Below are 57,121 nucleotides of genomic sequence, written 5' to 3'. Positions count from 1 at the left end.
CCCTCGTCCACGACCTGCCCGGCGACAGCCCGCGTCTCGACTCGAAGGCCATCGGCGTCAACGCCGTGTGGGTCAACGGCGTCGAGGTCATCCGCGAGGACGTCGTGACGGGGGCCGTGCCCGGCACCGTGCTGCGGTCCGGACGTGACACCAGGACGGTGAGCACCACATGACCGACACGCAGAGGCTGTTCATCGGTGGCGAGTGGACCGAGCCGGACGGCGGGCACTACGAGGTCGTCGACCCCGCGTCGGAGGAGGTCGTCGGGCTCGCCCCCGAGGCGTCCCGCGCGCAGGTCCACGACGCGGCGTCGGCGGCCCGCCAGGCCTTCGCGTCGTGGTCCGCCACGAAGCCGGAGGAGCGTGCCGCGATCCTGGACCGGGCCGCCGACGTGATGCAGCGCGACTTCGCGGCGAACGCGGAGCTCGCGCAGGCGGAGAGCGGTGCGACGAGCGGGACCGCGCGCGGGATGCAGGTCGCGGTCGGGGTGGCGCGGTTCCGCCGCTATGCGAAGGGCGCGCTCGAACCGGTCGAGCAGGGGCTGCCGCCGCAGATCAACGAGGCGGGACCCATGGGGAAGGCGGGCGTGCTCGGGGCGCTCGCCGTACGGCAACCCGTCGGCGTCGTCACCTGCATCACGTCGTACAACAACCCGTGGGCGAACCCGGCCGGCAAGGTCGCCCCGGCGCTCGCCATGGGGAACACGGTCGTCGTGAAGCCTGCCCCGCAGGACCCGCTGTCGGTGTACCGGATGGCGGCGGCTCTGGAGGAGGCGGGAGCGCCGCCCGGTGTGGTGAACGTGGTCAGCGGGACGGCTGTGGACGTGGGTGAGGCGGCCGTCGACTCGCCGGACGTCGACATGGTCAGCTTCACCGGCTCCACCGCGGTCGGCCGGCGCATCGGCGAGGTGTGCGGGCGCGGCATGAAACGGCAGCTGATGGAGCTGGGCGGGAAGGGCGCGGCGCTCGTCTTCGACGACCTGGACGAGGCGGGCCTCGCCTCGGCGGTCTCGGGGATCGGCACGACGTACGCCTTCTACAGCGGGCAGATCTGCACGGCACCGACGCGGGTGATCGCGCAGCGCGGGGTGTACGACGCGCTCGTCTCGAAGCTGAGCGACTACATCGGCTACATGAAGGTCGGCGATCCGAGAGCGCGGGGGACGGTCGTCGGGCCGGTGATCTCGGCGGCGCACCGCGACCGCGTCGAGTCGTACGTCGAGCTGGGCCGCAAGGAGGGGGCGCGGGTCGTCGCGGGCGGTGCGCGGCCGGCCCTCGACAAGGGTTTCTACGTGGCCCCGACGCTCCTCGCGGACTGCACGAACGACATGCGGGTCGTGCGGGAGGAGATCTTCGGCCCGGTCGTGGTGGTCGTGCCCTTCGACGACGAGGAGGAGGGGGTGGCCCTCGCCAACGACAGCGAGTACGGGCTCATCGACTACGTGTGGTCGGGGGACGTGGCGCGGGCGTTCCGGGTGGCGCGGCGGCTGCGGGCCGGCGGGGTCGGCGTGAACACGGTCGGCCGGAACATGGAGGCGCCGTTCGGCGGCTTCAAGCAGAGCGGGGTGGGCCGGGACGTGGGTTCGTACGCGCTGCACGCCTACAGCGAGCTCCAGTCGATCGTGTGGCAGGGGTGACGGCAGGAGGGGACCGCGGGCGTAACCGCCGGAAACATCACACGGAAAATTTTGAACCCGGCAAATCGGGCGCTGCTGCGATTACCGAATATCGGACGTCGTCGGTAATTCCTTCCGATGAATGGGGCTAACCTGAAGGCACCTTGAGGGTGTGGGATGGTTACGTGAATCGGCCATCGATTCAAAGGTGGCCAGTTTCATCTCATGTCCCCCTTATGCGGAAACCGCAGCATTTAACGTCCTGTTCATGACTGAGCTGGACGCGCGGCCGACACGGGCTGCCCACGACACGGCAGGCGGCGCCCCCGACGGGGGCGTCCGCAGCAAGGGCCTCGGCGGGAACTCCGTCGGGCTGGTCGGCAGCGCGGTCATCGGTATCTCGACCGTGGCGCCCGTCTACTGCCTGACCTCGACGCTCGGCTCCACGGCCGGCGAGGTCGGCCTCCAGATGCCCGCCGTGTTCCTGGCCGGGTTCCTGCCGATGCTGCTCGTCGCCTTCGCGTACCGGGAGCTGAACAAGGCCATGCCGGACTGCGGCACGTCCTTCACCTGGACCGTGAAGGCCTTCGGCCCGCGCGTGGGCTGGATGTGCGGCTGGGGCCTCGTCATCGCGACGATCATTGTGCTGTCCAACCTGGCGGGCGTCGCGACGTCGTACTTCTGGCTCCTCGCGGGCGAGATCACCGGCAACACGTCCATCGGCGCCCTGGACGACAACAAGGCCGTCCACATCGTCACCTGCCTCGCCCTGATCGCCGCCGCGACCGCGATCAGCTACCGCGGCATGACCGCGACGAAGGGCGTCCAGTTCACCCTGGTCGGCCTCCAGCTCGTCGTGCTTGCCGTGTTCGTCGTGATGGCCGTCGTCAAGGCGGGATCGGCGGACTTCCCCACCTCCGTGCCGTTCTCCTGGACGTGGCTCGACCCGTTCTCGGTGAAGTCGTTCGGCGCGTTCACCGCGGGCCTGTCCCTGTCGATCTTCATGTACTGGGGCTGGGACACCTGCCTCACCGCGAACGAGGAGACCATCGGCAGCGACAAGACGCCCGGCCGCGCCGCCCTCATCGCGATGGTCGTCCTCGTCGGCTCCTACCTCGCCACCGGCGTCGCCGCCCAGATGGTCGTCGGCTCCGGCGGCAAGGGCCTCGGCCTCGCCAACCCCGCGACGTCCGACAACGTCTTCGCCGCCCTCGCGGGCCCCGTCATGGGCCCCACCCTCGGCATCCTGCTCTTCGTCGCCGTCCTCGCCTCGGCCGCGGCCAGCCTGCAGACCACGTTCATCCCGGTCGCCCGCACGGTCCTCGCCATGGCGACGTACGAGGCGCTGCCCGCCTCCTACGCCCGCGTCCACCCGCGCTTCAAGACCCCGGGCCGCGCCACGGTCACCGCGGGCGTCGCCACCGGCGTGTTCTACACCGTCATGACGCTGGTCTCCGAGCACGTCCTCGTCGACACGATCTACGCGCTCGGCCTCATGATCTGCTTCTACTACGCGCTCACGGCGTTCGCCTGCGCCTGGTACTTCCGCTCCGAACTGCTGCGCTCCCCCCGGGACTTCTTCTTCAAGGCCCTCTTCCCGGTCCTGGGCGGTGTCCTGCTGTCCGCCGTGTTCGTGAAGACCCTCGTCGACATGTGGAACCCGGCGTACGGCAGCGGCTCCTCCGTCCTCGGCGTCGGCTCCGTCTTCGTGATCGGCGTCGGCCTGCTGCTCGTCGGCTTCGTGATCATGCTCGTGATGGGGCGGCGCAGCCCGGCGTTCTTCCGCGGCGAGGTGCTGACGCGGGAGACGCCGGTGCTGGTCGTCGAGGACTAGGGCCTCCCGTTCGGATCGAAAGACCCCAGGGCCCCCTCGTTCGGATCCGAGACAGCCCCTACTTGCCGAGGAACACCGGGTTCGTGAACGCCGTGAGCGCCCCCGGCAGGCCCGGGACCGTCGGCGCGTGCCGGACCTCGGCCCGCACATAGGCCGCGTACGAGGCCGTCGTGCGCCACTCGGCCGTGCCCGACCCGGACTCGGGGAGCGCCGGCGACGTGAACAGGGTGCCCTGGTCCGTGACCACGTGGAGCGTGCAGCCCGGGGCGCCCTTGACCTCCAGGCGGACGGTGACCGGGGCGTCCGGGTCCACGTGGAGGCGCTCGCCGATGCCCGCGTGCTCGCCGCGCGAGCCGGACGCCGTGAACGTCAGCTCCACGGACTTCGACTCGGCGACGTAACTGCGGCCCGCCTTGATGCCCGCCTGGACGGCCTCCCGGGTCAGGTCGTCGGCGAGGACCACCGTCTGCGGGCCGCCGATGCGGTCCGGGTCGCGGTGGGCGTCGCTGTTGCCCATCGCCGGGATCCACTCACGCGAACCCCGTACGGACGCCACCAGCGTGTTGTCCCAGTCGGCCAGGGAGATCTCGTCGTCCGCGGTGTACGGGCCGTTCCACACCTCGACGGCGTCCGCCTCGCCGAAGCCGAACTTCCAGTTGCAGCCGATGCAGGTGGCGTGCGGATGCGCCGGCACGACCAGGCCGCCGGCCCGGCGGACCTCGCGCGCGTACTTGCCGAAGCGGTTGTCGCGGGCACGATAGCGCCAGTCGACGAACGTGCCCGGATCCGTGCCGAGCGCCACCACGTGCCCGTTACGGGTCGTGATCTCCTCGCCGAGCATGATGAGCAGGTCGTCGCCCGCCTCGTCCGCCCAGTGGGCGTGCGACGAGTGCGTGTTGTGGTCGGACGAGTTGATGAAGTCCAGACCCGCCGCGCGCGCGAGCGCCGCGATCTCGGCGGGCGTGCGCCTGCCGTCCGAGAACCATGAGTGGATGTGGCAGTCCCCGCGGTACCAGGCACGGCCCCGGCCCTTGGCGCGTGAGGGCGGGTACACCGGGCGCGGCGTCCGACCCTGCTCGCCGTACGTGAGCGTGACGGTCAGCTCGTACGGGAGGCCCTCGGGCGCCACCGTGTACGGGCCGAGCGCGATGTGCCAGGTGCCGGCGCCCACCGGACCCGGGATGTAGCCCGGCGTCGCGTCGTCCGCCCGTACGAAGAACTCGGTGCGCGCGCCGCCCGACCAGCCGCGGAAGCCCTTCCCGCCGAGCTCGGTGCCCCGCTCGTCGAACACCCCGATGTCCAGGGCGTTGTTCTGCGTGCCGGCCGGGACGGTCGCCTTCGTGTAGGTGTACGCGACGTGGATCTCGCGGACCCCGCGCGGCACCTCGACCGGCACGTACACGAAGTCGGGCGCGCCGGGCGGCAGCGTCCCCTTCACGGTCTTCGACGTCTTCGTTCCGTCCGCCGGTGTGCGGCCGTCGGCCGCGCTCGCGAAGCTCACACTGCTCAACGTAAGCGCGGTGGCCGCTCCCGTCACGAACAGCGCGCGTCTGCCCATGCCGGTCGTGGTGTGGTCGTCCTCGCACATGCTGCGGCTCCCAGGGTCTCGTGACGTTCCGTCTGTGACGTGGGTGGTGCATGCAACTCTGGTATTGAGCCGTGAACTCCCCTCTAAGGGAAGGGGATCGGAGTCTTACGTCTGTCCGCCCGGGGAGTCCATGGACTCCTGAGGGGCGGGCCGGTAGTAATGCCCCATGCGGATCTCGACCACGATTTTCCTGACCGACGAGACCATCACGCCTGTGCGGCTCGCGCGTGAGCTGGAGCAACGCGGGTTCGCCGGGCTGTATCTGCCCGAGCACACACACATCCCGGTGGAGCGGGCGACGCAGTACCCGGCCGGGGGTGACCTGCCCGCCGAGTACGGCCGCACCCTCGACCCGTTCGTCGCGCTCGGGCAGGCCGCCGCCGTCACCGAGCGGCTCGGGCTCGGCACCGGCATCACGCTGATCGCGCAGCACGACCCCATCGACCTGGCCAAGCAGATCGCCACCCTCGACCACCTCTCCGGCGGCCGTTTCACGCTGGGCCTCGGCTTCGGCTGGAACGTCGAGGAGGCCGCCGACCACGGCGTCGAATGGCGCACGCGGCGCGAGCTCGGCCGGGAGCGCATGGGCCTCATGCGGGCCCTGTGGGCGCAGGAACCGACCGCGTACGACGGCGAGTTCGGGGTGTCGGTGCGGGCCAGCCACGCCTACCCGAAGCCGGCGGGCGGCGCGCCCCGCACGCTGATCGGGGGAGCGGCGGGCCCGAAGCTGTTCGCGCACATCACCGAGTACGCCGACGGCTGGCTGCCCATCGGCGGGCGCGGCCTGACCGAGTCGATGCCCGTGCTGCGGGCCGGCTGGGAGGAGGCGGGCCGTGACCCGGCGGACCTGCACGTCGTCCCGTACGCGGTCCTGCCGAGCCCGGGCAAGCTCGCGCACTACGCGGAGCTCGGCATCGACGAGGTCGTCCTCCAACTGCCCCCGGCGGACGAGACGTCGGTCCTCAAGATCCTCGACGAGTACGAGCAGTACCTGTAGGGGCGGCGCGGGGCGCAGGTGAAACGTGTATGTCGCGTGATCCCGCGCACGTCAGCGCGGCGCAGACGCCGTCGGTGGGCGCTCGTATCCTCGGGAGCATGACTGATCCGGAGCCTGTACGACCCACCGCCAACGCGATGCGCCGCGCGTTGAAGCGGTCCCGCGACGGCGTTGCCCTCGACACGGCCGAGGCGGCGGTCCTGCTCCAGGCCCGCGGCGACGACCTGCGGGACCTGACGGCGTCCGCCGCGCGCGTGCGCGACGCGGGCCTGAAGGCCGCGGGCCGCCCGGGCGTCATCACGTACTCGAAGAAGGTCTTCATCCCGCTGACCCGGCTGTGCCGGGACAAGTGCCACTACTGCACGTTCGTGACCGTCCCCGGCAAACTGCGCCGGGACGGCCACGGGATGTACCTGTCGCCGGACGAGGTCCTCGACATCGCCCGCCGCGGCGCCGAGATGGGCTGCAAGGAGGCGCTGTTCACGCTCGGCGACCGGCCCGAGGACCGCTGGCCCGAGGCCCGCGAGTGGCTGGACGCGCACGGGTACGACGACACGCTCGCCTATGTGCGCGCCATGGCGATCCGGGTCCTGGAGGAGACGGGACTGCTCCCGCACCTCAACCCCGGCGTCATGACCTGGACCGACCTCCAGCGCCTCAAGCCCGTCGCGCCGTCCATGGGCATGATGCTGGAGACGACGGCGACGCGCCTGTGGTCCGAGCCGGGCGGACCGCACCACGGCTCGCCCGACAAGGAACCCGCCGTCCGGCTGCGGGTCCTGGAGGACGCGGGCCGGTCGAACGTCCCGTTCACCACCGGCGTCCTCATCGGCATCGGCGAGTCCTACGAGGAGCGCGCCGACTCCCTCTTCCAGCTGCGCCGCATCCAGCGCAGCTACCACGGCATCCAGGAAGTCATCGTCCAGAACTTCCGGGCCAAGCCGGACACGGCGATGCGCGGCATGCCGGACGCCGAGCTGGAGGAGCTCGCCGCGTGCATCGCGGTCGCCCGCCACATCCTCGGCCCGTCCGCCCGCATCCAGGCCCCGCCGAACCTGGTCGACGAGGAGTACGCGCTCCTGATCGGCGCCGGCATCGACGACTGGGGCGGGGTGTCGCCGCTGACCCCGGACCACGTGAACCCCGAGCGCCCCTGGCCGCACATCGACGAGCTCGCCGCGAAGACGGGCGAGGCGGGCTTCGAGCTGCGCGAACGCCTGACGATCTACCCGGAGTTCATCGAGCGCGGCGAGCCGTGGCTCGACCCGCGCCTCCTGCCGCACGTACGGGCCCTCGCCTCCGCCGACACCGGCCTCGCCGACGAGGACGCGCGCCCCGCCGGTCTGCCCTGGCAGGAGCCCGACGAGGGGTTCACCGTCACCGGCCGCACGGATCTGCACCGCACCATCGACACGACGGGCCGCACGTCCGACCGGCGCGACGACTTCGACGACGTGTACGGCGACTGGGAGGCGCTGCGCGAGCAGGCCGCGCCCGGCATGGTCCCGCAGCGCCTCGACGGCGACGTGCGCGCCGCGCTCGCGACGGCGGCCGACGACCCGACGAAGCTCACCGACGACGAGGCGCTGGCCCTCCTGCACGCGGACGGGCCCGCGCTCGACGCCCTCTGCCGCGTCGCGGACGACATCCGCAAGACGGTGAACGGCGACGACGTCACGTACATCGTCACGAGGAACATCAACTTCACGAACGTCTGCTACACCGGCTGCCGTTTCTGCGCCTTCGCGCAGCGCCGCACGGACGCGGACGCGTACACGCTCTCGCTCTCCCAGGTCGCGGACCGGGCCGAGCAGGCGTGGGACGTGGGCGCGGTCGAGGTGTGCATGCAGGGCGGCATCCACCCCGACCTGCCGGGCACGGCCTACTTCGACATCGCGAAGGCGGTGAAGGAGCGCGTCCCCGGCATGCACGTGCACGCGTTCTCCCCGATGGAGGTGGTGAACGGCGCGACGCGCACGGGTATGTCGATCCGGGACTGGCTCACCGCGGCGAAGGAGGCCGGCCTCGACTCGATCCCCGGCACGGCGGCCGAGATCCTCGACGACGAGGTCCGCTGGGTCCTCACCAAGGGCAAGCTGCCCACGGCGACGTGGATCGAGGTCATCAAGACGGCCCACGAGCTGGGCATCCGCTCGTCGTCGACGATGATGTACGGGCATGTGGACCAGCCCCGCCACTGGCTCGGCCACTTCCGCACGCTGGCCGGCATCCAGCAGGAGACGGGCGGCTTCACGGAGTTCGTGACGCTCCCGTTCATCCACACCAACGCGCCGGTCTATCTGGCGGGCATCGCGCGTCCGGGCCCGACGACCCGCGACAACAGGGCCGTCACCGCCATGGCGCGCGTCCTCCTGCACCCCCACATCCCGAACATCCAGACGAGCTGGGTGAAGCTGGGCACGGAGGGCGCCGCGGAGATGCTGCGCTCGGGGGCGAACGACCTGGGCGGCACGCTGATGGAGGAGACCATCTCCCGTATGGCGGGCTCCAGTTACGGCTCGTACCGCTCCATCAAGGACCTCGTCACGATCGCGGAGGAAGCGGGCCGCCCGGCGAAGCCGCGCACGACGCTGTACGGGGAGGTCCCGCCGGAGCGCCAGCACGCGGCGACGGCCTCGGACGGCCACCTGCCGGAACTGCTGCCGGTACTGGGGGACTGAGCGGCATCACACGCGACGGGGGTGGGCGAACCCATCGGGCTCACCCACCCCCGTCTCTCGGTTCTCAGTGACCGATGAGGTCCTGCCCCAACTGGGCGTTCTTCTCGGGGACATGCACGGCGGCGGCACCGAACGACGTGATGCCGCTCGTGGTGAGCCCGCCGGTGGCCCCGCGCAGCACCCAGGCGGCGCCGGAGTCGGTGTACGTGCCGTCCTCCAGGGGAGCGGTGGCGGTCAGCTCGGCCTTGCCGTCGCCGTTCAGGTCGGCCAGGTGGACCTTCTGGCCGAAGCCGTCGCCCGTCTCCGAGGCGCCGGGCACCGCGGTCGTGGACTGGTTGAAGGCCTGCGAGCCCGTGCCGGACAGACCGCCGCGGCCGCCCTTGAGCAGGACGACGCTGCCGGCGTCCTTGATGTTGCCGATGGCCTCGCCGGGCACGCCGACGGCGATGTCCGCGTAGCCGTCGCCGTTCACGTCACCGGCGGAGATGTCGGTGCCGAACATGTCGCCGCTCTCGCCGACCCCGGGCACGCCCGTCGAGTCCTGCGTGATGGTCTTCGTGCGGGTCGTGGACGGCCCGTCGGCGGTCCCGTACATGACGAGGACGGTGCCCTTCTCGTACGGGATGTCCTCGTAGTTGTCGCCGATGTCGTGGACGACGAGGTCGCCGTACCCGTCACCGTCGACGTCACCGACGGCCCCGCGGAACGACGAGGTCAGCGACTTGGCGGTGTGCGAGACCCCGTTCTTCCCGCCCTTCCAGAACTTGCTGGCGTACGCCGACTCCTCGAAGCCGTGGCTCGTCACGATGTCGTCGGCGCCGTCCCCGGTCATGTCGCCGACGACGATGTCGCCGGGCCCGAAGGTCTGGCTGGTGACGATGGAGTCCTGGCTCGCCGGCTTGCCGCTGCGGTCGAAGGGGCCGTAGGAGATGGTCATCCCGGCGTTGTCGTCGTCCGGGTCGTCGCTGCGCGGGTAGTCGTCGGTGACGAGGTCGCGGTGTCCGTCGCCGTTGAAGTCGCCGACGGCGAACATCCCGGTCGACGTGGGCAGCGCGACACTGCCCTGGCCGCTCAGCCCGGCGGCCGAACCCCACAGCACGACGCTCGGCGCGCCGCCGAGCCCGGCGACGACGAGGTCGGTGTACGAGTCCCCGTCGAGGTCCCCGCTGGTGACGCGCTCGCCGAAGTAGCCGCCCTCCTCGGCCGCCCCGGGTATCCCGGTGGTGGAGCGGGTGAAGACCTTGGCGTTCGCGATGTCCGGCCCGTTCTTCCCGCCGTAGACCACGGAGACGGCCCCGGCGGTCTCCTTGCCGGAGACGGTCGCGCCCGGCGCTCCGAGCACGAGGTCCTGGTACCCGTCGTGGTTGAAGTCGATGGCGGGGACGCGGGGCGGAACGGGTGTGGCAGCGGCTGCGGTACCGGCGGCTCCTACGAGGCCGAGCGGCATGGCGAGCGCGGTGACGGCGAGGGCTGTGACGAGAGTGCGGCGCACTGTTCCTCTCCTTCTGGGTGTCCTGTGGGGGTGTTCGTGGTTACGAGAAGAAAGACGGGCCACCGAAGGAAAACGTTGTACTGGCCCCGGAGTTGGAACGTCCCAAGCCTGTAACAGGGCATGCGGAGGCCCTCGTTCGGGATGTGCGTCCCGAACGAGGGCCTCGACGCCGAAGGGGGTCCGTCAGCCGACCAGCAGGTCCTCGCGCAGGTCGCGCACGTCGCGGTGGCTGAGGCCGAGGGCCTTGTCCAGGTAGCGGTCGAACGTGCCGTAGCGGCTCGTCACCTCCTGGAAGCCCGAGTTCAGGTACTCGGGGCGCACGTCCAGCATCGGCTTGTACACGGCGGCCTGCGCGGGCGGCATCGCGGCGAGCGTCGCCGCGTTCTCCTTCGCGCGGTACGTGTTGCTGGCCAGGTAGTCGTCCATCACCGTGTCGCGCGGGACGCCGAGCGCGGTCAGGAGCGTGGCGTTCGCCCAGCCCGTGCGGTCCTTGCCGGCCGTGCAGTGGAACAGGGCGTTCGCGCCGTCGGCGTCCGCGATGCCGTGGAGGACCGCGGTGTAGGCCTGCCGCGCGGCCGGGGCGGAGACCATGGTCTTCTCCGCGTCCACCATCAGCTGCGCGGATGCCTCCGGCGACGCGGGCAGGCCGGACAGGCCTCCGAGGTCGCCGAGCACGTCCGCGACGACGTAGCGGGCGCCGGCGGGGACGCGGTCGGGCGCGGAGGTGCGCTCCTGCCGCGTACGCAGGTCGTAGTCCACGGAGATGCCGAGGCGCTTCAGCTTCGCCAGGTCCCTGTCCGTGAGCTTGTCCAGGGACGCGGTGCGGTAGATCTCGCCCATCCGCACCCAGCGCCCGTCGGTGGTGCGGTAGCCGCCCGCGTCACGGAAGTTGACCGCGCCGTCGAGGCGTATCTCGCGGTCGGCGAGGTGCAGGCCCCGGCCGCGGTCGGGGACCAGGTCGAACCACTGGCGGTCGGCGGCGGGCAGGTCGCGCACGGTGACCTTCCCGGACGAGCCGCCGGAGGCGACGGTGCGGCCGCCCGCGCGGACCGCCACGTGCCGCGCCCCGGGCGCCGTCCACGCGACCGTGTAGGAGGAGCCGTCCTCGGCCGCCGTCACGGTCGCCGCCGTGAACGGGACGCGGTGGTGCGACGTGTGCCCGTGGGAGGCGGGGTGCGCGGCGGCGACGGGTGCGGAGAGGCCCACGAGGAGCGCGGCGGCCAGGGCGTACGAGGAGGCCCTGACACGAGTCATCTGCGTCATGGTGCGGATGTTCCGGGTGTCCGGCGATGCGTGAGCCAACGCACGGTGAACGGCGCGCGTCGGACGGCCGTCGAGCGGCGGCGCACCGCAGGTGCCCGGGCCGCGCCCCGGGACATCGTCCGGTTTGCGGAAGAAAAGCGGGTGAATTGGCCTCAAGGGCGACTTCGCCTGTGCCGCTTCGGCTCTCAACCGCATACGCCCCGTCGATTACAGTGCTGCGCAGTCGTCGCACGCGTAACGAGACCCGGAGGGGAGAGCTCCCCGTGGCAGCCCCACTGACCCCCAAGCAGGGGGGACCCTCATCGGCCGTATGGGGCCGCGCCGAGCAGCAGGATTTCCGCAGCCGGGTGCGCGGCACGCTCATCGGGGCCGCGCTCGGCGATGCCCTCGGGGCGCCGCTCGCCGAGCTCTCCCTGGAGGAGATCAGGGCCGCGCACGGTCCGCAGGGACTGACCGACCTCGCTCCCGCGTACGGGCGCCGCGGCGCCGTCACCGCCGCGACCCAGCAGGCGCTCTTCACGGTGGACGGCCTGATAAGGGCGCAGGTGCGGCGCGACACGGGCGCCTGGCATCCCCCGACCGACGTCCACCGCGCCTACCTCCGCTGGGCGGCGACCCAGCGTGACTGGGGGCCGGACGAGCGGCGCAAGGAGGACGGCTGGCTGGCCCGCGAGGAGTGGCTGTACTCGCGCCGCGCCCCGTCCCGTGACTGCCTCCTCGGACTCGGCAACGACGTCATGGGGACCCTGGACAAGCCGAAGAACGTGGCTGCCGCCGGGCCCGCGGCGGCCGCCCGCTCGGCCCCGTTCGGGCTGCTCGTCGGCTGGGAGCCGCAGCTCGTCTTCCAGCTCGCCGCCGAGTGCGCGGTCCAGACGCACGGCGCCCCCGCCGCCTACCTCGCCGCGGGTGCGTACGCGGTCGTGGTGCACGGACTCGCGCGCGGCGAGAGCCTCGACGGCGCCGTGCAGCGCGCCCTCGTCCTGCTGGCCGCGCGCCCGGGGCACCAGCCGGTCACGGACGCGCTCAAGCACGCGCTCGGCGCGGTCCGCCAGGGCATGCCGTCGCCCGCCCGTGTCGACGAACTCGTGGGTGACGGGCTCGCGGAGGGCGTGCTCGCCGTGGCGGTGTACTGCGCCCTGGTCGGCGAGGACATACGGCACGGACTGTGTCTCGCGGTGAACCACGGTGGCCCGTCCGAGGCGACCGGCGCGCTGTGCGGGGGCCTGCTCGGCGCGCTGCACGGGGAGACGGCGCTGCCGCCGGGCTGGGTGACCGAGCTGGAGGGCCGCCCCACGGTCCTGGAGCTCGCCGACGACTTCGCGATGGAGATGACGCAGGGGCCCGCCCTGCACAGCCCCGCGGCGTCCTCGCCGGGGTGGCTGGCCCGCTACCCGCGGGCGTGAACGCCGAAGCGCCGGACCGGCTGTGATCAGCCCGCCCGGCGCCCGGTGAGGAACGAGCCCTACGACAGTCGGCCCGGCGGCTGCGTGCCGACCGTCCCGTCCTGCGGCTCCGCCTGCGCGGGAACCGCGGCCGCCCCGGCGGACCCGTCGTCGTCCGTGTTGATGCGCTCGATGAGCGCGTCCCGCTCCGGGGTGTCCTCCGGCTTGACGTAGCCGATGAGGATGTAGAGCACGAGCGAGACGGCCAGCGGGATCGACACCTGGTACTCGAGCGGCACACCGCCCTCGACGCTCCAGTTGATCGGGTAGTTGACCAGCCAGAAGGCGAGCAGACCCGCGGCCCAGCTGGTGAGCGCCGCCGTGGGACCGGACTTGCGGAAGGCGCGCAGCAGACCCAGCATCATGGGGATCGCGATCGGGCCCATCAGGCCGGCGACCCACTTGATGACGACGGTGATGATGTCCTTGAAGGTGGGCGAGTTGACCTGGGTGGCGACCGCCATCGAAAGCCCCAGGAAGACCACCGTCGTCAGGCGCGCGGCGATCAGCCCCTTGTGCTCGTTCCACTGCCGCGCCTTCTCCGAGAGCGCGGGCGCCACGTCACGGGTGAAGACGGCGGCGATGGCGTTGGCGTCGGACGAGCACATGGCCATGGTGTGCGAGAAGAAGCCGACGATGACCAGGCCGAGGAGACCGTGCGGCAGGAGCTGTTCGGTCATCAGGCCGTACGAGTCCGAACCGTCCGGCTTCTGCGCGTGGACCAGGAGCGGCGACACCCACATGGGGAAGAAGAGGACGACCGGCCAGACCAGCCAGAGCACGGCGGACAGGCGGGCCGAGCGCGTGGCCTCGCGGGCGCTGCCCGTGGCCATGTAGCGCTGGGCCTGGTTGAGCATGCCGCCGTTGTACTCGAAGAGCTTGATGAAGAGGAACGCGAGCAGGAAGACCGTGCCGTACGGGCCGACGAGCGGCTTGCCGTGTCCCTGGAGCGCGGGCTCGTCCCAGACGCCGAAGAAGCCGCCGTGCGGGCCGAGTTTGCCGACGACCGCCACGAACATGGCGATTCCGGCGATCAGCTGGATGATGAACTGGCCGAGCTCGGTGAGGGCGTCGGCCCACAGCCCGCCGATGGTGCAGTAGACGGCGGTGATCGCGCCGGTGATGAGAATGCCCTGGTTGAGGGAGACGCCGGTGAAGACGGAGAGCAGGGTCGCGATCGCGGCCCACTTCGCGCCGACGTCGACGATCTTCAGGAGCATGCCCGACCAGGCCAGCGCCTGCTGCGTCTTGAGGTTGTAGCGGTTCTTGAGGTATTCGAGCGGGGACGCCACGTGCAGCCGTGACCGCAGCCGGTTGATGCGCGGCGCGAACAGCTTCGAGCCGATGGCGATGCCGAGCGCGATGGGGAACGACCAGGTGACGAAGGACGTCACGCCGTACGTGTAGGCGATGCCGGCGTATCCGGTGAACATGACGGCGCTGTAGCCGGACATGTGGTGCGAGATGCCGGACAGCCACCAGGGCATCTTGCCGCCGGCGGTGAAGAAGTCGGAGACGTTGTCCACGCGTTTGTGGGACCAGACGCCGATCGCGATCATCACGCCGAAGTAGCCGATGAGCACGGCCCAGTCGAGACTGTTCATTGAGCCCCCTCCAGGGGTCTGGTCCTACTTATGAACGCCGTTCATGGTGTGGGGAGCCGAAGGGCCAGGACAACGCACCGGAGGGTCAAGGGACAGTAAAATCGTTCTACTTATTGACCTGCGTTCATGTCTGTGAATTGAGATGGGGGCAAAAAGGACCGCACGGCGGTGGGTGCCGTGCGGTCGGTTCCTGGCCGGCGGTTCTGAACTACCGCATCAGCTCACCCGCGTTGACCAGAAGCGACTGGCCCGTGATGGCCCGCGCCCGGTCGGAGGCGAGAAACACGGCGGCGTCCGCCACGTCCCCGTCCGTGGCCAGTTCGGGCAGCGCCATCCGCTCGGTGAGCCGCCCCAGGACCTCGTCCTGCGACACGCCCTCGGTGTGCGCGGTGAACTGGACGTACGCCTCGACCGGCGGCCCCCACATCCAGCCCGGCAGCACGGTGTTGACCCGGATGCGGTGCGGGCCGAGCTCGCGGGCCATGGAGTACATGGCCGAGGTCAGCGCGCCCTTCGAGGCCGCGTACGCCGCCTGCCACACCTGGGAGGGCGCGGCCACGGCCGACTGTGTGCCGATGACGACGACGGAGCCGCCCCGCTCCTTGAGCGCGGGCAGGCAGGCCCGGGTCATGCGCAGCGTGCCCAGCAGATTCACGTCGATGACCTGTTGCCACGTCGAGAAGTCCGCGTCCTCCAGGCCGCCGAAGTAGCTGTCCCAGGCGGCGACATGGACCACGGCGTCGACCCCGCCGAACCGCTCGCGCGCGAGCCCCGCGAGCGCCTCGCACTGGCTCTCGTCGGTGATGTCCGTCGCCGCGTACGCGGTGTGCGTGCCGTCCGGGTCGATCTCGGCCGCCGACTTGGCGAGGTTCGCCTCCGTGCGCGCGCCGAGCACGGCGTTGCCGCCGTCGCGCACCACGGCCGCGGCGACCTGGTGGCCGAGCCCGGCCCCGACCCCCGACACGACCACTGTCTTTCCGTTCAGGAGCATCCGGTCGCCTCCCGGCTATGGCAGTTCTTCTGACGGGGCGTCAGAGTAGGCCCGTCCGGTGGAGGAAGGAAGGGGAGCGTCGTGAGCGAGGACACGAGGAGTGAGGTGTACGCGGAGCTGGCATCGGTCGGCCCGTACGGGGTGCGCCCCGGGCACGCCCTGATCACCATGGTCGAGCCGCATCCCGGCCATGAGTACGCGTACAACCGCTGGTACGAGGACGACCACTACTACGCCGGCGCGATGGCGATGCCCTGGATGAACGCGGGGCGCCGCTGGGTGGCCACGCGCGAACTCCAGCTCCTGCGCTACCCGGAGAAGTCGGCGGTCGCGCAGCCGGTCACCGCGGGCTGCTACATCTCCACGTACTGGATCACCGACGGCCGCTACGACGACCACATGAAGTGGACCGTCGGCATCAACAAGCGGCTCAACCGGGACGGGCGCGTCTACCAGGACCGCACGCACGTCTTCACCGCGTTCCAGGACCACGCGGCGACCGTGTACCGGGACGGGGCGGCCGGACCGCGCGACTACCACGCGCTCGACCACCCCTACCGGGGTCTGGTCGTGGAGGTCGTCGACGCCGAAGGGCCCGAGCGGCGTGACGAGTTGCTGGAGTGGCTGCGCTCGCGGCACCTGCCGAAGCGGCTCGCCGGCTCACCGGCGGCGATGGTCACCGTCTTCCGCCCGACGCCGCTGCCGGGCGACCGGATGTCGTACGTGAAGCAGGTCGAGGGCGTCGACACCCGCCTCACCCTGTTGTGGTTCCTGGAGGCGGACCCGGCCCAGTGCTGGGAGGACCACTTCACGGGTCTGGACGCGGCCGTTCACGAGTCGGGCCTCGGCCGCGTCGAGCTGGTGGCGCCGTTCATCCCGACGATCCCCGGCACCGACACGTACGTGGACCGGCTGCGCGGGTGATCCGGTGAAAAAGCCGAGCCCCCTCGGCCAGGACGGCGGGCCAGTCGAGAGGGCTCTTTCAGTACCGCAGTGGTGCTCTGTTGGTGCCGAAATGGTGCTGTGATGGCGAGTTGGTGCTGTGCTGCGATGGGGAGCTCTCCGATGCCTCAGGCGGCGTCGAAGGCGCCCCGGCCGACCTCGGTCACGAAGGAGTTCCACGAATCGGGGGCGAAGTCGATCGAGGGCCCCTCGGGGGCCTTCGAGTCCCGCACCGCGATCGCGGCCAGGAGGGGGGACTTGACCTCGACGCACGCGCCGTTGCCCGTCGAATAGGAGGACTTGGTCCAGGAATTCGTGCCGCCCTGCTGAATTGCCATTTTTTGCTCCGGTTTAGCCAGTGGTCGAATTGCTGTCACCGCTTCCGTGAAGCGGTTTGCGCCAACGTGGTACCTGATGGCGTGATCGACGCTACTCGCCAACATCGGTACGCGAAGAGGCCATTCACTCGACCGGATGGCATATTCCAGTGGGGTCTTCCGCCCCGCCGCGGCGAAGGTGTACCGTGCGGCACTTTTCTCGCACGGGGCGGATTCTGTCCCTCTGGACCCCCTATGGGCCGCCTCCGCGGCGCCCCTAGACGGCTTCCTGGAGCGCGTATTCCTGGGCGATCTTCGCGATGAACTGTCGGGATTGTTCCACATTCAGTGCCTGTGCCCGCAGATGCTCGTACATCACGCTGTACTTCTGCACATCGTTGGCCTTCTCCAGATAGAGATCACTGGTGACGCCCTCGATGTAGACGACGCTCGAATCCGCGGCGTCCGGGAACTCCAGAATCGCGTACTGGCCGTTCAGGCCCGGGTGCGCGCCCATGTCGAACGGAATGACCTGCACGGTCACATGGGGCAGCTGCGACTGCTCGACCAGGTGCTCCAGCTGCTCGCGCATGACCGCCCGGCTGCCGACGACACGGCGCAGCGCCGACTCGTCGAGCACGGTCCACAGCCGCAGCGGGTTGTCCGGGGCCGCGATGCGCTCCTGGCGGCGCACCCGGACCTGGACCCGCTTGTCGATGTCGGTCGGCATGGTCTCCGGGAGCGCGCCCGTGATCAGCGTCTCCGCGTACGCCCGGGTCTGCAGCAGACCGGGCACGACCTGCGGATCGTAGACGCGCAGGCTCGCCGCGTCCGTCTCCAGGCCGATGTAGACGCTGTACGGGATGTCGCCGAAGGAGTGCCACCAGCCCTGCTGGCGGGAGTCCTTGGCCATTTGCATGAGCGAGTCGACGATGCGGTGGTCCTCGACCTCGTAGACCCCGCACAGGTCGCGGACGTCGCGCTGGCTGATGCTGCGCCGTCCGTTCTCGAGCCTGCTGATCTTCGACTGTGAGACCAGGAGCCGCTCGGCCACCTCTTCGGCGGTCATGCCTTTGAGCTCACGGAGCCGGCGCAGCTCCTGGCCCAACCGGCGTCGCCTGACGGTGGGATTGACATTGGACGCCACGGGACGTGCACCTCCGGCTGCGTGCCTCTGTGATTCTTTGCGTATCTTGCGAATCTGCTGCTCAGCAGATTGCCACCCTGGGCTTCATACCGCTGGGAAACGGCGGATATGCGCAGTGGACACGACAGTTGGGCGTGCGGCCGGACGTGTGGGCGGACGTGCGGTCGGCGTGACCGGACATGCGGCCGCGCGGGGCGCCGGTCCGTGTCGTCGTCCCGACGTCCGGATCCGGCACCCCGCGCGGCTCAGCGGCTCCCGGACCGGTCTTTGGGGACTGCGGTGCGGCGCTGTTGCGGTGCGGGCTGTTCCGTTGGTGCGGTGCTCAGTGCGCCACGGCGCGGGCCATCGACCCGTGGTGCGGCTGCATCGGAACCCTGCCGGGCTCCGGCGCTCCCTTGCCCGGCGGGGCCGGGCTGCGGCGTGGCTGAGCGGCCACACCGTTCTGGACGTCCATCACGGCGTGCGCCACGAGGCCGCCCATGGGGTCGTGCCTGATCAGGTCCCGCAGCCGGGAGCGGGACGATCGTCCCTCGTTCCCCGGATACAGATGCTTGCCGAGTCCGACCGCGTGGGCCAGTGCGGCGAGCGCCGCGGTCCGTGGGTCCGGCGGTACGCCGGTACGGATCGCGCTGTCCAGCCGGGACCTGATCTCCCGGCTGATGGCCGTGTCCGTCGCCTGGTAGCGAGTCGTCGGCAGCACCCCGCACATCTGGCCGGCCACGGCATGGACCATGCCGCACCTTTCCAGATGCGAGAGATACGTCTGGCGCAGCCCCAGTCGGGGCCCGCCGATCCAGTGCACCGCACGTACCGGGGTGCCGCGCCTTCGCAGCAACTCCAGTGCGCAGTCCAAAGTCGGATCTCCGGTCGGCCGTGGTGCCACCACGGCGATACGATCCCCGTCTGGGGCTATCCGTCCGGCCAGCGCCAGCTCTACTAGCTGTGCTCCGGCCAGACCTAGGTCGAGCGACTGCGGCTGCGCTGTGGTACCCGTGGCCGGGTCCAGAGCGAGCAGCAGAAGCTCCTCCGGAATTGTTCTGCGGCTCCTGCCCATCCATGCCTCCCCGCGTGGATGAATGACAGGGTGACCCCTCTCACATTGGTCTGTCGAGGGCGCGTGGGTGCTTTGTGCGGGAACCAGTAGGTATGTCGTTCTCGTCTACCACCCGGGTGAAGCCCCCACACAGGACACTGGTACATGGTTCGGACAGCAGCGGCGTAGCGCGTGGCGCGTAGCGAGGAGGCATCGGTGGCGGGGACCCCCGACAGGTCGAAGCAGCAGGAGTCGTCGGGAGGACCGATCCCGGAGGAACGGGACCCGAGGCTCGCGATGGCGAGGCAGTCGCCGGAGCGGGTCGATCAGGCGACGGCGGTGTTCTCCGTCCGGGACGTTCCGGCGAAGGAATCCGGTTCCCGTTCGGGTTCGGGTTCCGGTTCGGGTTCGGCGGAGAATTCCCCGGCGGGCTCGGATGCGGATGCGGATGCCTCCGGCGCGCCGGACTCGGGCTCGACTTCCGGTTCGGCACCGGAATCGGCATCGGCGTCGGATTCCGGGGCGGACTCGGAGCCCGAGGCGGGTTCCGGGGAAGGCAAGGACGGTACGGAGCCGGGTTCCGGCGACGAGCCGGGCGACGCGCGCCTGCGTGCCGCTGTGGCGGCCTGGGTGTCCGGTCCGCGGGACGGCTCCGCCGACGGGCCCGAGGCGGCCGGTGACGGTGCCTCTGACGCGGCGGAGGGTGCCGCGGAGGCGTCCGGGGCGTCCGAGGAGTCCGGGGCGAAGGAGCCGGAGTCGGCAGACACCGCGTCGGACGCGGCGGAGGACGACGGCGTTGACGCCTTGGCCGACGCCGCTGAGGACTCGGCCGACGCCCCTGTGGCAGGCAGCGACGACGCCGAGCCTTCCGATGCCCCTGAGGCACCGGAAGCCGAGGCGTCAGACGCCGACGCGAAGCCGGCCGACGAGGCCAAGGCTGACGCGAAGCCGACGGACGAGGTCAAGGCACCTGCCGACGCCAAGCCGACTGATGAGGCCACGGCGCCCGCTGACGCGAAGCCGGCCGGCGACGCGAAGGCTGACGCCAAGACGTCCGACGAGGTCGAGGCATCTGCTGACGCGAAGCCGGCCGGCGACGCGAAGGCTGACGCCAAGACGTCCGACGCGGCCAAGGCGTCTGCTGACGCGAAGCCGACTGATGAGGCCACGGCGCCCGCTGACGCGAAGCCGGCCGGCGACGCGAAGGCTGACGCCAAGACGTCCGACGCGGCCAAGGCGTCTGCTGACGCGAAGCCGACTGACGAGGTCAAGGCATCTGCCGACGCGAAGCCGGCTGACGAGGTCAAGGCATCTGCCGATGCGAAGCCGACCGACGACGCGAAGGCTGACGCCAAGACGTCCGACGAGGTCAAGGCACCCGCCGACGCCAAGTCGGCCGGCGGCGATGCCAAGCCCCCCGTCGACCAGGCCACCGCCGTGTTCAAGGCCGTCAAGCCGCCCGTCGATCAGCCGACCCAGATGCTCAAGTCGCTCGGGTCCAAGCCCGCCGGTGCGGGCAAGGCCGAGTCCGATGCCGAGCGCACCAGCAAGTTCGTGCCCCTCAAGGGGTACGACTCGGGCACCCCGGCCAAGCCCGGGGCGCGGCCCGAGGCACAGTCCAAGGCGCAGCCCACCGCTCCGCAGCCCGCGAAGCCCTACGTCGGGCCCGAGCGCACCACCCAGCAGCCGCTCCCGCCGCTGCCCCCGCTCGACCTCCTGGCCGAGCTCACGAACACGCCGCCGCCCGCGGAGACCCCGGTCCGCACGGCCGTGCGCAGGGTCAAGATCTGGACGCCGATCGTCCTCCTGCTCGCCGTCGTGTTTGCGGTCGTACAGGCCGTACGACCGCTGCCGGCGCCCACGCTGGCGCTGACCGCCAAGTCGACGTTCACGTTCGACGGGGACAAGGTCTCGCTGCCGTGGCCGGCCGAGGGCCAGGGGGCGATGGACGTCAGCGGCATCGGCTCGATGGATGGGTTCGGCGAGCAGAAGCCCGTACCGATCGGGTCCGTGGCCAAGGCCATGACGGCCTACGTCGTGCTCAAGGACCACCCGCTCCAGCCGGGCAAGGACGGTCCGTCCATCGACGTGGACGCGAAGGCGGAGAAGGAGGGCGGCTACGACTCCGAGGGCGAGTCGACGCTGAACACCGTCAAGGAGGGCGACAAGCTCAGCCAGAAGGACGCCCTTTCGGCCATCATGATTCCGTCCGCGAACAACATCGCGCGGCTGCTGGCCCGTTGGGACGCCGGTTCCGAGGAGGCGTTCGTCAAGAAGATGAACGCCGCCGCCAAGGACCTCGGCATGACCGGCACGACGTACACGGACCCGTCCGGGCTGAAGGAGACGACCGTCTCCACCGCTCAGGACCAGGTCAAGCTCGGCAACGAGCTGGTGAAGATCCAGGCCCTGATGGACATCACCAAGCTGCCGACGTGGAAGGACCCGTCGGGCAAGACGTGGCAGAACTACAACCGCCTCGTCCCGTACAACAACGCGGTCGGCGTGAAGACCGGTTCGACGACCAAGGCCGGCGGCAACCTGCTCTTCGCCGCGACGAAGGACGCCGGCGGCGAGACCGTGACGGTCGTCGGCGCGATCCTCGGGCAGCACAAGGCGCCGATCATCGACACGGTGAACGCGGTCAGCAAGACGGCGATGCTCGCGGCGCAGGACGCCGTGAAGGCGTCGACGATCCTCAAGAAGGGCGACGTCGTCGGCTACGTGGACGACGGGCTCGGCGGGCAGACCCCGGTCGTGGTGACGAAGAACGTCTCGGCGGTCGGCTGGGCGGGCCTGACGGTGAAGCTGGAGCTGGCGGACGGTGCCAAGGGCGCCGCCGTCCCGCACAGCGCCAAGGCCGGTACGCAGGTCGGCCAGCTGAAGGTCGGCGACGGTTCGGGCGGTGCGGTCACCGTCCCGGTCGCCCTCCAGAAGGACCTGACCGAACCCGGCTTCGGCCAGAAGCTCACCCGCGTCGGCTGACCTCCCGCACGGCCTCACGCACAAGCGCCCCCACGGCACACAGCCGTGGGGGCGCTTCCGTCGGAGGACCGCTCACTTCTTCTTCGGCGGCACGCACTTGGGTGCCGTCTTCCCGGACGGCCCCCCGTACTGCGAGCTGATCCGGACGTCGCCCGGCTCCTTCACCGTCAGGCGCGTGAACTCGCCCGCTTCGCGCAGGCACCCGCTGTCCGCCCACAGCCACGGCGAGTACGCGATCCGCACGATGATCGAGCCGGCCTTCGGCATCCGTACGACGAGGTTGGCGCCGTCGGAGCGGACCACCGAACCGGGCGAGTCCACCAGCGGCACCGCGTTCTTCACGCGGTAGATCCGCCAGTTGGCGTCCCGCCACACCGATTCGAGGTAGTCCGGCTCGCTGGACACCAGCTTGTGCTCCAGCTCCGCGGGGCCGTCCGGCTCGCCGTTGTAGACGACAACGAAGCCGACGGCCCACTGGGAGAGCCACGCGTGGTACGAGGCGGAGGAGAAGGCGCCCTCGGGTACGTCGGTGCCGCCGTGTCCCTCGTAGAAGAGCCGTCCGCGCTCGACGTCGGCCTGCCGGTTCCAGCCGCGCGCCATGTTGATGTAGGGCGCGAGGACGGCCGCCTCGCGGTGGTCGCGGGCGGGGACGACCTCGACGCGGGTGCGTTCGGCGCCGAGCTTCTTGAGCGTGGAGACGACGCCGTCGGTCTTGATCGCCCACTCGGGGACCTCGGTGTTGGCGATGACGTCGGCGATGGTCTTGCCGGACAGCCAGCCCAGGGAGAGGACGATGGCGACGATGCACATCACGCGCTGCCGGTGGGGCGGGAAGAACCCGCCGAGTCTGCCGTCGTAGCGGGGCCCGCGGTCCCGGTTCATCACGGCGGCCAGGAGCAGCGCGGGCGCCACGATCTCCGTGAGCCGCTCCACGTTCGTGCCGATCGGGGTGGCGATCAGATAGGTGAGCACCACGCCGAGCGCGTACACGGCGGTGCCGATGCGGGCCACGCGCCAGGCGCGCGGCGCGCACAGCAGGACGACCGCGCACAGGATGAGGGGCGGGAAGATCCGCTCGAACGGCATGGGCTGTTCGCCCTTGAACGGGAACAGCCAGGTCGTCACGCCCACGATGAGGACCGGCGGCAGGAGCAGCGACAGCGCCTTGCCCCACTGCCGGTCCAGGAGCCACGCGGCGCCGGCCACGACGAGGAAGAGCCCGGCGACGGGGCTCGCCATCGTGGACAGCGCGGCGCACACCGAGGCGATGACGATGCGCCGCCCGTTCATGTGCGCGAGGACGGCGCCGAGTCCGAAGGCCACGCCCAGCATGAACGTCGAGCGCCCCGACACGACCTGGCACCACAGCGAGAACCCGACCAGGAGGGCCGGCCACAGTGGTCTTCGGATGCCGGTGCGCTCGACGATCGACGCGGCGAGCCAGGTGGACGAGACACCGGACAGGAGCGTGACGGGGACGACGCCGAACAGCGCCATCAGGTAGGGCGAGATGAGGCTGTAGTTGGCGATGTGGAGGCCGCCGTACCAGAACAGGTTGTACGCGGAGCCCGGGTACATCTTGGCGAACTCGGCCCATGCCACCTGTGCCGCGAGGTCGCCGCCGCCGGTCGCGAGGAACGCCAGCCACAGGACGTGCAGCGGCAGTATGCAGGCGGTGACCAGCAGGGCGGTCCGGTGCCGGCCGTGCCAGGGCTCGGGGATGTCCGGGGACCGGCGCGCGCGTGCGGCAGAGGGTGGAGACAGTTCGGCAGAGGCCACTGCGGCGTTCCGTTCCGGTCGGACGGGCAATTGTGTTCGGAAAGACGCTAGCCGTGGCCCGAGAGTTGGTTGACGCGCCCCTGATGTTTGCGGCAAATCTACGCAGGGTCCCCGGAGTCCGACGTCGCTAGCCGCCCGGCGACGCGCAGATGTCGTCCGGCGCGTGCACCTGTCCTGACCGGCCCGAAGGCGTTCCGGCGATCTGGCTGCGGACGGTCTCCAGCTGGCCGAGGAGCGTGTCGAGCGTCCCCGTGCGCGGGTCCTGGAAGTAGGTCAGGACGGCCCGGTAGAACGCGTCGCGCAGCACAGGCGGCATGACGTCCGACGCGTCGAAGCACAAGGTGTCCGCGTCGTCGGTCAGATACGAGGCGACGGCCCGGCCGGTCGGGTCGTGGGGCTGGGGGTCGGTCGCGTCGGGGAAGAAGGGCCGCAGATGCGCGTCCGTGGACCGCGACCAGGTCCTGCGGCCGTCCTCGCTCGTCAGGAGCTTCACGAGGTCCTGTGCCGCCGGGTTGTCGGTGAGCACGGCGGCCATGTCGCCGGACACCTCGTACGTGTCCTTGTACGCGGCCCGCCCGTGCAGGAACCGGGCGGCCGGCTCCACACGCAGGGTGTTGTCGGCCATGGCGCCGGGGTAGAGGGAGCGGATGAAGGAGCCCTGGTGTTCGTGGGTGCAGCCCGGGAGCGAGCCGCCGAGGAGTCCGCGCTTGGGGGCGTTCGGGTGCTCGGGGTCGGGTGTGCCCTCGAACGACATGGTCAGGGAGCGTTCGACGGACTTCGGCGGCCGTGGGCCGAGGATCTCGGACCAGGCCGTGAAGGCGCGGCGCACGGCCGGGTCGTGCTTCCAGTCGAGGCGGCCGGTGGCCCACCGCGTGTACGTGTCGGGGCCCGCCTGGTGGAGGAGGATGTCCTCGATCCAGTCGGTGCCGGGCCATCCGGAGGTGGCCTGCGCGGCCATGCCCACGCACCAGTCCGGCGCCTTGGTCCCGGTGGCGCGCTTGCTCCACACCACGCTCTTGAGGTTGACGCGCAGCGGTACCCAGTAGGTGCGGTGCCTGCCGCCGAGGGTGAGGGTGGGGGACCAGGGCGGATAGCCGCGTTCGGCGGCCTGAGGGGACAGCGGTCGGAGTCTGCCGTCGGCCGCGTACTCGGTGAGCTCGCCGATGCTGTTGAGGATCGCGACGTCGGGCGGGGCGCCGGCCTCCAGCTGCGCGACGAGGGTCTCGCGCAGGGAGCGGGTGCCTTTGTAGACGTAGTGGTGACCGCTGTGGTGCGACAGGCGGGCGAGGGCGTCCTCGAACGCGGCACCCTCGGGCCCGGTCCACGGCCCGAGCACGACGACGGTCCGGTGCGCGTCGCCGCCCGCGCAGCCGCCGGTGAGCGCGGCGAGGGCGAGCAGACACGCGGCGAGCGCGAGCCGGAGCCCCGTGGTCCGGCGCCTCATACGGCGGTCCCCGGGCGCCCCACGAGCAGATACTCGCGCCGGTAGGCGTGGAGGGTGGCGCCGGTGACGGCGGCGACGAGCAGGCCGGCGGGCGCCACCCAGGGGGCCATCCCGTCGACGGCGGCGAGCCGCCCGTTGTCCAGGAGGTCGTCCATGGAGTCGGCGAGCGTGACGACGGCGGTGCCGGCGGTCGGGTCGATGCGATGCTCCTCGACGGCGACCTCGGTGTCCGGCGAGGTCACCGTGTACAGGTTCCGGGCGATCGGCACGGTGTCCTCCTGGGCGGCGTACGCGTACAGCGCGTCGAGGGCGATCGCGGGCACGGCGAGCAGGGGCAGCGCGGCGGCGAGGAGCGGCACGCTGGCCGAGATGCGGAAGCGGATGCGCAGGAAGCGCAGGGTGCGCCACAGGCCGGCGATCAGCAGCACGAACGCGACGGCCGACACGGAGGCGGCGGTGACGGCGGCGGGGCCGAGCGCGGCGCGCGCCTCCAGGCGGTCGCGCAGGGCGCGTTCGAGGTCCGAGATGCGGTCGACGACGGTCGTCGCCTCGCTGCCGGTGACGGGTGCGCAGCGGGGGTAGGTGGCGTAGCGGTCGGTGGCGGGTTCGTAGGGGCCGCCGGGATCGGGTGAGCAGAGCATGCTCTGGGCGTAGGAGAGCCCGGCCTTGCGCAGGGACTCGTCGGAGACGTTCGTCTGGGCCCAGGCGATCCAGCGCTCGTAGCCGTCGACGAGGCCGGAGACGACGTCGAGTTCCTGGCGCTCGGCCGCGGTCAGGGCGCCGCTGCGCGCGACCTGGCTGAGGTCCTGGGCGGCGCCGGCGATCCGGGAGCCGTAGCGGGGGGTGAGTCCGCTCAGCTCGACGGCGTCCCCGGCGTCGAGGCTCACCTCGGCCTCCCGCTGGGCGATCCGCAGCGATGTCCGCGCGTCGGCCAGGTCGCGCAGCGCGGGCGCGATGTGGGTGCGGATCGCGGCGGAGTCGTCGCGCAGGGACGTGGCGGTGAAGCCGAGTCCGGCGAAGGCGACGGCGGCGAGGAGGGGGAGGGCGACGAGCCGGTCGTGGAGGTAGGCGCGGTTGCGGGGCGGGTTCGTGGCCCGTGGGCCCGGTCGGTCGGTGGCCCGCAACGGCGCGGCCCACGCGTACCGCCACAGCACGCGCGCGCCCTTGAGCACGGCGCCCGCGAAACGCTTCGCCGACGCCCCTGCTCGCCGGGCCGGCCCCCGCGCGGACGTCACCGGTCCTCCACCGGTCGCCGGCCGGTGGGCCAGGGCCGCGGGAAGGGCGGCCGGGACCGGTCTCGGCGGTGCCAGATTCCGAGGGGCCTGACCAAGTAGGCGCGGTCCAGGAGGCGTTCGGCGACGACGTCGGCGTGCGGGCTGTCGGAGCGGGCGGCCTGCCGGGCGAGTGCCCGGTAGAACTGCGAGAGCTGGCGCCTCAACTTGGTTTCCTCGTCCGGGAATTCGAGTCGTCCGCCCGCGTCCCGCGCGTCCTGGTCGCGCCGGGCCGCCGCCGTCGAGAGCCGCCCGAGGGCCTCCGCCCCCACCTTCCCGTCCGCCACGAGACGCTGAGCGGCCTCCCACACCTCGGCCCTCATCCGTACGCGGGCCTGTTCGTCGGTGAGCCCGTGCTCGTTGAAGAGGCGGGCGAGGCGGGTGAGCGCGGTGCGCAGCCCGTCGGCCGTCGTCGCGTACTCGACAGCGATGCGCACCGTCGCGGTGCGCGCGCCGGTGCGGTGGCGCGAGTGCTGCGGCACCGCGTCGAGCGCCTCGATGGCGTACGTGTCGGGGGTGCCGCCGCCGAGCGCGAGGCGGGCCCGTGCCGCGCCGAACGCCGCGCTGCCGAGCGAGGGGTTGCGCAGCCGTACGGCCTCGTAGAAGGTCAGCGCCTCGTGCCAGTGGCCGAGCCGCTCGGCGCAGTGGCCGAGGGCGAGCTTGGGCGCGTACTCGCCGGGGATGGCGCCGTAGACCTGGTCGAAGTAGTCGCGCGCGGACGCCACGTCGTCGTTGGCGAGGTCGAGGAGGCCGCGGTGCCAGTCGATGCGCCAGTCGTGCCGGGACAGTTCGCGCCCGATGCCGTCGACCGCGCCGCGCAGCTCCTCGGCTGCGGATTCCAGGTCCGGCCGTTCGCCCTCCGCGCGTTCGGCCCGTACGGCGACGCGCAGCCGGAGCCTGCACCGCAGGAGCCGCACCTCGGGGGAGTCCCGCCAGTCGCCGGTGTGCTGGAGGAGCGCGGCGGGGTCGGCGTCGGCGAGGCGGCTGAGGCCGTCGTGGTGGGCGTCGTGCGGGTCGGGGCGCGGCACGGGCAGCCGGGCCGCGACATCGGCGGCGGACGGCGGCTCGTGCAGCGGGGCGGGCGGGGCGCCCCCGGCGGGAGTCGCCCACCGGGGCAGCACCGGCGCGACCCCCAGCGCTCCGTCCAGGGCGTACGGCGACTGCAGGAAGAGCGGCGACGGCTCGAAGGTCTCCTGCCCGGTCCGCAGCGACCTCAATTCCCGGAAGACTCCGCGCAGTTGGTCCGCCATCTCGTCCGCGTCGGCGTACCGCTCGGCCGGTTCGGGGCGGGTGGCGCGGCGCAGGGCGCGGGCCAGCGAGACGAGGCCGAGACCTTCCGGGGCCGGGGTCGTGGTCAGCGCGGCGGCCTGCGCCGTCACCGGGTCGCCGTCGTGCATCCGGTCCAGGGCGCCGAGTTCGGCCAGCGAGTGGGGTCCGGCGCCGAGTCCGCTCAGCGTGCGCAGCGTCTCGCCCAGGCTGAACAGGTCGTCGTGCGGGGCGGACGCGCCGTTCAGGGCGGGCGGGGCGAGGGGCACGTTCGGCGCGCGGTACCCGTCGGTGGTCAGGCCGGGGGCGCCCTCCTCGCGGATGGACCCCACGTCGATGACCTTGGTGGTGGCGCCGTCGTGCATCACGTTCTGCGGCTTCAGATCGCCGTACACCTTGCGGGGCCCGGGCCGCGCGTGCAGATGGTCGAGCGCGGACAGGACGCGCAGCCCGTACGCGAGCACGAACTCGTGGAAGCGGGCGCCGCCGAACCGGTCCGGGTCGTGCCGGGCCAGCGCACGGATCTCGTCGAGGTTGAGCCCGTCGACGTACGGCAGGACGAGGAAGGGGCCGACGCGGGCGTGGCGGCCGTAGTTGAAGACGGGGATGATGCCCTCGTGGTGGAGGTCGGCGAACGCCTGCCGCTCGTCCTCCAACGAGCCCAGCCGCGGGGCGAGTTGTTCCGGCCGCAGGGTCTTCACGGCGACCTCGCGGTCGTCGACCTTCCGGTCGAGCGCGAGATACACGTCGCCCATGCCGCCGCGCCCGAGACGCCGTACGACCTGATACTGCCCGGCCAGTAACTCGCCCTGTTCCAGGGCGGCTTCACCGGGGCCCTCGGCCCGGCCCCGGTCGTCGCGCGGCCTGACCTCGGGCAGCGCCGTCGGATCGGGCCCCTCGTCGGGCAGCGTGACCCAGGCGTCCCGCGGCCCGTCCGGAGACGGCATCACGAACAGCGGACCGGAGGACGCCGTCATCGGCCGCCCCTGAATTCTCCGGTTGCTCCCGCGTCCCCCTGCATGCTGCCTCAGGATAGGGGCGCGGCGTCCGGATGGCGCCCGAGCGTAGGCCTCCGGCCTGATCGTGGAATGGAGGCCCCGGCCAGTGACGACGAGTACCGGCGCGAGACCGTACGCCGCCCTCAACCCCGCCCTGATCCGCTCCAGCCTCGCCGTCGTGGAACGCCGCGCGGAGGCGCTGACCAAGTACTTCTACGCCCATCTGTTCAAACACAACCCCGGTGTACGGGCCATGTTCCCGGAGCGCATGGAAGAGCAGCGCGACCGCCTCTTCGCCGCGCTGACCACGGCGATCCTGAACCTGGAGGACACCGATGCCCTCGTCGACCACCTGCGCACGCTCGGCTTCGACCACCGCAAGTTCGGGGCCCGCACCGAGCACTACCCGGCCGTCGGGCGCAGCCTGATAGCGACCCTGAAGTTCTTCTCGGGCAGCGCCTGGACGCCCAAGACGGAGGCCGCCTGGCGCGCGGCGTACGAACTCATCTCCAAGATCATGATCGCCGGGGCGGAGTCCGTGCCGGAGTCGGAACCGGCCTGGTGGAACGCGGAGGTGCTCCGGCACGCGCGCCGCGCCGAGGACATCGCCGTCCTCACCGTGCGCCCGGACCGGCCGTATCCCTTCGTTCCGGGCCAGTACGCGACGCTGACGGCCCCCGAGGCGCCGCAGGTCTGGCGCCCGTACTCGATCGCGAACGCCCCGCGCGCCGACGGCACCCTCGACTTCCACGTACGCCGCGTCGAGGGCGGCCTCCTGAGCAGCGCCCTGGTCGACGAGGTCGCCCCGGGAGGCACCGTCCGCCTCGGCCCGCCACTGGGCACGACGACGCTCCCGAAAGCCCCGGAGGGGGAGCTGCTCTTCGTCGCCGGGGGGACGGGCTGGGCGCAGATCAAGGCGCTGATCGAGGAGTTCGCCGTCCGCCGCGGCTCCGCGACCGCCACGCTGCTCATCGGCGCCCGCACGCAGGACGACGTGTACGACCTCGGCGTCCTGGAACTCCTCGGCGGCGCCCACCCGTGGCTGCGCCTGGTCGGCGCGCTGCCCGCGCGCGACCGGCCCGACGCGGACGCGACGCTCCTGCGGGAACTGACGCGTTACGCCGCCGCGCAGAGCCTGCGCCACGCGCCCGCCGAGTGGCCGCATGTGTACGTCAGCGGCCCCCCGGCCATGGTCGACACGGTGGAGACCCAACTGGCCATGCTGCACCGCGTACCGCCCGACCGCGTCCACCACGACCCGTTGGCCCACCACGACACGGGCGAGCGCCCGGAGACGGCGGCGGAGTGGTTCCTGATGAAGCGCCAGGTTCCCTGGATCCGGCCTCGTCCGTGACGGCCTCGTCCGTGACGGCGTCGTCCGTGACGGCGTCGCCCGGTGGCGGCCCCGGCGTGACCGGACCGGCCGTCACAGGCAGTGGACGGGGATGCGCTGGACGAGGTTGTTGGCGAAGCCGCCGCGGTTCCACGGCTGGGTGAGCGGCTGGGTGCGGCCGGTGGCGTCGGTGGCGCGGGCGCCGAGGACGTGGGTGCCGGGCACGGCGGTCCACGGGGCGTGCCAGTGGCGCCAGGCCGTCGCGTGCCCGTGCGACGGGTCTCCGTCTGTCGGGTCTGCGTCCGTCGGCTCGCTGTCCGCCGGGTCCAGCGTGGCGTCGCTCCAGGTGGCGCCGTCGTCCGTGGTCACGTCGACCCTGGTCACGGGTCCGTGCCCGGACCAGGCCCGGCCTTCGAGGAGTACGGGCCCGGGGTGGACCACGCGGGCCCGCGACATGAAGTCGGGGAACCCGGGCGGGATCATCAGGGCGCGCGGCAGGATCCGGGTGACGGGCTCGCCGGGATCGTCGGCGGCCCAGCGCAGGCGGTACGCGACGGCCTGCTGGAACCCGTCGAAGGGGGTGTCGACGAGCGTGATCCCGCGCAGCCACTTCACCTGCGCCATGCCGTACCAGCCGGGGACGACGAGCCGCAGCGGATAGCCGTGCTGCGGGGGCAGGGGCGCGCCGTTCATCGCGTACGCGACGAGGACGTCGCCCATGGCCACCTCGACGGGCAGGCTGCGCCGGTAGTCCTGCTCGACGCCGCGCTCGACCCCGTGGTCGGCGCCGGTGAAGACGGCCTCGACGGCGCCGTCGTCCACCCCGGCCTCGTCGAGGAGTACGCGCAGCGGCACGCCGGTCCAGTCCGCGGTGCCGACCGCCTCGACCAGCCAGGGCTGGCTGACCGGCCGGGGAGTGAGCAGGGCGCGCCCGTTGCCCGCGCACTCCAGCGTGACGCGGCGGGTGACGGCCGGCCGGGACCGCAGGGCCGCCAGGTCGAAGGTCAGCGGCGCCCTGACCAGGCCGTCGACCGTGAGCCGCCAGTCGTCGGCGCTCGCGTCCGGGATGTCGTAGTGGACGAGGACGTAGTGCAGGCCGGGCGGGGTGACGTCGTAGCGGAGGGCTTCGAGCGGGAGGCCGTGATTACGCGCGGCGAGCGCGAGTTCATCGGGGGTGATGCCTTCGCCGGGGGTGGCGAGCCGACCGGGACGACTGACCCCACCGAGACCGCCGGGTCCGTTCATGGCTTGGTCCGCTCCGTCCATGTCTTCATGGTGCTCCGCGATTGCGGGGCCTGCCGGGCGGGCGGATCCTTGAAGTGTCAGCCGGCGCTCGACGAGGTGTGTCGGTGGCTGACGGGGGTGCCCGCACGTCGGCGCACGAACCGCTCACCGACGGCCGCCGAGAGGCGGGAGGACGGGACGGGGGGACAGCGGTCCGCCCAGCGATGCGTCCCGCCGAGGAGAGCGCCATGAACGAGACCGACATCGGCACTGGCACCACTGCCACGGATCCCGCCGCCACGGACCCCACCGCCACGGACGTCGTCGGCCTGATGCGAACTGAGCTGCGTGGCCCGGTCATTGCGCAGGGCGACCCGGAGTACGACGAGGCGCGCAAGATCTACAACGGGATGATCGACCGGCAGCCGACCGCGATGGTGCGGTGCTCGGACGCGGCGGACGTCATGACGGCGGTCGACTTCATCCGCGACCACGGACTGGAACTCGCCGTCCGCGGCGGCGGGCACAGCGGCGGCGGCATGTGCCTCGTCGACGACGCGGTCACGATCGACCTGTCACCGATGCGCTGGGTGCGCGTGGACCCCGCGCAGAAGACGGCCTGGGTGGGCGGCGGCAGCCAACTGCGTGACCTCGACCACGCGGCGCACGCGTTCGGCCTGGCGATACCCGCCGGCATCATGTCGACGACCGGCATCGGCGGCCTGACCCTCGGGGGCGGTCACGGTCACCTGACGCGCAAGTACGGCCTGACGATCGACAGCCTCCTCAGCGTGGACATGGTCCTCGCGGACGGCAGCTTCGTCACGGCGAGCGAGACCGAACACTCCGACCTGTTCTGGGCGTTGAGGGGCGGCGGCGGAAACTTCGGCATCGTCACCGCGTTCCAGTTCCAGCTGCATCCGGTGCACACGGTGGGTGTCGCGCTGACGCTGTGGCCGGTCGAGAAGACACGCGAAGTCCTGCAGTGGTACCGGGAGTTCCTGCCGCAGGCACCCGAGGACCTGAACGGCTTCTTCGCCGCGCTGACCGTGCCGCCGGGTCCGCCCTTCCCCGAGGAGATCCACGGCAGGAAGATGTGCGGGGTGGTGTGGTGCTGGACGGGAGACCTGGCCCGTACGGACGAGGCGATCGCGGCGGTGGAGGAAGCGGGCCCGCCCGCCTTCCGGTTCACGGCGCCGATGCCGTACCCGGCGCTGCAGACCATGTTCGACGAGCTGCTCCCCAAGGGCCTGCAGTGGTACTGGCGCGGTGACTTCTTCGACCGCATCACGGACGAGGCCATCGACGTGCACGCCAAGTTCGCCGAGAACCTCCCCACCGCGCTGTCGACGATGCACCTCTACCCGGTGAACGCGGCCGCGTCCCGGGTCTCCGAGGACGCGACGGCCTGGGGCTACCGGGAAGCGGTCTGGTCGGGCGTCATCGCGGGCATCGACCCGGACCCGGCGAACGCGGACGCCGTCAAGCAGTGGGCGAGGGCGTACTGGCACGACCTGCACCCGTACTCGATGGGCGGCGCCTACGTGAATTTCATCGGCGCGGACGAGCACGAGGACCGCGTCCAGGCGACGTACCGCCACAACTACGACCGCTTGGCGGAGGTCAAGCGCAAGTACGACCCGAACAACCTGTTCCACGCCAACCAGAACATCGAGCCGGCGGGGGCGCAGGCGGCGTAGAGCCTTGTCGGCCGGTCACTGTCCGCCGGGGCCGTGGGAGTGCTGCGCACGGTCCCCGGGCAGGTCGAGCACGGCCTGGAACTCTTGGCCCGCCTCCCACAGGCGGCCCGCCGCCGCACAGGCGCTCCTGAGGCGGTCGCGGATGTCCATCTCCAGCCGCGCCCGACGAGGGCCGTAGCCCACCCGCCGCCTCCGCCTCACGCTCACCGAGCGTCCACTGTGTGCGTCGTCGCGCGCATCATCAGAATTTCATCGGCATTGCAGCGTGTGCCGCGATGGTTGGCAAGTGCCCATCGAGCCCCGGGAGTTCACCGGTGGCCGGGGCGCGCCGGACCGGCGGCGGCCGTGGCCGGGGAACGGCCGCCGCCCATGTGGAAGGAGCGGAACATGCGAGCACCGAGCAGCCCTGTGGAGCGCCTGCTGAAAGGACGCGGACTCTTCCTCAGCGTGGAGCGGAGCGACGCCGCCGAGGTGGTGTACGTCTGCGTGGACGACGGCCTTCCCGGCGGCTACCCGGTCGGCTACGTCATCTCTTCCCGCACGGGAACCTGGAGCGCCTACGCGCGGGTCCGCCCGGGCCGGATCTTCACCACGGACGAGATCTCCTCGGGCCTGGAGAGCGTCGACGAAGCGGTGCGCGCGGTGGTCGCCCACGCCCGCTACGAGGACGTCCTGACCGCGTGAGGCAGGGGGAACCGCCTCGCTCCCGATGACTGGCGCGGCTCGGGGGCGGGGCACGGGGGACGGGTATGGGGGCCGGGGCAGGGGCGGGCTTCGGAGCGTCCCTGGCCAAGGCGCGGCGACAGTGCTGGCGGGACACAGCCGATGGCCGACTTCTGCCAATCCCCCCTGAGATGGGTGACCGCTCGCTCGGCCATGACCCGTATCACGGGCCGACAGCGAGCAGCGCCCCGGTGACCTACGCGCAGATCGGCGAAACCCGGCCACGTGGGCGGCCTGACCGCTACAGCCGATCGGCGAGGAAGCCGCCCACCGCCGTCCGGAAACCGTCCGGTGCCTCGACCCACGGAAGATGCCCCGCGTCCTGCAACACCTTCCGCGACGCCCGAGGCAGGGCCTGCTCCAGCGAATCCACGGCCCGGCGCGGCCGAATGTCCTCCGCCCCGTCCACGATCAGCGTCGGGACATCGAGCTCCTCGCATGCCGCGCGCAGAGCCGTCGTTCCCCAAGTGCGCTTGCCCTCGGCGTTGATGGTGGCGTTGCACTCGAAATTCACGCCGAGCCAGGGTGTGGCCATGCGCTCGGCGTGCTCGATCGCGCGCTCCCGTTCGCTGAAGTCCGCCGACCACTGCAGCACCGAGTACTCACGGTCCTCCGCCTCGGAACGCTCTCCCAGGCCCTTCAGCGCCTCCCAACGCCCCACGTGGGCCCCGAGATTGGCGCGCTGGTTCCGTTTGTACGCCGCGTGCCAGGTGGAGTCCTGATCGATTCCGGTGCCGGACACGTAGACCAGCTTGCTCACGCGGCCGGGATGCTCCAGGGCGTACCGCAAGGCCAGTTGGGCGCCCCACGAGTGCCCCAGCAGCGCCATCCGCTCCAGCCCGAAATGCCGGCGGACGGCGTCGAGGTCGGCCACGGACCGAGCCATCGCGTACGGCCCACGCCGCTCCGACCGGCCACATCCCCGCTGATCCCAGCGGTGCACTGTGACCCGGCCCGACAGCAGCTCAGCCACATCCTCAAGGGTGTCCCACAACCCTGGCCCGCCATGACAGAACACCACGGGTGCGCCCGCACCACTCCGAACCGCCCAGAGCCGGACCCCGTCTTCCGTCAGCACTGTCTCGTCCATGCCGATGAGTCTGGCGTGTCCGGTGCCCTTCGGGGTCTCTGCGCCACTGAGAGCATGCTGTAAGGGCACGACGCCGTCCGGTCGGGTAGTCCAGACCGTCAAAGGTCATCTGTACGCGGGGCGATGCTCCATGACGTCAGGGCCGCCGTGCCCCGCTCATCCGGTCCGGCGCGCTCAGGTAATGCTTTCCGAGTGCCCGTCGGGGAAGTTGCACGTGGGGCCGCGGTAGGGGCCGCCCGGGTTGACCGTTCCACCCTGTGCCGTGCACTGTTCGGACGAGATGGCCGGATACGTCGCTGCCTGAGCGGCGCCGACGGCGCTCGCGCCGGCGAGGCTTGCTGTGGCGAGGGCGAGGCCTAGCAGTCGTCGTATACGCATGGCTTTCTCCTCTGGAGTGTCCCTGGTTCGGCGCTTCGGATGACCGGGCTCATGTCAGGGACGCCCTATTACCAGGATGGGTGACGGTCAGCAAACCTGCGAGTCGTGGCAGGCAGACGCCACGACCCCGCCGACGCCGGACGGGGCGGAGGCGACCGCCTGCTCGAGCGGTGTGGGCAGGGTCAGCCTCGTGCGTCAATGCCGTACGTGGCTGCTGTGTGACGCCGTCGCGCGGGGGCGTTGATGTCAGCGCTGGTTGTCAGCGGAGCAGCTCGGGCACCGGGCAGGCCTCCAAGGGCTCGGCCGGTCGGCCCAGCGCCACCGGACCTGTCGACCGCCACACCTCCACAGCGTCCGACAGGTCCGCCGGCCATCGCCCGCCCTCCCGCTCGGAGGGAACGGAGAGCCACTGGTTCGCTGGGGGACCGTGTGGAGCCCACAGGTCGGTGCCCGAACGGAGACGTTCGCCTGGCTCAGTCGAGCAGCGTCTCCCCGAGCCGTGATCCGCTCGCGAGGCCGAAGTCGGCGGAGCTGAGGGACTTGGAACCGGAACCGGTGAGGCCGGACGAAGTACCCGGGAGGGTCCACAGGCCGCCGCTGCGGTCGTTCTCGAAGGAGGCGGTCACCGCCAGATCGGCCTTGCCGTTGTTGTAGTCGGCGATCCGGACCTGGGCGCCGAAGAGGTCATCGGTCTCGGCGGCGCCCGGAACACCGGCGGTGTCCTGGGAAATGCGCACGACCCCGGACTGGCAAACAGCAAGGAGACGCCGCGACGTGGTGGCGCGGGCGTGGCACGGCCGCGATCACGCGAAAGGGCCAGTTCGAGAGGATCAAGCCTCCGAACTGGCCCTTCTGTCGGTGCCCCCGGCAGGATTCGAACCTGCGACACCCGCTTTAGGAGTTCTAGCGGGGTTCGACATGGCGGCCCTGGGCGACTGATACGACGGCCTAACCGGGACGCTGGTGTGCGCAACCGTCCGGCTTCGTTGATGTCAGCCGATGATGTCAGTCATGGGGTGTCGCAGATCTACGAATACCCTCCTGGCGGCCCGGGTCGGTCGGCGACTGTCCCCGCCCGCGCCCGGCACTGCGCTGTGGATCATGTTCCGGCCGGATGCCGCCGACGTCACCCGGTCAGTGATCAGCGGCCTGCCCGGTCGAGCCGGGCTTGGGCGAGGCCGGCCAGCAGCGCGGCGCCGACCGGGAGGGCGGAGTCGTCGAAGCGGGCGTGCGGAGAGTGGTTCGGCACGGCGGAGGCCGGGTCGGCGGTGCCGGGCGGGCAGGCGCCGAGCAACAGAAAGGCACCCGGGACTACAGCCAGTATCCGGGAGAAATCCTCCGAGGCCATGGTGGGCTGAGGGGCGGTGAGCCAGTGGTCGGCGCCGAAGAGCTCGGCGGTGACGGACTCGGCGAAGGCGACCTCGTCCGCGTCGTTGACCGTGGCGGGGAAGCCCCACTCCATCTCGACCTCGGCGGTCAGGCCGTGCGCCAGCGCGATGTGCTCGCACAGTCGGCGTATCCGCCCGAGCACCTCCTCCTGCATATGGTCCGAGCAGGTGCGCAGGGTCATGCCGATCTCTGCGGAGTCCGGGATGATGTTGACCGCGGTACCGGCGCGCAGCACGCCGACGCTGAGCACCACCGGGTCGAAGGCGTCGGTGGTGCGGGTCACCATGCTCTGCAGGGCGGTGACGATCTCGGCGGCGGCGGGTACCGGGTCGGCCGCCTGATGCGGCATCGAACCGTGGCCGCCGCGCCCCCGCAGCACGATGTGAATGGCGGAGCCCGCCACGGTCGCCGTCCCCGGCCGGGAGACGACCAATCCGGCGGGGAGGTTGGTGTGGACATGGGTCGCGTAGGCGGCGATGACCGGGACGCCGGCCACGTCCAGCAGCCCCTCGGCGAGCATCGCGCCCGCGCCGTCGCAGCCTTCCTCTCCGGGCTGGAACATGAAGACCACGGATCCGGCGAGCTCCAGCGCCCGGGCCGAGAGCAGCTTCGCAGCACCGACGAGCATCGCGGTGTGCAGGTCGTGCCCGCAGGCGTGCATCGACCCATCGACCACGGAGGCATAGGGCACATCGGCGAGCTCCTGCAGGGGAAGCGCGTCCATGTCACCGCGCAGCAGCACGGCCGGGCCGGGCCGGGATCCCCGCAGGACGGCGGTGATGGAGCTCAGGCCCTTGCCCTCGTGAATCTCCAGCGGCAGCCCATCGAGGGCAGCGAGCACCTTCTCACGGGTTCGGGGCAGCTGGAGCCCGATCTCCGGCTCGCGGTGCAGCCCATGGCGCAGTTCGGTGAGTTCGGGCAGCAGTGCCTGGGCCTCGTCGCGCAGTGTCATGGGAGCTTCCTTCGAAATGGTGCGGTTGTCTGGTACGGAGGAGTTCTGACGGTGGGTCATCCGAGGGTGACAGCCGGCGCCGCGGGCCGGGGCTCGGCGGCGTCGCCTGCGCTGCGCCGGGTGGAGGCGGTGAGGAGGGTTATCAACAGCCCCATCACCGCGCAGCCGATCCAGATGACCTGGTACGCCTGCTCGGTGGGGATCCTGGTGCGGGTCAGCACCATGGTGCCGAGCACGACGGAGAAGGCCCCGGCGACGACGGAGCCGCCCAGCACCCGGACAGTGTTGTACACGCCTGCGGCGATCCCGGTCGTACCGGCAGGCGCGACCTCGGCCACCAGCGCGGGCATCGCTGCGAGCAGCAGGCCGAAGCCCAGGCCGAAGACGCTGGTCGAGACAGTCACCTCGACGCGATCGGCATGCGCCACTGTCAAGGCGAGGAAGCCCGCCGCCACCAGTACTCCGCCGAGCGAGAGGGAGCCGCGCAGCCCGATCCGGGAGGCGACCCGGCTGTTGGCCGCAGCGCCGACCATGCACAGCGCGGCGGAGGGGAGCGTGACCCAGCCGATGGCCAGCGCGCTCAGGCCCAGTCCGTATCCCGCCTTCTCCGGCTGGGCGCCGAGAAAGGTGGTGAGCGAGGATTGGTTGCCGAACAACGCCATGCCGAAGAGCACCGCGCCGAGCTGCACCGGCCACATCCTGCGGTGTGCCAGCATCCGGAGGTCAATGGCCGGCTCCGGCGCACGGAGCTCCCAGCGGGCCCACAGGACCAGGACGACAGTGCTCACCACGAGCGGGACGACGACCAGGGGCGAGCCCCAGCCCTTGGCCTGGACGGCCATCAGCCCGAACTGCAGGAAGAGCAGGCCGATGCCGATGCCGACAAAGCCCGCGGTGTCGATGCGGCGCGCGGCGCGGGACGCGGACTCCGGGATCAGGAACTGCGTCACCAGGCAGCAAAGGGCGATCATCACCGTTGGGAAGGCAAGGGTGACGGCCAACTCGCCGGTCAGGTCCTGCAGATAGCCGCCGACCAGTCCGCCCAGCGCGACGCCGAGTGATAGCGAGCCGGCCATCAGCCCGATGCCGCGGCGGGCGGCTACGCCGCTCAGCCGGTCGCTGACGATGGCGATCTCCAGCGGAAGCCAGGCCGCCATCGGGGCCAGCAGCAGACGGCCGACCAGGAACAGCGGGTAGTTCGGCGCCAGCACCAGAACGAGACTCGCGGCCAGGGTGCAGACCGCCGCGATGCGCAGCATGCGCCGGTGGCCGTACATGTCGCCAAACTTGGCGAGCACGGGCACGGTCACCGCGGCGCCCAGCAGCGGGACCGCGGACACCCAGGTGACGGCGCCGGGGGTGATGCCGTAGTGCCGGCCGATAGTGGGCAGCAGCGCGGGGAACATGCCCTGGTCGATACCGCTGACCAGTTCGAGAAGCACCATGAAGCCGACCACGACCACAGCCGGTCGGGGCGTCTGCGGTGGGTGCGCGGACAGGTGTGGGGAACTCTGGGTCATCGCGATCCTCGCTCCGAGGTGGCAGTGGGGCGGTCAGCCAGTCGCTGATTGGCGAACAGCGTCGGACTCTCCGGCAAATCCAGCCCGGTTCTGTCGCCAATCCGTCATTGCTAGGCTTTCCAGTGATGGAATCCGTCGACTGGTCCGAAACCGATCTGCAACTGGTCCACGCGCTGCAGATCCATCCGCGCGCACCCTGGAGCCTGGTCGGCGAGGTGCTGGGAGTGAGCCCTGCGACGGTGGCCCGGCGCTGGGCGCGGCTCAACGAGGGTGGACTGGCCTGGGTCACCGGGTACCGGCCGTACGGGCCCAAGAACCCCGACGACCCGGCGGTCGCGATGGTGGTCGCCCGCTGTCTGCCTGCGCGGATGGCCGCGCTTGCTGCGGAGCTCGCCGCCCATCCTGAGTGCATCGCCGTCGAAATCGTCTCCGGCAGCGGCGATCTGGTGCTGTTCGTCGCGACCGCCGACCGTGAGGCCCTGGTCGATTACCTGCTCGGCCGCTTTGCGGCCCTCGACGGGCTGCTGCCGTTCCGGACGCTCTGGGTCACCGGGTTCTTCACCGAGGGAAGCCGGTGGCGGCTTCAGGCCCTCACCCGCGAGCAGGCTCGTGTGCTCAGCACCAAGGCCGGACCCAGGGCCGCCCTGGCCGGCCCCTCGCCCGGCCGTGCGGACCCGCTCGGAGAACGGATCACCGACCTCCTGGCCGAGGACGGCCGGATGCCCTATACGGTGCTCGCTGAGCGGGCGGGGGCCAGCGAGCCGACCGTACGCCGCAAACTGCGCGCCCTGTTGGAGTCGGGACGCCTCGCGCTGCGCTGCGACCTCGCCCCGGAGGCGGCGGGCCGGCCCGTCTTTCTCGCCGTCACAGTCCGGGTGCCAGCCGACCGCATGGAGGCCACCGGCCGCGCCCTGGCACAGCTTCCGGGGATACGGCTGGTGGCCACCGTGGTGGGGGATGCGGACCTGTGTGCCTCCTTCTGGCTGCCCACCATCGCGGATGTGCACCGGCTGGAGCGGATCCTGCTGGAGAAACTGCCGGATCTGCAGCTGGTCGACCGTCTGGTGGGGATGCGGTCGGTGAAACGGGTCGGCCGGCTGCTCGATGCGTCGGGGCGGCTGCGCCGCACGGTCGGCGAATCCCGGGGCCTCCCCCTGAGCGGTGGACACGCTGATACTGGATCTGCTTGATCCGGAGGAGGCCAGAAGACCGCCGATGGAGATGAAGGACTATGCGGACGAGTTCCACCGTGGACAACGCGGCGTGCGCGCCCGCACCTGCTGCTTCACCTCAGCCCTCTCCTCAGCTCCCATCCCGACCGCCGTCGACCCACACACGGTGGAGCGGGCGTGGTTCATGGCGTCCAGAGGGCGCGTCGCTGGCAGAGGGCGTGCGTTGGAGGTCATGGCGGCCATCCAGTGCCGATCTCTGGAGTTCCTCAACTTGGACAGCGGTACTTTCGCCAGCGGACGCGTAGTTGATCAGCGGTGTGACCTGCTTTTGAGCCGTGGGCGGTTGTCATCGTTGGTCATCGCTGAGCGTCCTTCCACGGCCCAGAGACGGCCCAGCGCGGCGCCGACCACCATCGCGTACTGGTGGCGATGGCCCGGACTGTCACGGGGTGAACCGTTCGGGGTGGAAGTCCGCAAGCATCTTGTCTCTCTCCCCGCTGAGGATCTCCGAAGCAAGAAGGCGGCCGATTACCGGCCCGAGTGTGATGCCGCTATGGGAGACGGCTTCGTAGTAGCCCGGCACAGACGGCACTGCTCCCACCGAGGGGAATCCGTCGGCTGGGATCGGTCGGTTGGCCACACATGTCTGTGCGATGCGACCGCTGCCGAGATCGGGAACGACCTGTCGCGCCGATTCGTGGAGCAGCCCTGCGAGTTCCGACGGATCTTCGCCGGTGTCGATGAGTGCGTCGATCTCGCGGCTGTGGAGGACTACCGAAGATTTTCCGTCAGGACGGATCTCGATGTGAGGAGCGTGCATGGCCCGGCGAACCGGGACCTGAGCACAGCCGATCCGCGTGACGACGCCGGGTTCCCGGCGCATCGGCAATTGCCGCGAGACGAGCTCGGCCACGTCGGCAGCGTCGGGGCCCGCCGCGTTCACGACGATGTTGACATCGAGACGACTCCCGTCGGACAGAGCAACTGACCGGATGCTCCCGTCGGCACCGGTGCTGATGTCACGGACTGTGGTGCCGAATCGGTGCTCGGCGCCGGATGCGACGGCCTTGCTCACCAGGCGGCTGACGAGATGACGTCCGTGCACCCAGGCTTCGTCGGGGTAGAACACGACGGGAATGTCGTCGGGCATCGTGAGAGCAGGTTCGAGGCGACGGCGCACCTCGGCCCCCGTGCACACTTCGACCTTGTAGTTCCAGCTAGCCAGCAGCTCCGCTGTTTTCAGGAGCTGTCTCTCTGCTGTGGGATCGGCTGCCCAGCGCAGGTGTCCGTTGGGGTACCACCAGGAGTCCGGCCCGATGGTCCTGGCAAGCTCACGGTGCGCTTCCATACCCGCGACGTTCAGGTCGAAGTAGGACTTGCGCACCGTCTTGTTGCTGGCATTGGCCCACGAGAAGGACCAGTTGGTGACTCCTTCACCTGGCTGGCCTGCGTCGATGAAGACCACTTTGACGCCGCGCCGGGACAGGTTCCAGCCCACGCTGGCTCCGAGGACGCCTACTCCGACGACAGCAACTCGTTCAGGCTTCACGAACGCGCTCTTCCCCCTCCCAGCTCGCAGCAACCCACCACTCACCCCAGCTCCCATCCCGTCCGCCGTCGACCCACACACCGTGGAACGGGCGTGGTTCATGGCGTCCAGGTGGAGCGCGCCACTGTACGAACGACCTGGACGCCATGGGCCGCGTCTGCTCGGCTCTGCCTGGGTCGACGGCGGACTGGATGGGAGCCCCCAACGCACGCCACAATGAGCCCGTGGACGGGAACGATGGCCCCTCCACCCCCGGTGCCGGCCGATCCCCCGCCGGAGGCATCATCTTGTGCCCGCGGATGACGTCCCGACCTTGCCCGCATGCACGCAGCGCGCCGCCGGGCGCGGCCAGCCGGGGCGCAGACAGGAGGCAGGCCGCGCCGCAGAGGCGGCGCGCGCCCGCGCTGTGCGCGGGCCTTGATGAAGTAGAGAAAGTTCTATCGCGCTGCCCGGCTCAGAGCGCTGTCCGGTCCCGGTAGATGCCTGACACCTCGATCCCAGCTGATGGTTGACAGTGTCTGTGGCCGCGAGTTTTGAGAAGACTGAGACTGGTGTCGCACGGCACGGCATGTAGCGGATACTCCTGGGACCGCTCCGTTCACACGGAGGGAGCTATCCAGCTTGGGGGGGGACAGTGGGCTGGTTGTCGCGCCGAAAGAAGCCACCTGCGGTGGAGGAGTGGCAGGCACCGCAGTGGCCCGCTGATTGGGTGGAGCTCTCGCCTCTTGCCCGCATCCAAGCGATCGCGGCCACGGTGACTGATGGCACGACCGCCCGGCGTGAGGACCTGCGTCCGCTGACGGTCAAAGTCATTCGCGAGGTCGAAGACGATCAACCCGCGTCATTGAGCGAGGCCTATCGGTCGTTTCTGTCTGTGATGGGCGGCGGTGCGGGTCGGCTCTTCCGTGGCAGCGATGTCTACCACCCTGATGTGATGGGGCTGTGGCAGGCGGCGCAGGAGCTTCTTGCGGAGAACGGCTCACCCTTCGAACTGGCGACTTCGGACCGTGTGTTCTTTATGCACCAGGGCTACCAGTTCTGGTTCCTGCGCGGCTCAGATCCGGACCCCGAAGTCTGGGCATACAACGAAGGCTCCAACGGTGATGTTCCTCTGCGTGAGGAAGCATGCTTCACCGATTGGCTGCGGGATGTGGCGCAAGGCGAGATGCAGCAGTGGGCGCATCTCGTGCCGTGGTACGAGGCCCAACGGAAGACCGGGATGGTCACCTTCCAACGGATCCACCCGGACGGCAGCGTCACCGAAGAGTTCTGATCGCCTCGGAAGGGATGAGCGCGCTCCTACCTGGAGCGGCCGGTCACGTTGCAGTGGCGGATCAGAGCCACGGGCACGGCAATGTGGGCCGTTTGACCAAGTCCACCGTCAGGCATCACCTGGGACCAAAACGTCGCACATCAACTGGGACTAGACAGCCCGGCTCAGAGCGCAAAGGATCTCCTTTCGGCCGGGCTACTTGACGGCGGTGTCGATGACGGGCGCGAGCAGGCTGTCGGCGAGGAGGTAGCCGCCGAGGAGGTAGCCGCCGAGGAGGAGCACGGCTGACCTGGGCGACCGGGTCGGACTACGTCTTCACCACTCGCACCGGACGCCCGGTCGAGCCGCGCAACGTGTACCGCTCGTTCACGCGCGTCGCCCAGTCGGCCGGCATCCGGGTCGTTCGTCTCCACGACGCCCGGCACGGCACGGCCACCCTTCTCACGGCGGCCGGAGTCGCGCCCCGCGTCGTGATGGAGATCCTCGGGCATTCACAGATCAGCATCACCATGGACGTCTATACGCACGTCGTCCAGGACACCCAGCGCGAGGCCATGAGCCACATGGACCGGCTGCTCAGGAAGCGTCCCGGTCGTCAGTGACCGCCCCCGTTGATGTCAGACGTAGATGTCAAAGGCCACCTACCAAGATCGGTAGGTGGCCTTTTGGCTGGTGCCCCCGGCAGGATTCGAACCTGCGACACCCGCTTTAGGAGCGAGGTTGGGCGATCATCCGTGTGACCTGCGAGGCGTGGCCAAGGGTCAAGAGCAGCGGTCTACGCCGCTGTTCCTCCTGAGTTCCCGTGAGTACCCGTCTGTTCTGGCACGAGAGTGGCACGGGACCAGGCAAGTCGTGCTCTATGCAGATGCTGGGAAGCATGGGCTGTCGCGAAGGTTGCGGGACTTCACCGCCGTACCGCAACTGACGATCAGTGCGACAACAGACGCTGCGCCGACGTACGCGTCGACTGCTTCTGCGAACGGGCGCCATGCGATGACCAAGACCGCGATGACTGTGATGACCCACGGTTGAGGGGCAAGGTTTGACAGATCCCATGGCGCTCGGGTCAAACTCATTCTGGGCCTCCAGCAGGCTCATTGCCCATCACGCAGCCCTCGTTGGGAAGCTTGTGCTGCGTGATGGGCTCTCTGATGTTCAGTGCCATGGTGGCCTCTCGCTGAGGCAAGGCAGTCGACATTGAGAAGCCGATTAGTGGTGCTGCGGAGGCATCCAAGCTCACTTCCTGAGCATTGCAATGCCATGCCTAATCAGCCACCGGTTGAACGTTCCTACCTGGACGTTTAGGTTGCGTTCGGCCTTGGCCTCGTAGCCAGGCCAGGCTAGTTGGCAGATCAGAGGGCTTTCGCGGAGTTCGCGGAGTTCGCAGAGTTTGCAGAGCTTGCAGTAAATCCAAGCGAACTATGGCTGGAAAACGCGCATGCCGAGTGAGGTGGGTCGGGTCAGTGGACATCGCGGTCGGTGGAGTCTCAATGGGCGAGTCAAGCTTGGAGCGATCTTGAAAACCGTCGTGGCGCGAGTCACCGTGGGTTCAAATCCCACACCCACCGCGTAGCAGGTCAGAGGTTAGGGATAGCTGCGATGCTCAACCATGTGGCTGACCAGGCGCATTGGGGGCGCACGTTGTTCTGGTCTTTGTTCAGTGCGCCCATGGCCGTCATGGTTCGCTGCCGTACCCGTACCGCCTTTGAGCTGGCGTTCGGACCCGCGCGGACGTCTCTGAACGGGCGTACACATAGTCGGAAGGGCGTTGAGAGGTCTCCTGCTCGCTCGCGCAGCACGAGGCCCCAGGGGCCAGGTCCTTCACGACCTCTAAAGGCACGCCCCGACGAACTCGGTGAAACGGCCGGTGTCTGCGAAGTAGTTCGGGTAGGCGTCGCGCAGCTGGCTGATCCGGGCGATGTTGATGAGCACCGCGTCCAGGTTTTCGTCGTCCAATGCCTCCAGCTCGGTGATCCGGGCCTCTGCGGCGGCCAGCGTCTCGTGCACCGTCACGGTGAGCTGTCCCTCGTTCCGCAAGAGCTCGAGGGTCAGGGTGTTCCGGCGGTCCGTCTTGGCGTGCTCACCCACGATCGCCGCGTAGCCCTGTAGCCGCTCCAGAACGCCGACGCTCGCCTCCAGGCGCGCCAACTCGGCCGCCAATTCCTCTCGCGTTCCCTCGGCGCTGGGTACTGGAGTGGTGCCTTCCTCGTACGCCATGAGGGAGCCGACCAAGACGAAGAACCTGAGCAGTTCCTCGTCGCCCTTCCCGTACTTGAGCTCGCTGCCCGAGAACAGGTCCATGGTCTCGATGGCGGTCGCCCAGGCATGCTGGAGCTGCGTGCGAACCTGCAGCTCGATCTTCAGGCCGTGGTATTCCGTCTTCGAGGCTCCGTACTCATACACCAGGTGAACACCCCGGTAGCCGGAGTCGCGCGGCCCCGGTTCATCACGCAGGTAGTCGTAAACCTTCGTGACGTGATTCTTGCTCCGTGGCAATTCCTCCAGGATGCTGACCAACTTGTCCACCTCGGCGACGGTGTCGAAGACCACCCGGCAGCCCCCCAAGTCCTGCATGGTGGTCACGCTCATCGTGGGATGGCGCTTCAGCTTGTCGAGGATCGTGGGCAGGCGCTTCCGGCGCTCGGCCACGACGGCGTTCGGGTTCACGTCGAGCGCTCGCTTCCGCACGGTCGTGGTCACCGCGTTCAGAGGAAAGGCGTGGGCGAGACGGTAGTTGCTCAGGACCTCCCGCGCCTCCCGGATCTCCTCGGGCGTACCCGTCCCCTCCCCGATCGTCCGGCTTGCGCGTCGGACGCGCTTCTTCGAGTTCTCGGGGACCACCCACTTCTTCATGGTCGCGACCGTACAGGGCCGCGCCGACGCTCGCCTGCGGTTATCACACCGGTCAATTCAGCGCTTTCCGCAGATTGCGGAGACGGCCCGGCGGCTACCAGTCGATACGGACACTGGGAGGCGGGGTTTTTGTACAGTCTCCGGGTCGGGCGCTCAGGCGGCGAAGCCGATGTTCATGACGTGGCTCGCTTCCCGGGGCATCCGGCACCGTCTCGCCCGCAAGGGTGTCGAGTCCTCCCGGCATCTGGGCCGGCACCGCTGGCTTGTGGAGCGGACCGTGTCCTGGCTGTCCGGCTGCCGACGCCTGCACCGCCGCTTCGAGCGCAAGCCGGAACACTTCCTGGCCTTCACCGCCATCGCCGCGACCCTCAAATGCCACCGCAGACTCACCAAGTGAAATGACGTCTAAGGGGCAGGAGGGAGAGCGCTCGAAGGGGCGCGTGGCCATCCTCTGGCCAACAAGACGCTTGTGACGTGCGTGGGTTGGCCTGCCGTGCAGGTCAGAGGCCCTTTTGGTACGGGTAACCGGATGGTCTTGAAAACCGTCGTGGCGCGAGTCACCGTGGGTTCAAATCCCACACCCACCGCCCAGGTTGAAGGCCCCTGACCAGCAGCACCGGTCGGGGGCCTTCGTCATGCGCGCTGCCCGTTGGTGGCCGTGATTCCCCGTGAGTCCCCGGTCTTTCGGGCACGCGAGGGGCACGACCGTGGGCCATGTGTGGGCCAGCAGATCCACACGGTCTGAACTGGGTGTCAGTGCCGCGTGAGAGCCTCCCGGGCATGAGTTACGACTTGGCTGTTTGGGAAGGCGAGAGACCTGCGGACGACAAGGCTGCCGCACGGATCTTCCGGGACCTCTATGACCACTACATCGACACAGACGTTGATCACCCGCCGACCGACCGTATGGCCAAGTACGTCGTCGGACTGCTCGACCGCTGGTGCGACTTGACCGAGGACGAAGACGAGACATCGCCCTGGTCAACCGGGCCCTTGATCGGCGAGGCCCGCGGCCCGTTCATCTACTTCCCGATGGTCTACAGCATGGCCGAAGAAGCCTCCGCCTTCGCGGCGTCACTGGCACAGTCCATGGGCCTGGTCTGCTTCGATCCTCAACACAACATGTTGAGGCCCTGATGAGGTGTCCTCGGCGACTGGGGGGAGAGTTAGCGATCACATCCCACCCTGACCCACCACTCTCCCCAGCTCCCATCCCGTCCGCCGTCGACCCACACGTCTGTGGAGCGGGCGTGGTGCATGGCGTCCAGGTGGAGCGCGCCACTGTACGAACGACCTGGACGCCATGGGCCGCGTCTGCTCGGCTCTGCCTGGGTCGATGGTGGACGGGATGGGAGCCCACCACGCTCGCCACGATGTGCCCGCGGCCGGGAACGGCGCCCCCTCCCACCCGGTGCCGGCCGATCCCCCGCCGGAGGCATCGTCTGTGACCGTGGGCCGCGATGGTCGGGTGCTCGTCTCATGTCCTCCGGGCCTATCCACAGTGGGCGGGTGTCGGCGCAGCCGGGGCGGAGCGGGCCGAAGGCAGGAGCGGCGCCCCGAGCGGAGCCGGGAAGCCCGCCCGGCGGAGCGGAGCGCAGCCGGGTGCTTGATGAAGTAGGGAAAGTTCTATCGCGCTGGGTGGCCGTGCTCGGCTCGGTACTCGTCGAACAGGCTGAAGAACAGGTCCAGGGGCTCCTGGCCGACCGCCTGCGCCTCGCGCTCAATCTCCGCCGCCCAGCCCAACGCGCTGTGACGGCCACGCCGTTGCCATAGCCAATTGGAGAAGAGGCCTTGGCTTCCCGGACTCCAGAAGGGCCAGTCTGCGTCAATACCGTGCGGGTTTAGCGCGATGCGGTAGCCCATCAGCATCGAATCAAGGTGCAGCAGCGAGCTGCCACGCACCCACATCCCTGGGCGCAGGCGGATCTCGTCGAGAAGGTCGTAGACGTCGCGGATCTCGTTCGCATGCCTCGGAACGCGGCGCGGCTCATCACGTGCCGGCATGTCTGTTGCCCTACTGGGGGAGGAGCTGTCGGCCGTCGTGGCTCCGCACATGGGGGCCTGCACCATCGAGGGCATCCAAGAGCCGGATCGAGTAGACCTCGCCCATGTACTGCGTGACCTCGTCGGGCGTCAGCCACTCAACGGCCGTCGACTCACTCGACGTTCGCTCGACACCGCCCGCGGGCTTGCAGCGGAACACCAGGGCCACGACGCCTCGGGTCGTGTTCTTGTAGACCCCGGTTAGCTCGTCTACCTCGACGTGGATGCCGGTCTCTTCCCAGACCTCACGGCGTACGCCTGCCTCCGGCGTCTCTTCGAGTTCGAGCACACCACCGGGAAGTTCCCAGTGACCGTTGTCCGCGCGGCGGATCGCCAACAGTCGGCCGTCATCGCGGACCACCACTCCGGCTACGGACACGGAGTGCAGTGGCGTTGACTGGCCTTCCTGGGCGCTGTTACTCATGTACAGGAGCATAGGAGGAAGAGAAGGACTATGGGAACTGCAGCAGGAGAGGGGAGGGCCGTACCTCGGTACGTGCAGATCGCTGACGACATCGTTCAGCAGATCAGGGGCGGTGTCCTCAAGCCCGGAGAGATGGTGCCGAGTGAGTCGGAGCTGGTCGATCGCTATGGGGTATCGGGCGGCACGATCCGTAAGGCCATGGTCGAGGTGCGGGCCAGCGGGCTCGTGGAGACCCGACACGGCAAGGGCTCGATCGTGAAGGACCGACCGCCGGTGCGGCATCGCTCCTCGGATCGCTTCCGCCGATCGCACCGCCAGGGCGGCAAGGCTGCCTACCTCGCCGAGTCCGCGCAGTCCGGCGCAACAGCAAAGGTCAGCGTTCTCTATATCGGGCCCATGGAGGCCCCGGAGGATGCGGCCGAGCGCCTCGGTGTTTCGGCCGGCACTCAGGTCCTCGCGCGTCGGCGCCTCTACTTCCGCAACGGCACTCCGGTCGAAACGGCTTCCTCCTACCTTCCGTGGGACGTCGTGAAGGACATCCCCGAGCTGTTCGCCGAGAACCCCGGCGGTGGCGGCATCTACGCCCGACTCGAAGACCACGGGCACGAGTTCGCCGAGTTCGTCGAGACACTGCAAGCGCGGCCGGCCTCCAAGGCGGAGGCATCCGAACTGGCGCTTAGCCCCGGTGCGCCAGTGGTTCACCTGATCCGTGAGGCCCGTACGACCGAAGGTCGCGTGGTCGAGGTGTGCGACACCCTCATGGCCGCTGACCAGTTCGTTTTCGAGTACCGGATCCCCGCAGCCGACTGACGCGCGCTCAACTCCTCACAGCCCGCCGTGACTTATCTGTCGCGGCGGGTTGACTCATGTATAGGAGTGATGCACTCTTCTTCATGTCACTCATGTACATGAGTGACGGAGTCCAGCCTCTATATAGGAGTGATCCGCTGTGCGTCAGATCCCCGTCGACACCTCCACCGCCACCGTCATGGTCGCCAAGACCCCGCAGACCAAGATCAAGGACCGCCGGACCGGTGAGATCGCCCTGGACGCCGAGACCGGCGGCAAGTTGATGACCGTGGACGTGATGTTCGCGGCCAACGACGAGGTGGAGATCCTGTCCGTCACCGTTCCCGAGACCGGCGTCTCCGACGAGCTGGCCATGGGCACCCCGGTCGCGCTCACCGGGCTGATCGCCCGGCCGTGGGAGAACGAGTTCAACGGTCAGAAGCGGCACGGCATCGCCTTTCGCGCCGTCGCCGTCACCTCGCTCGTTGCTGGCGCGGCCAAGGCCAAGGCGGCCTGATCATGGGCGAGTTCATCGTCATCGTGCTCGTGGTGGTGGCCGTCGCCGCAGGTCTTCTGCGGTGGCGGCGCCCCGCCTGGTACTGGCTCTGCTTCGGCGCCGTACTCGCCTCAGTGCGGCTCCTGGTCCGCTACACCTCGGTGATGGAGGCCTGCGGACTCACGGTCCCGCCCTCGCGCTGGCGCCTCGCACTCGCCCGGATAGCCAACCGGACCGTTCCGGAGTCGCGTTCGCCGCGCATTCTGCGCCTGCGCCCGACCCGGACCGGCCTCGTCTTACGACTCAGGCTCCGCCCCGGCCAGGACGCCTTCGACTTCTCCGCCGCCACCGACCGACTGCGCCACTCGTTCGGGATGTACGGCGTCAGCTCCCGTGAACTGCGCTCCGGTGTCGTCGAGTTGCGCATGACCGGCTACGACGTTCTCCAACGGGTCCAGATGCCCGCCCCCAAGACCTCCGGAAGCACGTCACCGCTCCGCGTCCCGGTCGCCCTGCGCGAGGACGGAGCGATCCACTACCGCGACTACCGCGCCGTTCCGCACGGCCTGACCCTCGGCGCCACCGAGTCCGGCAAGTCCGTCTACCAGCGCAACCTCGTCTGCGGCCTCGCCCCGCTCGACGTCGCTCTGGTCGGCATCGACTGTAAACAGGGAGTCGAGCTCTTCCCGCTCGCCCGCCGTTTCTCGGCGCTGGCCGACAACCCGGACACCGCGCTCGATCTCCTCGAAGCTCTCGTGTCCCACATGGCCGACGTCTACCAGCTCATACGCGCTGAACAGCGCGTCAGCGTCGCCGTCCCGGACGCGGAGATCGCTGCCGACATCTGGGACCTGCCCGCCGACCTGCGCCCGACCCCGGTCGTCGTCTTGGTCGACGAGGTTGCCGAACTCGCCCTCTTCGCCAGCAAGGACGAGGAGAAGCGCCGCGACCGCATCATCACTGCCCTGGTCCGTCTCGCCCAGCTCGGCCGCGCGGCCGGCATCTACCTGGAGATCTGCGGTCAGCGCTTCGGCTCCGAACTCGGCAAGGGCATCACGATGCTCCGCGCCCAGCTCACCGGTCGTACCGCCCACCGCGTCAACGATGAGACCAGCGCCAACATGGCCTTCGGCGACATCTCGCCGGACGCCGTGATCTCCGCCATTCAGATCTCACCCGACACCCCCGGCATCGCCGTCGCCGGTGACTCGACCGGCGGCTGGGCCCGCATCCGCGCCCCGCACACCTCGCTGCGTGACGCCGTGAACCTCTGCAACGCCCACGCCGACCGCGCCCCGGACCTTCCCGCGCTCGCCGCCTTCCGGCCTGCCGTCGCCGCGTCCTCCCCGGCCACCGTGCCACTCACCAAGGCCGCCCCGGTCACGGCCTGACCCCCTCCGCTCCACGGTCGGTGCGACCGCCCCGCGCCAGCTCCCTACCCCGCCCATGCCGAAATCAGGAGGCCAACCCATGGACGCCAACGAGGACTTCGCCCGCACCGCCGCCCTCCTCGGCGCGCTGGACCTCTACGAGCGGCGCTACGAGACCGACGCCGCGTTCGTCCAGGTCCTCGCCCCCGCGCTCGCCCTGTCCCTCCCGATCGGGGTCCTGCCGCCCATGCCGTACCGCGACGCCGACGACCCCACGGAGGACTGACCCATGGCGGCCCGCACCGTGCTCCGCCCGGACGCCGTCCTCGTCCAGGCCGTCATTGCCGGAGCCCTCTCCTTCGCCCACCTCCACGACCTGGCCGCCGCTGCCGGACAAGACGGCTGGAAGGCATGGGCCTACCCGGTCAGCGTCGACCTGCTCCTGGTCGCCGCCTGGCGCCGACTCCGTGCCGACCGCCGCTCCCGGCTCGCCTGGTGCTGGTTCGCCGTCGCGCTGTTCGCCTCGCTCGGCGCCAACGTCGCCACAGCCGGACTGCTCGACATCCAGCACCCGCCCGCCTGGCTCCGGATCGGAGTCGCTGGATGGCCCGCGATCGCCTTCCTCGGCGGCACGCTCCTCGCCCACACCACCGCTTCGACACCGACCGCGCCAGTTCCGCCGGCACCCACGGCCGCCCCGCACCCCGAACCCGAGATCCAGGAGCCGACACCTCCCACCCCGGAGGCCGTCGAGACCCGGGCCCGCGAGGAAGCCCCGGCCCTACCGGCCGCCGTCGATCCCGCGGATCCCGCCCCCGCCGTCCCGGCCGCCCTCGTCGCCCACGCCCGCAAGGTCGCCGACGACCACCAGATCCGTACCGGTAGCGCAATCGACACCGACACCCTGCGTTCCCGCCTCGGTGTCCCGCCCCAGCTGGCCGACGCCATCGCCGCCCAACTCACCTGATCTGAAGGGAGAACCACCGTGCCCGCTCACGACCACTTCCACTCGGTGATGCAGATCGGCCCGGTTCAGATCGGCACCCACCGCGACCGCCACGGCCACACCAAGCACGCCGCCGTGTGCACCGCCGACCGCTGCGGCTGGTCCTCGGACTACTCCAGCCAGTCCGCCGCCCAGCTCGCCGCCCGCACCCACCGCTGCAAGGTCCGCTGAGGAGATCGCCATGGACGTACCGCTCTGGTTCTTCGTCGCCTGCGTGGGCGTGGTCGGCATCAAGCTCATCCGCCCGCCCTGGTGGCTCGTCGCCCTGCTGCTTCTCGGCGGCTACCTCCTCGCCGACAGCCTCCTAGCCCCGGCCATCGACACCGCCGTCAAGTAACCGCTCACCGAAGGGAGAACGCTCCGATGCTGCTGCGCCCCAAGGTCCCGACCATGCCCGCCCCGAGCGGCCAAGTCACCCCGCCCGCCGTCATCGAACCGACCACCATCACCCCGGCCGCCCCGACGCCCACGCCGACCGTCGCGCCGGCCTCGAACCGCCCCACGATTCAGCTCACGTCCGGCGGCCTGATCACCCTCGTCGTCGGCGGCACGACCGTCGTCCTCGTCCTGGGCGCAGTCCTGGTCTCGATGCTCCTCGCGGTCGCCATCACCGCCGGATCGACCGCCATCACCGCGCTCGTCATCCGCTCGCTCATGAACAGCGGCACCAAACGCCGCTGACCGGCCCCCGGGCGGCCTGATACCGCCAAGCATCCACCGCCCGGGCGCCGTGCCCCCACCGATCCAAGAACCGGAAGGAACCGCCAGCATGACTCACCGCACCCGCCCTCCGTCCCGGATCTGCGCATCCTGCGACGGCTTCGCCTCCGCCGCCGTCACCCTCGGCGGCCGCGACCGGCACGGCCACCTGCGCACCATCACCGCCCACTGCACGGCCTGCGACGGCACCGGCCTTGTCCGCCGTAACCGCACCGCACAGGAGGGCGCCCGTGCCTGACACGCTGCTCGACCCGACCACCCTCGGCGACCTGCTGAGGGTGGCCTCGGCCTCCGACTTCGACCGCTGGCAGGACCAGATCCGCCGCACCGGCGGCTGCTCCGACCCCATCCACCTCACCGGCTGGACCCTCACCAAGGACAAGACCACCGGCGAGACCCTGCACCACTACTCCACCGAAACCGAACCCGGCGGCCGCCTCCGCCTCGCCTGCGGCAACCGCCGCGCCTCCCGCTGCCCCTCCTGCGCCTGGACCTACGCGGGCGACACCTACCACCTCATCCGCGCAGGCCTCGCCGGAGACGACAACCGCGACATCCCCTCCACGGTCCGCGACCACCCCCGCGTCTTCGCCACTCTCACCGCCCCGTCCTTCGGCCCGGTCCACAACCGCCCCGACCGAGGCGTCTGCCGCTGCGGCACTCGCCACGTCGCAGACGTCTCGGCGCTGGGCACGGCTCTCGATCCGACGACGTACGACTACGCCGCCGCCGTCCTCTTCAACAACCACGCGGGCGACCTGTGGATGCGCTTCACGACCCGCCTACGCCGCGAGATCGCCGCCCGCGCCGGCCTTTCCCAACGAGAGCTGAAGGAGTCGGCCCGGCTCTCGTACGGCAAGGTCGCCGAGTTCCAAAAACGCGGCGCCCTGCACTTCCACGCGGTGATCCGCATCGACGGCCCGGAAGGACCCGAGACGACGCCGCCGTCCTGGGCCACGGTCACGCTCCTCACCGACGCGATCCACGCAGCTGCCTCGCACAGCTACACATCGGTGTCCGTCCCGGCCGCCGCCGACCAACCGGCCCGCACCTTCCGCTGGGGCAAGCAGCTCGACGTACGCCCCGTCAAAGCCTTCGGTGACGGCTCCGACATCACCGAGCAGGCGGTCGCCTCCTACGTCGCGAAGTACGCCACCAAAGCCGCCGAGAACACCGGCACCCTGGACCGCCGCATCGGCGAACTCTCCGAGCTCGACCGCCACCAGGTCCCCGACCACACCCGCCGCCTGATCGAAGCCTGCAAGTACCTCGACCCGCTCTACCCGGACCGCCGCCTGTGGGCCTGGGCTCACATGCTCGGCTTCCGGGGCCACTTTTCCTCCAAGTCCCGCCGCTACTCGACCACCCTCGGCGAACTCCGCCAGGCCCGCGCCGACTTCCGCGCCGCCCAAGAACGCGAAGCGCTCGGCACGCCCGACTTCGAACCGGACACCGTCCTCGTCCTGGCCGACTGGCAATACGCCGGCCATGGCCACACCCCCGGCGAATCAGCCCTCGCCGCCACCATCGCCCGCGGCCTTCAACTCAACCGCGAGACCGCTCGCGAAGCACGTGCCGAGTCTGCTCATGAAGGGAAGTGGTGACCATGGACCGCTTGCTCACCGTGCAACAGGTCGCCGAACTGCTGGGCACGGGTGTCCGCTTCCCTCGACGCCTGATCGAGGAGCGTCGGATCACCTTCGTGAAGGTCGGGCGGCACGTTCGCATACCCGAGACGGCCGTATCCGAGTTCGTCGCTGAGCGCACCGTTCAGCCGATCGCTGTGCGTCCTGCGGCACTGAGGAGGGTTGCCTGATGGCGAACAACCAGGGCAAGCGCCGCCGCTTCGGCGCTGTCCGTCAGCTCAAGTCCGGCCGCTGGCAGGCCCGCTTCCGCGACCCTGGCACGGGACAGCTCCGCAGTGCAGACGAGACCTACGCGACCAAGAGGGACGCCGAGGTAGCGCTGACGCACATCGAGGCGGACATCACGCGCGGACAGTGGTCCGACCCGGATGCGGGCAAGGTGCTCTTCGGGCCCTATGCCGCGGCTTGGCTCAAGGACCGCACACTCGCCGACCGCACCCGAGAGCGTCACGAGTCGGTGGTCCGGCTCCACATCCTCCCCACCTTCGGGGCTCGTCCGGTCTCCTCGATCACGACGGCTCAGATTCGGGCCTGGCGCACCGGTCGGCTCGCCATCGTGGGGGAGCCCACCGTGGTGAAGGCGTACCAGATCATGCGCGCGATCCTTAATACGGCGGTGGATGACGAGCTGATCCGGCGGAACCCGTGCCGCATCAAGGGAGCCGACCGCTACGACGTCCCCGAGCGGCCCATTCTCAGCGTGTCCGAGGTGTATGCCCTCGCGGACGCGATGGCCCCGCGTTACCGCCTGCTCGTCCTGCTCGCCGCGTTCACGGGGCTGCGCTTCGGCGAGCTGGCCGCCTTGCGGACCCGGGATATCGACACGGCAAACGGTGCGCTCATGGTCCGTCGCTCGCAGGCGGAGATGCAGACCGGGGCCCTGTTCGACAAGGCGCCCAAGTCCGCCGCTGGCGTCCGCCCGGTCGCCTACCCGAGCGAACTGCGAGTGGACGTGGAACGACACCTCGTCCACTTCGCTGGGCCTGGCCGTGATGGTCATGTCTTCCTCGGCCCTCAAGGCGGTCAGCTGCGGCGGAGCAACTTCCGTGACGACTGGATCAAGGCTCGGAAGAAAGCCAAGATCACCGCAGACGTCCACTTCCATGACCTTCGGCACACAGGGAACAATCTCGCCGCCTCCGGGGCGAGCCTGCGGGAGCTCATGACGAGGATGGGCCACAGCACCTCGCGCGCCGCGCTGATCTATCAGCACATGGTCAGCGGACGTGATCGGGAGATCGCCGACCGGCTCGGATCGATGATCCGTAAGGCACGAGGTGACACGGACTCGTAGCGCACGTTGTGGCACGTGTGTGGCACGGCCGCGATCATGACGAAGGGCCAGTTCGAGAGGATCAAGCCTCCGAACTGGCCCTTCTGTCGGTGCCCCCGGCAGGATTCGAACCTGCGACACCCGCTTTAGGAGAGCGGTGCTCTATCCCCTGAGCTACGAAGGCGTGCGACCACTGACAGGGTAGCGGATGCGATCGTCGGGGCTCGCTCGTGTTTCGCGGTCCGGGCCGAGGCCGGATCCGGGGCGGGTCGAGGTGGTCGGCGCCGGAGGTCTCGCGGAGATCTTGGGGATCCCCCTGTGACACGCGCCACCGGCGACGTAGCGTCCGTAACGCCTAACGCCTAACGCCTAACGCCTAACGCCTAACGCCTAACGCCTAACGCCTGTGGATCGTGAACGCCTGAAGATCGTGTCCGGCCAGTTGGAAGGGGCCTTGTCCATGGAGCCGCAACCCGCCGACCCCGCTGTCGACCTGCTCACCGCACCCGGCGCACCCTTCGCCGTCGTGCGCGGCGAGAGCGGTGGGCCCGAGTACGCCGACGGGCCGCGGACCCTGCGTGAGTTCGTCGAGACGACCTGGGCCTACGGGGACACGCCCTTCCTGATCGCCGCGAGCGGGCGGCTCACCTACGGGGAGTTCTTCGCCGAGGCGTCCGCGCTCGCCCGCCGCTTCGTGGACGTGTACGGGCTGCGGCCCGGCGACCGTGCCGTGGTCGCCATGCGCAACCACCCCGAGTGGCAGATCGCCTTCTGGGCCGCCCAGTTGGCGGGCCTGGTAGCCGTTCCGCTGAATGCCTGGTGGACCGCCGGCGAGTTCACGTACGCCCTCGACGACTGCGAGCCGGGCGTGCTGCTCGTCGACGGCGAGCGGCTGGAGCGCGTCCAGCCGTGGCTGGCCGGGAGGGAGGGGGAGGCGCGGCCTTGGACCCTCGTCTTCCATCACGACGGCGACCTCCCCGGCGCCCGGGCCGAGCGGTACGAGGACCTGCCCGTCGCCGATCCCGCGCTCGGGCCGCCCGACGTCGACGTCCGGCCCGACGACGACGCCACCATCATCTACACCTCCGGGACCACCGGGCGGCCCAAGGGAGCTGTCGCCACGCACCGCGCACATGTCGGCGCCATCGCCAACCCCCGTTATTTCGCGGCCCTTTCGGCTCTGCGGCGTGGGCAGATTCCCGGGCAGGGGCCCACGCCCGTCGCCCTGCTCACCTTCCCTTTCTTCCATGTCGCCGCGTTCACCGGGTTCTACGCGGCGATGGCGGCGGGCGGCACGCTCGTCCTGCTGCGCAAGTGGGACGCGGCCAAGGCGCTCCAGGCGATCCGGGAGCACGGGATCACCAACTACGGCGGTGTGCCCGCGACCGCGCTGCAACTGCTGGAGGCCGCCGAGGCCGCGGGCGACGAGATGCCGACGCTCACCATGTTCAACACCGGCGGCGCCGCCGCGCCGCCCGACCTGGTGGCCCGCCTCACCGCCCGGTTCGG

General features: G+C 70.3%; 50 protein-coding genes, 2 tRNA genes and 2 pseudogenes (2 of these 54 cut by a window edge). 30 read left to right on the top strand and 24 right to left on the bottom strand.

Translation table 11 applies throughout. The features are described 5' to 3' along the window. The 3 genes from LGI35_RS20795 to LGI35_RS20785 all read left to right on the top strand — a co-directional run. Window positions 1–173, top strand: the 3' end of a protein-coding gene (locus LGI35_RS20795) for an N-acyl-D-amino-acid deacylase family protein (RefSeq protein WP_227295334.1). 1,567 nt of this gene lie to the left of the window's left edge; 173 of the gene's 1,740 nt are visible here — the last part of the coding sequence; its start codon lies beyond the left edge, outside the window; the stop codon is at window positions 171–173. Further along, entirely contained in the window at window positions 170–1,636 is a 1,467-nt protein-coding gene (locus LGI35_RS20790) for an aldehyde dehydrogenase family protein (protein ID WP_227295332.1), read from the top strand. The genes LGI35_RS20795 and LGI35_RS20790 overlap by 4 nt, the downstream gene beginning before the upstream one ends. 247 nt (window positions 1,637–1,883) lie before the next feature. After that, window positions 1,884–3,449 carry an APC family permease gene (locus LGI35_RS20785; protein ID WP_227295331.1) on the top strand — a complete coding sequence of 522 codons (1,566 nt, stop codon included), beginning with the start codon at window positions 1,884–1,886 and terminating at the stop codon, window positions 3,447–3,449. Between the two features lie 58 nt (window positions 3,450–3,507). Here the strand turns inward: LGI35_RS20785 and LGI35_RS20780 are convergent, their stop codons facing one another. After that, entirely contained in the window at window positions 3,508–5,037 is a 1,530-nt protein-coding gene (locus tag LGI35_RS20780; protein WP_227295330.1) for a CehA/McbA family metallohydrolase, read from the bottom strand. A 166-nt stretch (window positions 5,038–5,203) separates the two neighbouring features. Between LGI35_RS20780 and LGI35_RS20775 the strand changes: the two genes are divergently transcribed. Continuing rightward, on the top strand, window positions 5,204–6,034 hold the full coding sequence (locus LGI35_RS20775) for an LLM class F420-dependent oxidoreductase (protein WP_227295329.1): 831 nt from the start codon (window positions 5,204–5,206) through the stop codon (window positions 6,032–6,034). A gap of 98 nt (window positions 6,035–6,132) precedes the next feature. Then, entirely contained in the window at window positions 6,133–8,715 is a 2,583-nt protein-coding gene (locus tag LGI35_RS20770; protein ID WP_227295328.1) for a bifunctional FO biosynthesis protein CofGH, read from the top strand. Between the two features lie 64 nt (window positions 8,716–8,779). On the opposite strand, the gene LGI35_RS20765 is transcribed toward LGI35_RS20770, so the two are convergent. Continuing rightward, complete coding sequence (locus tag LGI35_RS20765; protein ID WP_227295326.1) at window positions 8,780–10,207, bottom strand: FG-GAP-like repeat-containing protein; 1,428 nt, start codon at window positions 10,205–10,207, stop codon at window positions 8,780–8,782. 183 nt (window positions 10,208–10,390) lie between these two features. After that, window positions 10,391–11,461, bottom strand: coding sequence for a tyrosine-protein phosphatase (locus tag LGI35_RS20760; RefSeq protein WP_227295324.1), 1,071 nt, complete (start codon window positions 11,459–11,461; stop codon window positions 10,391–10,393). A 272-nt stretch (window positions 11,462–11,733) separates the two neighbouring features. Here LGI35_RS20760 and LGI35_RS20755 point away from each other — a divergent pair, with 272 nt between their 5' ends. Beyond that, window positions 11,734–12,873, top strand: coding sequence for an ADP-ribosylglycohydrolase family protein (locus tag LGI35_RS20755; RefSeq protein ID WP_227295322.1), 1,140 nt, complete (start codon window positions 11,734–11,736; stop codon window positions 12,871–12,873). Window positions 12,874–12,932: 59 nt separating this feature from the next. Here the strand turns inward: LGI35_RS20755 and LGI35_RS20750 are convergent, their stop codons facing one another. Then, complete coding sequence (locus LGI35_RS20750) at window positions 12,933–14,516, bottom strand: sodium:solute symporter family protein (RefSeq protein WP_227295320.1); 1,584 nt, start codon at window positions 14,514–14,516, stop codon at window positions 12,933–12,935. Window positions 14,517–14,724: 208 nt separating this feature from the next. Then, window positions 14,725–15,507, bottom strand: a complete 783-nt coding sequence (locus tag LGI35_RS20745; RefSeq protein WP_227295319.1) for an SDR family oxidoreductase — start codon at window positions 15,505–15,507, stop codon at window positions 14,725–14,727. An 81-nt stretch (window positions 15,508–15,588) separates the two neighbouring features. Here LGI35_RS20745 and LGI35_RS20740 point away from each other — a divergent pair, with 81 nt between their 5' ends. Beyond that, complete coding sequence (locus LGI35_RS20740) at window positions 15,589–16,431, top strand: hypothetical protein (RefSeq protein ID WP_227295318.1); 843 nt, start codon at window positions 15,589–15,591, stop codon at window positions 16,429–16,431. Between the two features lie 146 nt (window positions 16,432–16,577). On the opposite strand, the gene LGI35_RS20735 is transcribed toward LGI35_RS20740, so the two are convergent. The 3 genes from LGI35_RS20735 to LGI35_RS20725 form a co-directional block, all read right to left on the bottom strand. Next, window positions 16,578–16,787, bottom strand: a complete 210-nt coding sequence (locus LGI35_RS20735) for a DUF397 domain-containing protein (protein ID WP_116512476.1) — start codon at window positions 16,785–16,787, stop codon at window positions 16,578–16,580. A gap of 256 nt (window positions 16,788–17,043) precedes the next feature. Continuing rightward, window positions 17,044–17,913 carry a helix-turn-helix domain-containing protein gene (locus LGI35_RS20730; protein WP_227295317.1) on the bottom strand — a complete coding sequence of 290 codons (870 nt, stop codon included), beginning with the start codon at window positions 17,911–17,913 and terminating at the stop codon, window positions 17,044–17,046. A 322-nt stretch (window positions 17,914–18,235) separates the two neighbouring features. Continuing rightward, window positions 18,236–18,967, bottom strand: a complete 732-nt coding sequence (locus LGI35_RS20725; RefSeq protein WP_227295315.1) for a GOLPH3/VPS74 family protein — start codon at window positions 18,965–18,967, stop codon at window positions 18,236–18,238. Window positions 18,968–19,162: 195 nt separating this feature from the next. Between LGI35_RS20725 and LGI35_RS20720 the strand changes: the two genes are divergently transcribed. Further along, entirely contained in the window at window positions 19,163–21,931 is a 2,769-nt protein-coding gene (locus LGI35_RS20720) for a D-alanyl-D-alanine carboxypeptidase (protein WP_227295313.1), read from the top strand. Between the two features lie 72 nt (window positions 21,932–22,003). Here the strand turns inward: LGI35_RS20720 and LGI35_RS20715 are convergent, their stop codons facing one another. From LGI35_RS20715 to LGI35_RS20700, 4 genes are all read right to left on the bottom strand, one after another. Beyond that, complete coding sequence (locus tag LGI35_RS20715) at window positions 22,004–23,710, bottom strand: hypothetical protein (protein ID WP_376567978.1); 1,707 nt, start codon at window positions 23,708–23,710, stop codon at window positions 22,004–22,006. Between the two features lie 127 nt (window positions 23,711–23,837). Continuing rightward, a complete protein-coding gene (locus tag LGI35_RS20710; RefSeq protein WP_227295311.1) occupies window positions 23,838–25,154 on the bottom strand; it encodes an extracellular solute-binding protein in 1,317 nt (438 codons plus the stop codon). After that, complete coding sequence (locus LGI35_RS20705) at window positions 25,151–26,389, bottom strand: hypothetical protein (protein ID WP_227295309.1); 1,239 nt, start codon at window positions 26,387–26,389, stop codon at window positions 25,151–25,153. The genes LGI35_RS20710 and LGI35_RS20705 overlap by 4 nt, the downstream gene beginning before the upstream one ends. Continuing rightward, window positions 26,386–28,668, bottom strand: coding sequence for a serine/threonine protein kinase (locus LGI35_RS20700; RefSeq protein ID WP_227295307.1), 2,283 nt, complete (start codon window positions 28,666–28,668; stop codon window positions 26,386–26,388). The genes LGI35_RS20705 and LGI35_RS20700 overlap by 4 nt, the downstream gene beginning before the upstream one ends. 127 nt (window positions 28,669–28,795) lie before the next feature. Between LGI35_RS20700 and LGI35_RS20695 the strand changes: the two genes are divergently transcribed. Further along, a complete protein-coding gene (locus tag LGI35_RS20695; RefSeq protein WP_227295304.1) occupies window positions 28,796–30,043 on the top strand; it encodes a globin domain-containing protein in 1,248 nt (415 codons plus the stop codon). Window positions 30,044–30,115: 72 nt separating this feature from the next. Here the strand turns inward: LGI35_RS20695 and LGI35_RS20690 are convergent, their stop codons facing one another. Continuing rightward, on the bottom strand, window positions 30,116–31,288 hold the full coding sequence (locus LGI35_RS20690) for a sulfite oxidase (RefSeq protein WP_264484680.1): 1,173 nt from the start codon (window positions 31,286–31,288) through the stop codon (window positions 30,116–30,118). Between the two features lie 290 nt (window positions 31,289–31,578). Between LGI35_RS20690 and LGI35_RS20685 the strand changes: the two genes are divergently transcribed. Further along, window positions 31,579–32,946, top strand: a complete 1,368-nt coding sequence (locus tag LGI35_RS20685; protein WP_227300405.1) for an FAD-binding oxidoreductase — start codon at window positions 31,579–31,581, stop codon at window positions 32,944–32,946. 15 nt (window positions 32,947–32,961) lie between these two features. Here the strand turns inward: LGI35_RS20685 and LGI35_RS20680 are convergent, their stop codons facing one another. Then, window positions 32,962–33,129, bottom strand: coding sequence for a hypothetical protein (locus tag LGI35_RS20680; protein WP_227295302.1), 168 nt, complete (start codon window positions 33,127–33,129; stop codon window positions 32,962–32,964). 204 nt (window positions 33,130–33,333) lie between these two features. Here LGI35_RS20680 and LGI35_RS20675 point away from each other — a divergent pair, with 204 nt between their 5' ends. Beyond that, window positions 33,334–33,630 carry a hypothetical protein gene (locus LGI35_RS20675; RefSeq protein WP_227295301.1) on the top strand — a complete coding sequence of 99 codons (297 nt, stop codon included), beginning with the start codon at window positions 33,334–33,336 and terminating at the stop codon, window positions 33,628–33,630. A 280-nt stretch (window positions 33,631–33,910) separates the two neighbouring features. Here the strand turns inward: LGI35_RS20675 and LGI35_RS20670 are convergent, their stop codons facing one another. From LGI35_RS20670 to LGI35_RS20650, 5 genes are all read right to left on the bottom strand, one after another. Further along, on the bottom strand, window positions 33,911–34,759 hold the full coding sequence (locus LGI35_RS20670) for an alpha/beta fold hydrolase (RefSeq protein ID WP_227295299.1): 849 nt from the start codon (window positions 34,757–34,759) through the stop codon (window positions 33,911–33,913). Window positions 34,760–34,933: 174 nt separating this feature from the next. Continuing rightward, window positions 34,934–35,137, bottom strand: a complete 204-nt coding sequence (locus tag LGI35_RS20665) for a hypothetical protein (RefSeq protein WP_227295297.1) — start codon at window positions 35,135–35,137, stop codon at window positions 34,934–34,936. 473 nt (window positions 35,138–35,610) lie between these two features. Then, complete coding sequence (locus LGI35_RS20660) at window positions 35,611–35,874, bottom strand: hypothetical protein (RefSeq protein ID WP_227295295.1); 264 nt, start codon at window positions 35,872–35,874, stop codon at window positions 35,611–35,613. A gap of 404 nt (window positions 35,875–36,278) precedes the next feature. Continuing rightward, window positions 36,279–37,478, bottom strand: a complete 1,200-nt coding sequence (locus LGI35_RS20655) for a M20 metallopeptidase family protein (protein ID WP_227295294.1) — start codon at window positions 37,476–37,478, stop codon at window positions 36,279–36,281. Window positions 37,479–37,534: 56 nt separating this feature from the next. Then, window positions 37,535–38,998 carry an MFS transporter gene (locus LGI35_RS20650; protein ID WP_227295292.1) on the bottom strand — a complete coding sequence of 488 codons (1,464 nt, stop codon included), beginning with the start codon at window positions 38,996–38,998 and terminating at the stop codon, window positions 37,535–37,537. Window positions 38,999–39,123: 125 nt separating this feature from the next. Here LGI35_RS20650 and LGI35_RS20645 point away from each other — a divergent pair, with 125 nt between their 5' ends. Beyond that, entirely contained in the window at window positions 39,124–40,188 is a 1,065-nt protein-coding gene (locus LGI35_RS20645) for an Lrp/AsnC family transcriptional regulator (protein ID WP_227295291.1), read from the top strand. 424 nt (window positions 40,189–40,612) lie between these two features. On the opposite strand, the gene LGI35_RS20640 is transcribed toward LGI35_RS20645, so the two are convergent. Continuing rightward, window positions 40,613–41,776, bottom strand: a complete 1,164-nt coding sequence (locus LGI35_RS20640; protein ID WP_423835772.1) for an NAD(P)/FAD-dependent oxidoreductase — start codon at window positions 41,774–41,776, stop codon at window positions 40,613–40,615. A gap of 613 nt (window positions 41,777–42,389) precedes the next feature. Between LGI35_RS20640 and LGI35_RS20635 the strand changes: the two genes are divergently transcribed. The 3 genes and pseudogenes from LGI35_RS20635 (at window position 42,390) to LGI35_RS20625 (ending at window position 44,560) form a co-directional block, all read left to right on the top strand. Further along, on the top strand, window positions 42,390–42,992 hold the full coding sequence (locus tag LGI35_RS20635) for an SMI1/KNR4 family protein (protein ID WP_227295286.1): 603 nt from the start codon (window positions 42,390–42,392) through the stop codon (window positions 42,990–42,992). Between the two features lie 302 nt (window positions 42,993–43,294). Continuing rightward, window positions 43,295–43,594, top strand: a pseudogene (locus tag LGI35_RS20630) (tyrosine-type recombinase/integrase); the annotation flags it as partial. An 847-nt stretch (window positions 43,595–44,441) separates the two neighbouring features. Beyond that, a tRNA-Ser gene (locus LGI35_RS20625) sits at window positions 44,442–44,560 on the top strand. 262 nt (window positions 44,561–44,822) lie between these two features. Here the strand turns inward: LGI35_RS20625 and LGI35_RS20620 are convergent. Next, window positions 44,823–45,845: a RelA/SpoT domain-containing protein gene (locus LGI35_RS20620; protein WP_227295284.1), complete on the bottom strand. Its 1,023-nt coding sequence runs from the start codon at window positions 45,843–45,845 to the stop codon at window positions 44,823–44,825. Window positions 45,846–46,026: 181 nt separating this feature from the next. On the opposite strand from LGI35_RS20620, the pseudogene LGI35_RS20615 reads away from it, so the two are divergent. Together LGI35_RS20615 and LGI35_RS20610 are read left to right on the top strand one after the other, a co-directional pair. Further along, window positions 46,027–46,242, top strand: a pseudogene (locus LGI35_RS20615) (IS5/IS1182 family transposase); the annotation flags it as partial. A gap of 383 nt (window positions 46,243–46,625) precedes the next feature. After that, window positions 46,626–46,982, top strand: a complete 357-nt coding sequence (locus LGI35_RS20610) for a hypothetical protein (protein ID WP_227295283.1) — start codon at window positions 46,626–46,628, stop codon at window positions 46,980–46,982. 489 nt (window positions 46,983–47,471) lie between these two features. Here the strand turns inward: LGI35_RS20610 and LGI35_RS20605 are convergent, their stop codons facing one another. Together LGI35_RS20605 and LGI35_RS20600 are read right to left on the bottom strand one after the other, a co-directional pair. Next, the gene (locus LGI35_RS20605) at window positions 47,472–47,849 is read right to left on the bottom strand and encodes a hypothetical protein (RefSeq protein ID WP_227295282.1); all 378 of its coding nucleotides are present in this window, start codon (window positions 47,847–47,849) and stop codon (window positions 47,472–47,474) included. 10 nt (window positions 47,850–47,859) lie between these two features. After that, a complete protein-coding gene (locus LGI35_RS20600) occupies window positions 47,860–48,324 on the bottom strand; it encodes an NUDIX hydrolase (RefSeq protein ID WP_227295281.1) in 465 nt (154 codons plus the stop codon). An 18-nt stretch (window positions 48,325–48,342) separates the two neighbouring features. On the opposite strand from LGI35_RS20600, the gene LGI35_RS20595 reads away from it, so the two are divergent. The 12 genes from LGI35_RS20595 to LGI35_RS20540 all read left to right on the top strand — a co-directional run bounded on the left by LGI35_RS20595 (window position 48,343) and on the right by LGI35_RS20540 (window position 55,633). Continuing rightward, window positions 48,343–49,122 carry a GntR family transcriptional regulator gene (locus LGI35_RS20595; protein WP_227295280.1) on the top strand — a complete coding sequence of 260 codons (780 nt, stop codon included), beginning with the start codon at window positions 48,343–48,345 and terminating at the stop codon, window positions 49,120–49,122. 139 nt (window positions 49,123–49,261) lie between these two features. Then, a complete protein-coding gene (locus tag LGI35_RS20590; RefSeq protein ID WP_227295279.1) occupies window positions 49,262–49,618 on the top strand; it encodes an SCO3933 family regulatory protein in 357 nt (118 codons plus the stop codon). A gap of 2 nt (window positions 49,619–49,620) precedes the next feature. After that, on the top strand, window positions 49,621–50,988 hold the full coding sequence (locus tag LGI35_RS20585) for an FtsK/SpoIIIE domain-containing protein (protein ID WP_227295278.1): 1,368 nt from the start codon (window positions 49,621–49,623) through the stop codon (window positions 50,986–50,988). Between the two features lie 79 nt (window positions 50,989–51,067). Further along, a complete protein-coding gene (locus LGI35_RS20580) occupies window positions 51,068–51,253 on the top strand; it encodes a hypothetical protein (RefSeq protein WP_227295277.1) in 186 nt (61 codons plus the stop codon). Window positions 51,254–51,256: 3 nt separating this feature from the next. After that, complete coding sequence (locus LGI35_RS20575; RefSeq protein WP_227295276.1) at window positions 51,257–51,934, top strand: DUF2637 domain-containing protein; 678 nt, start codon at window positions 51,257–51,259, stop codon at window positions 51,932–51,934. A gap of 18 nt (window positions 51,935–51,952) precedes the next feature. Beyond that, window positions 51,953–52,144: a mobile element transfer protein gene (locus tag LGI35_RS20570; protein ID WP_227295275.1), complete on the top strand. Its 192-nt coding sequence runs from the start codon at window positions 51,953–51,955 to the stop codon at window positions 52,142–52,144. Window positions 52,145–52,154: 10 nt separating this feature from the next. Beyond that, window positions 52,155–52,310 (top strand): hypothetical protein, encoded by a 156-nt coding sequence (locus LGI35_RS20565; RefSeq protein WP_227295273.1) that lies wholly within the window; start codon window positions 52,155–52,157, stop codon window positions 52,308–52,310. A 29-nt stretch (window positions 52,311–52,339) separates the two neighbouring features. Continuing rightward, window positions 52,340–52,654, top strand: a complete 315-nt coding sequence (locus tag LGI35_RS20560; protein ID WP_227300404.1) for a SpdD-like protein — start codon at window positions 52,340–52,342, stop codon at window positions 52,652–52,654. Window positions 52,655–52,742: 88 nt separating this feature from the next. Next, window positions 52,743–52,931 carry a hypothetical protein gene (locus tag LGI35_RS20555; protein ID WP_227295272.1) on the top strand — a complete coding sequence of 63 codons (189 nt, stop codon included), beginning with the start codon at window positions 52,743–52,745 and terminating at the stop codon, window positions 52,929–52,931. Then, window positions 52,924–54,297, top strand: coding sequence for a replication initiator protein RepSA (gene repSA / locus LGI35_RS20550; protein WP_227295271.1), 1,374 nt, complete (start codon window positions 52,924–52,926; stop codon window positions 54,295–54,297). The genes LGI35_RS20555 and repSA overlap by 8 nt, the downstream gene beginning before the upstream one ends. Before the next feature lie 2 nt (window positions 54,298–54,299). Continuing rightward, window positions 54,300–54,509, top strand: a complete 210-nt coding sequence (locus LGI35_RS20545; RefSeq protein WP_227295270.1) for a helix-turn-helix domain-containing protein — start codon at window positions 54,300–54,302, stop codon at window positions 54,507–54,509. After that, entirely contained in the window at window positions 54,509–55,633 is a 1,125-nt protein-coding gene (locus tag LGI35_RS20540) for a tyrosine-type recombinase/integrase (RefSeq protein WP_227295268.1), read from the top strand. Before LGI35_RS20545 ends, LGI35_RS20540 begins: the two co-directional genes overlap by 1 nt. A 90-nt stretch (window positions 55,634–55,723) precedes the next feature. Here the strand turns inward: LGI35_RS20540 and LGI35_RS20535 are convergent. Next, window positions 55,724–55,796, bottom strand: a tRNA-Arg gene (locus tag LGI35_RS20535). 276 nt (window positions 55,797–56,072) lie between these two features. On the opposite strand from LGI35_RS20535, the gene LGI35_RS20530 reads away from it, so the two are divergent. Next, on the top strand, window positions 56,073–57,121 hold the 5' portion of the coding sequence (locus LGI35_RS20530; RefSeq protein WP_227295266.1) for a class I adenylate-forming enzyme family protein. It continues 673 nt past the right edge of the window; only the first 1,049 of its 1,722 coding nucleotides appear in the window; its start codon is at window positions 56,073–56,075; the stop codon falls past the right edge of the window.

Source organism: Streptomyces longhuiensis, assembly GCF_020616555.1.
Taxonomy (GTDB): Bacteria; Actinomycetota; Actinomycetes; order Streptomycetales; family Streptomycetaceae; genus Streptomyces; species Streptomyces longhuiensis.
The sequence above is the reverse complement of the archived record's forward strand: the minus strand, read 5'-3'. Positions and strand labels throughout refer to the sequence as shown.

Bases quoted from the DNA above. Each gene is read 5' to 3' on its own strand.
- LGI35_RS20790 (WP_227295332.1), top strand. From the start codon at position 170: ATGACCGACACGCAGAGGCTGTTCATCGGTGGCGAGTGGACCGAGCCG.
- LGI35_RS20785 (WP_227295331.1), top strand. From the start codon at position 1,884: ATGACTGAGCTGGACGCGCGGCCGACACGGGCTGCCCACGACACGGCA.
- LGI35_RS20780 (WP_227295330.1), bottom strand. From the start codon at position 5,037: ATGTGCGAGGACGACCACACCACGACCGGCATGGGCAGACGCGCGCTG.
- LGI35_RS20775 (WP_227295329.1), top strand. From the start codon at position 5,204: ATGCGGATCTCGACCACGATTTTCCTGACCGACGAGACCATCACGCCT.
- LGI35_RS20770 (WP_227295328.1), top strand. From the start codon at position 6,133: ATGACTGATCCGGAGCCTGTACGACCCACCGCCAACGCGATGCGCCGC.
- LGI35_RS20760 (WP_227295324.1), bottom strand. From the start codon at position 11,461: ATGACTCGTGTCAGGGCCTCCTCGTACGCCCTGGCCGCCGCGCTCCTC.
- LGI35_RS20750 (WP_227295320.1), bottom strand. From the start codon at position 14,516: ATGAACAGTCTCGACTGGGCCGTGCTCATCGGCTACTTCGGCGTGATG.
- LGI35_RS20745 (WP_227295319.1), bottom strand. From the start codon at position 15,507: ATGCTCCTGAACGGAAAGACAGTGGTCGTGTCGGGGGTCGGGGCCGGG.
- LGI35_RS20735 (WP_116512476.1), bottom strand. From the start codon at position 16,787: ATGGCAATTCAGCAGGGCGGCACGAATTCCTGGACCAAGTCCTCCTAT.
- LGI35_RS20725 (WP_227295315.1), bottom strand. From the start codon at position 18,967: ATGGGCAGGAGCCGCAGAACAATTCCGGAGGAGCTTCTGCTGCTCGCT.
- LGI35_RS20710 (WP_227295311.1), bottom strand. From the start codon at position 25,154: ATGAGGCGCCGGACCACGGGGCTCCGGCTCGCGCTCGCCGCGTGTCTG.
- LGI35_RS20700 (WP_227295307.1), bottom strand. From the start codon at position 28,668: ATGACGGCGTCCTCCGGTCCGCTGTTCGTGATGCCGTCTCCGGACGGG.
- LGI35_RS20690 (WP_264484680.1), bottom strand. From the start codon at position 31,288: ATGGACGGAGCGGACCAAGCCATGAACGGACCCGGCGGTCTCGGTGGG.
- LGI35_RS20685 (WP_227300405.1), top strand. From the start codon at position 31,579: ATGCGAACTGAGCTGCGTGGCCCGGTCATTGCGCAGGGCGACCCGGAG.
- LGI35_RS20675 (WP_227295301.1), top strand. From the start codon at position 33,334: ATGCGAGCACCGAGCAGCCCTGTGGAGCGCCTGCTGAAAGGACGCGGA.
- LGI35_RS20670 (WP_227295299.1), bottom strand. From the start codon at position 34,759: ATGGACGAGACAGTGCTGACGGAAGACGGGGTCCGGCTCTGGGCGGTT.
- LGI35_RS20665 (WP_227295297.1), bottom strand. From the start codon at position 35,137: ATGCGTATACGACGACTGCTAGGCCTCGCCCTCGCCACAGCAAGCCTC.
- LGI35_RS20655 (WP_227295294.1), bottom strand. From the start codon at position 37,478: ATGACACTGCGCGACGAGGCCCAGGCACTGCTGCCCGAACTCACCGAA.
- LGI35_RS20650 (WP_227295292.1), bottom strand. From the start codon at position 38,998: ATGACCCAGAGTTCCCCACACCTGTCCGCGCACCCACCGCAGACGCCC.
- LGI35_RS20645 (WP_227295291.1), top strand. From the start codon at position 39,124: ATGGAATCCGTCGACTGGTCCGAAACCGATCTGCAACTGGTCCACGCG.
- LGI35_RS20640 (WP_423835772.1), bottom strand. From the start codon at position 41,776: ATGGGAGCTGGGGTGAGTGGTGGGTTGCTGCGAGCTGGGAGGGGGAAG.
- LGI35_RS20620 (WP_227295284.1), bottom strand. From the start codon at position 45,845: ATGAAGAAGTGGGTGGTCCCCGAGAACTCGAAGAAGCGCGTCCGACGC.
- LGI35_RS20610 (WP_227295283.1), top strand. From the start codon at position 46,626: ATGAGTTACGACTTGGCTGTTTGGGAAGGCGAGAGACCTGCGGACGAC.
- LGI35_RS20605 (WP_227295282.1), bottom strand. From the start codon at position 47,849: ATGCCGGCACGTGATGAGCCGCGCCGCGTTCCGAGGCATGCGAACGAG.
- LGI35_RS20600 (WP_227295281.1), bottom strand. From the start codon at position 48,324: ATGCTCCTGTACATGAGTAACAGCGCCCAGGAAGGCCAGTCAACGCCA.
- LGI35_RS20595 (WP_227295280.1), top strand. From the start codon at position 48,343: ATGGGAACTGCAGCAGGAGAGGGGAGGGCCGTACCTCGGTACGTGCAG.
- LGI35_RS20585 (WP_227295278.1), top strand. From the start codon at position 49,621: ATGGGCGAGTTCATCGTCATCGTGCTCGTGGTGGTGGCCGTCGCCGCA.
- LGI35_RS20580 (WP_227295277.1), top strand. From the start codon at position 51,068: ATGGACGCCAACGAGGACTTCGCCCGCACCGCCGCCCTCCTCGGCGCG.
- LGI35_RS20575 (WP_227295276.1), top strand. From the start codon at position 51,257: ATGGCGGCCCGCACCGTGCTCCGCCCGGACGCCGTCCTCGTCCAGGCC.
- LGI35_RS20565 (WP_227295273.1), top strand. From the start codon at position 52,155: ATGGACGTACCGCTCTGGTTCTTCGTCGCCTGCGTGGGCGTGGTCGGC.
- LGI35_RS20555 (WP_227295272.1), top strand. From the start codon at position 52,743: ATGACTCACCGCACCCGCCCTCCGTCCCGGATCTGCGCATCCTGCGAC.
- LGI35_RS20545 (WP_227295270.1), top strand. From the start codon at position 54,300: ATGGACCGCTTGCTCACCGTGCAACAGGTCGCCGAACTGCTGGGCACG.
- LGI35_RS20540 (WP_227295268.1), top strand. From the start codon at position 54,509: ATGGCGAACAACCAGGGCAAGCGCCGCCGCTTCGGCGCTGTCCGTCAG.